Origin of the sequence: Cyclobacterium qasimii M12-11B (assembly GCF_000427295.1) — a bacterium.
Lineage (GTDB): Bacteria > Bacteroidota > Bacteroidia > Cytophagales > Cyclobacteriaceae > Cyclobacterium > Cyclobacterium qasimii.
The window spans coordinates 57672-110967 of sequence record NZ_ATNM01000139.1; the positions used below are offsets into that span (position 1 = coordinate 57672).

47 protein-coding genes are annotated in these 53296 nt (G+C 37.8%); 16 read left to right on the forward strand and 31 right to left on the reverse strand.

Annotated features, from left to right (window positions below):
* Positions 1 to 358 precede the first annotated feature (358 nt).
* Positions 359 to 2395 carry a tetratricopeptide repeat-containing sensor histidine kinase gene (locus tag ADICYQ_RS17510; protein WP_152520500.1) on the forward strand — a complete coding sequence of 679 codons (2037 nt, stop codon included), beginning with the start codon at positions 359 to 361 and terminating at the stop codon, positions 2393 to 2395.
* A 150-nt stretch (positions 2396 to 2545) separates the two neighbouring features.
* Positions 2546 to 3205: an MCP four helix bundle domain-containing protein gene (locus ADICYQ_RS17515; RefSeq protein ID WP_020891134.1), complete on the forward strand. Its 660-nt coding sequence runs from the start codon at positions 2546 to 2548 to the stop codon at positions 3203 to 3205.
* Between the two features lie 320 nt (positions 3206 to 3525).
* Here the strand turns inward: ADICYQ_RS17515 and ADICYQ_RS17520 are convergent, their stop codons facing one another.
* The 8 genes from ADICYQ_RS17520 to ADICYQ_RS17545 form a co-directional block, all read right to left on the reverse strand.
* Positions 3526 to 5010 carry a sodium:solute symporter family protein gene (locus ADICYQ_RS17520; RefSeq protein WP_040416930.1) on the reverse strand — a complete coding sequence of 495 codons (1485 nt, stop codon included), beginning with the start codon at positions 5008 to 5010 and terminating at the stop codon, positions 3526 to 3528.
* A gap of 174 nt (positions 5011 to 5184) precedes the next feature.
* Positions 5185 to 6117: a dihydrodipicolinate synthase family protein gene (locus tag ADICYQ_RS17525; RefSeq protein ID WP_020891136.1), complete on the reverse strand. Its 933-nt coding sequence runs from the start codon at positions 6115 to 6117 to the stop codon at positions 5185 to 5187.
* 58 nt (positions 6118 to 6175) lie between these two features.
* Positions 6176 to 7150, reverse strand: coding sequence for a sialidase family protein (locus tag ADICYQ_RS17530; RefSeq protein ID WP_020891137.1), 975 nt, complete (start codon positions 7148 to 7150; stop codon positions 6176 to 6178).
* A gap of 38 nt (positions 7151 to 7188) precedes the next feature.
* Positions 7189 to 7347 carry a hypothetical protein gene (locus ADICYQ_RS28925; protein ID WP_161625613.1) on the reverse strand — a complete coding sequence of 53 codons (159 nt, stop codon included), beginning with the start codon at positions 7345 to 7347 and terminating at the stop codon, positions 7189 to 7191.
* A 1-nt stretch (position 7348) separates the two neighbouring features.
* Complete coding sequence (locus ADICYQ_RS28930) at positions 7349 to 8113, reverse strand: hypothetical protein (protein WP_235114789.1); 765 nt, start codon at positions 8111 to 8113, stop codon at positions 7349 to 7351.
* Positions 8114 to 8129: 16 nt separating this feature from the next.
* Complete coding sequence (locus ADICYQ_RS28935) at positions 8130 to 8945, reverse strand: putative L-fucose isomerase (protein WP_020891140.1); 816 nt, start codon at positions 8943 to 8945, stop codon at positions 8130 to 8132.
* 128 nt (positions 8946 to 9073) lie between these two features.
* A complete protein-coding gene (locus ADICYQ_RS17540; protein ID WP_020891141.1) occupies positions 9074 to 10306 on the reverse strand; it encodes an FG-GAP repeat domain-containing protein in 1233 nt (410 codons plus the stop codon).
* 7 nt (positions 10307 to 10313) lie between these two features.
* Positions 10314 to 11468 (reverse strand): sialidase family protein, encoded by a 1155-nt coding sequence (locus tag ADICYQ_RS17545; protein ID WP_020891142.1) that lies wholly within the window; start codon positions 11466 to 11468, stop codon positions 10314 to 10316.
* A gap of 169 nt (positions 11469 to 11637) precedes the next feature.
* Between ADICYQ_RS17545 and ADICYQ_RS17555 the strand changes: the two genes are divergently transcribed.
* Both ADICYQ_RS17555 and ADICYQ_RS17560 read left to right on the forward strand, forming a co-directional pair.
* Positions 11638 to 13005 (forward strand): Gfo/Idh/MocA family protein, encoded by a 1368-nt coding sequence (locus ADICYQ_RS17555; protein ID WP_020891144.1) that lies wholly within the window; start codon positions 11638 to 11640, stop codon positions 13003 to 13005.
* The gene (locus ADICYQ_RS17560; protein ID WP_020891145.1) at positions 12995 to 14110 is read left to right on the forward strand and encodes a hypothetical protein; all 1116 of its coding nucleotides are present in this window, start codon (positions 12995 to 12997) and stop codon (positions 14108 to 14110) included. The genes ADICYQ_RS17555 and ADICYQ_RS17560 overlap by 11 nt, the downstream gene beginning before the upstream one ends.
* A 130-nt stretch (positions 14111 to 14240) precedes the next feature.
* Here the strand turns inward: ADICYQ_RS17560 and ADICYQ_RS17565 are convergent, their stop codons facing one another.
* On the reverse strand, positions 14241 to 15707 hold the full coding sequence (locus tag ADICYQ_RS17565; protein ID WP_020891146.1) for a Gfo/Idh/MocA family protein: 1467 nt from the start codon (positions 15705 to 15707) through the stop codon (positions 14241 to 14243).
* Positions 15708 to 15902: 195 nt separating this feature from the next.
* Positions 15903 to 16136, reverse strand: coding sequence for a VF530 family protein (locus tag ADICYQ_RS17570; protein WP_020891147.1), 234 nt, complete (start codon positions 16134 to 16136; stop codon positions 15903 to 15905).
* A 406-nt stretch (positions 16137 to 16542) separates the two neighbouring features.
* Between ADICYQ_RS17570 and ADICYQ_RS17575 the strand changes: the two genes are divergently transcribed.
* The 11 genes from ADICYQ_RS17575 to ADICYQ_RS17635 all read left to right on the forward strand — a co-directional run bounded on the left by ADICYQ_RS17575 (position 16543) and on the right by ADICYQ_RS17635 (position 36177).
* Positions 16543 to 18687 carry a cation:proton antiporter gene (locus tag ADICYQ_RS17575; protein WP_020891148.1) on the forward strand — a complete coding sequence of 715 codons (2145 nt, stop codon included), beginning with the start codon at positions 16543 to 16545 and terminating at the stop codon, positions 18685 to 18687.
* Between the two features lie 564 nt (positions 18688 to 19251).
* Positions 19252 to 21279 carry a MutS-related protein gene (locus ADICYQ_RS17590; protein ID WP_020891149.1) on the forward strand — a complete coding sequence of 676 codons (2028 nt, stop codon included), beginning with the start codon at positions 19252 to 19254 and terminating at the stop codon, positions 21277 to 21279.
* A 241-nt stretch (positions 21280 to 21520) separates the two neighbouring features.
* Entirely contained in the window at positions 21521 to 22060 is a 540-nt protein-coding gene (locus ADICYQ_RS17595; protein WP_020891150.1) for a YfiT family bacillithiol transferase, read from the forward strand.
* Positions 22061 to 22213: 153 nt separating this feature from the next.
* Positions 22214 to 22555 carry a YciI family protein gene (locus tag ADICYQ_RS17600; RefSeq protein ID WP_020891152.1) on the forward strand — a complete coding sequence of 114 codons (342 nt, stop codon included), beginning with the start codon at positions 22214 to 22216 and terminating at the stop codon, positions 22553 to 22555.
* A gap of 8 nt (positions 22556 to 22563) precedes the next feature.
* Complete coding sequence (locus ADICYQ_RS17605; RefSeq protein ID WP_020891153.1) at positions 22564 to 23022, forward strand: DUF1569 domain-containing protein; 459 nt, start codon at positions 22564 to 22566, stop codon at positions 23020 to 23022.
* A gap of 3 nt (positions 23023 to 23025) precedes the next feature.
* Positions 23026 to 24261, forward strand: coding sequence for an RNA polymerase sigma factor (locus ADICYQ_RS17610; RefSeq protein ID WP_020891154.1), 1236 nt, complete (start codon positions 23026 to 23028; stop codon positions 24259 to 24261).
* 672 nt (positions 24262 to 24933) lie between these two features.
* Positions 24934 to 27078 carry an SRPBCC family protein gene (locus tag ADICYQ_RS17615; RefSeq protein ID WP_020891156.1) on the forward strand — a complete coding sequence of 715 codons (2145 nt, stop codon included), beginning with the start codon at positions 24934 to 24936 and terminating at the stop codon, positions 27076 to 27078.
* A gap of 169 nt (positions 27079 to 27247) precedes the next feature.
* A complete protein-coding gene (locus tag ADICYQ_RS17620) occupies positions 27248 to 28606 on the forward strand; it encodes an APC family permease (protein ID WP_020891157.1) in 1359 nt (452 codons plus the stop codon).
* A gap of 462 nt (positions 28607 to 29068) precedes the next feature.
* Positions 29069 to 29815: a hypothetical protein gene (locus ADICYQ_RS17625; protein ID WP_235114791.1), complete on the forward strand. Its 747-nt coding sequence runs from the start codon at positions 29069 to 29071 to the stop codon at positions 29813 to 29815.
* Positions 29816 to 30064: 249 nt separating this feature from the next.
* Complete coding sequence (locus tag ADICYQ_RS17630; RefSeq protein WP_020891159.1) at positions 30065 to 34921, forward strand: RecQ family ATP-dependent DNA helicase; 4857 nt, start codon at positions 30065 to 30067, stop codon at positions 34919 to 34921.
* Positions 34922 to 35010: 89 nt separating this feature from the next.
* A complete protein-coding gene (locus ADICYQ_RS17635; protein WP_020891160.1) occupies positions 35011 to 36177 on the forward strand; it encodes a cyanophycinase in 1167 nt (388 codons plus the stop codon).
* A 10-nt stretch (positions 36178 to 36187) separates the two neighbouring features.
* Here the strand turns inward: ADICYQ_RS17635 and ADICYQ_RS27180 are convergent, their stop codons facing one another.
* The 17 genes from ADICYQ_RS27180 to ADICYQ_RS17715 all read right to left on the reverse strand — a co-directional run bounded on the left by ADICYQ_RS27180 (position 36188) and on the right by ADICYQ_RS17715 (position 49136).
* A complete protein-coding gene (locus tag ADICYQ_RS27180) occupies positions 36188 to 36712 on the reverse strand; it encodes a sialidase family protein (RefSeq protein WP_051160268.1) in 525 nt (174 codons plus the stop codon).
* Complete coding sequence (locus ADICYQ_RS27185; protein ID WP_020891162.1) at positions 36709 to 37365, reverse strand: hypothetical protein; 657 nt, start codon at positions 37363 to 37365, stop codon at positions 36709 to 36711. The genes ADICYQ_RS27180 and ADICYQ_RS27185 overlap by 4 nt, the downstream gene beginning before the upstream one ends.
* 260 nt (positions 37366 to 37625) lie before the next feature.
* On the reverse strand, positions 37626 to 37913 hold the full coding sequence (locus ADICYQ_RS17645) for a helix-turn-helix domain-containing protein (protein ID WP_040416947.1): 288 nt from the start codon (positions 37911 to 37913) through the stop codon (positions 37626 to 37628).
* Complete coding sequence (locus tag ADICYQ_RS17650; protein WP_040416948.1) at positions 37910 to 38248, reverse strand: type II toxin-antitoxin system RelE/ParE family toxin; 339 nt, start codon at positions 38246 to 38248, stop codon at positions 37910 to 37912. Before ADICYQ_RS17650 ends, ADICYQ_RS17645 begins: the two co-directional genes overlap by 4 nt.
* A 225-nt stretch (positions 38249 to 38473) precedes the next feature.
* The gene (locus ADICYQ_RS17655; protein ID WP_161625614.1) at positions 38474 to 38794 is read right to left on the reverse strand and encodes a DUF3192 domain-containing protein; all 321 of its coding nucleotides are present in this window, start codon (positions 38792 to 38794) and stop codon (positions 38474 to 38476) included.
* A 522-nt stretch (positions 38795 to 39316) separates the two neighbouring features.
* Positions 39317 to 39727, reverse strand: coding sequence for an immunity 70 family protein (locus ADICYQ_RS17660; RefSeq protein ID WP_020891166.1), 411 nt, complete (start codon positions 39725 to 39727; stop codon positions 39317 to 39319).
* Positions 39728 to 39780: 53 nt separating this feature from the next.
* Positions 39781 to 40788: an amidohydrolase family protein gene (locus ADICYQ_RS26240; RefSeq protein WP_161625615.1), complete on the reverse strand. Its 1008-nt coding sequence runs from the start codon at positions 40786 to 40788 to the stop codon at positions 39781 to 39783.
* A gap of 340 nt (positions 40789 to 41128) precedes the next feature.
* The gene (locus tag ADICYQ_RS17670; protein WP_020891168.1) at positions 41129 to 41437 is read right to left on the reverse strand and encodes a type II toxin-antitoxin system RelE/ParE family toxin; all 309 of its coding nucleotides are present in this window, start codon (positions 41435 to 41437) and stop codon (positions 41129 to 41131) included.
* Complete coding sequence (locus ADICYQ_RS17675; protein WP_146948225.1) at positions 41430 to 41678, reverse strand: hypothetical protein; 249 nt, start codon at positions 41676 to 41678, stop codon at positions 41430 to 41432. The genes ADICYQ_RS17670 and ADICYQ_RS17675 overlap by 8 nt, the downstream gene beginning before the upstream one ends.
* A gap of 474 nt (positions 41679 to 42152) precedes the next feature.
* A complete protein-coding gene (locus tag ADICYQ_RS17680) occupies positions 42153 to 42455 on the reverse strand; it encodes a type II toxin-antitoxin system RelE/ParE family toxin (protein ID WP_020891170.1) in 303 nt (100 codons plus the stop codon).
* 1 nt (position 42456) lies between these two features.
* The gene (locus ADICYQ_RS17685) at positions 42457 to 42675 is read right to left on the reverse strand and encodes a hypothetical protein (protein WP_020891171.1); all 219 of its coding nucleotides are present in this window, start codon (positions 42673 to 42675) and stop codon (positions 42457 to 42459) included.
* 616 nt (positions 42676 to 43291) lie between these two features.
* Positions 43292 to 43804: a hypothetical protein gene (locus ADICYQ_RS17690; protein WP_146948227.1), complete on the reverse strand. Its 513-nt coding sequence runs from the start codon at positions 43802 to 43804 to the stop codon at positions 43292 to 43294.
* A gap of 269 nt (positions 43805 to 44073) precedes the next feature.
* Positions 44074 to 44379: a helix-turn-helix domain-containing protein gene (locus tag ADICYQ_RS17695; protein WP_040416981.1), complete on the reverse strand. Its 306-nt coding sequence runs from the start codon at positions 44377 to 44379 to the stop codon at positions 44074 to 44076.
* Between the two features lies 1 nt (position 44380).
* Positions 44381 to 44731, reverse strand: coding sequence for a type II toxin-antitoxin system RelE/ParE family toxin (locus tag ADICYQ_RS17700; protein ID WP_020891175.1), 351 nt, complete (start codon positions 44729 to 44731; stop codon positions 44381 to 44383).
* Between the two features lie 266 nt (positions 44732 to 44997).
* The gene (locus tag ADICYQ_RS17705; RefSeq protein ID WP_020891176.1) at positions 44998 to 46647 is read right to left on the reverse strand and encodes a serine hydrolase domain-containing protein; all 1650 of its coding nucleotides are present in this window, start codon (positions 46645 to 46647) and stop codon (positions 44998 to 45000) included.
* A 652-nt stretch (positions 46648 to 47299) separates the two neighbouring features.
* Complete coding sequence (locus ADICYQ_RS17710) at positions 47300 to 47560, reverse strand: hypothetical protein (protein ID WP_020891177.1); 261 nt, start codon at positions 47558 to 47560, stop codon at positions 47300 to 47302.
* Between the two features lie 76 nt (positions 47561 to 47636).
* On the reverse strand, positions 47637 to 49136 hold the full coding sequence (locus ADICYQ_RS17715) for an ATP-binding protein (RefSeq protein ID WP_020891178.1): 1500 nt from the start codon (positions 49134 to 49136) through the stop codon (positions 47637 to 47639).
* Positions 49137 to 49663: 527 nt separating this feature from the next.
* Between ADICYQ_RS17715 and ADICYQ_RS17720 the strand changes: the two genes are divergently transcribed.
* Positions 49664 to 50509 (forward strand): mechanosensitive ion channel family protein, encoded by an 846-nt coding sequence (locus ADICYQ_RS17720; RefSeq protein WP_020891179.1) that lies wholly within the window; start codon positions 49664 to 49666, stop codon positions 50507 to 50509.
* Between the two features lie 76 nt (positions 50510 to 50585).
* Here the strand turns inward: ADICYQ_RS17720 and ADICYQ_RS17725 are convergent, their stop codons facing one another.
* The 4 genes from ADICYQ_RS17725 to ADICYQ_RS17735 all read right to left on the reverse strand — a co-directional run bounded on the left by ADICYQ_RS17725 (position 50586) and on the right by ADICYQ_RS17735 (position 52775).
* Positions 50586 to 51038: a hypothetical protein gene (locus ADICYQ_RS17725; protein ID WP_020891180.1), complete on the reverse strand. Its 453-nt coding sequence runs from the start codon at positions 51036 to 51038 to the stop codon at positions 50586 to 50588.
* A 36-nt stretch (positions 51039 to 51074) separates the two neighbouring features.
* Positions 51075 to 52367 carry an aminopeptidase P family protein gene (locus ADICYQ_RS17730; protein ID WP_040416955.1) on the reverse strand — a complete coding sequence of 431 codons (1293 nt, stop codon included), beginning with the start codon at positions 52365 to 52367 and terminating at the stop codon, positions 51075 to 51077.
* 145 nt (positions 52368 to 52512) lie between these two features.
* The gene (locus ADICYQ_RS30395) at positions 52513 to 52611 is read right to left on the reverse strand and encodes a hypothetical protein (protein WP_081652387.1); all 99 of its coding nucleotides are present in this window, start codon (positions 52609 to 52611) and stop codon (positions 52513 to 52515) included.
* Positions 52596 to 52775: a hypothetical protein gene (locus ADICYQ_RS17735; RefSeq protein WP_020891182.1), complete on the reverse strand. Its 180-nt coding sequence runs from the start codon at positions 52773 to 52775 to the stop codon at positions 52596 to 52598. Before ADICYQ_RS17735 ends, ADICYQ_RS30395 begins: the two co-directional genes overlap by 16 nt.
* Between the last annotated feature and the right edge of the window lie 521 nt (positions 52776 to 53296).

Here is a 53296-nt window from a genome sequence, read left to right on the forward strand (position 1 = left end):
TTAGGCTTACCTACATGTTTAGATGTTGGAAAGGCTGGGTACTAAGCAAGGTAGTGCTTTGTTTCCTTTCATTGTTTGTTTCAAATCGCAGGAATAAAAGAACTGAAACCCATTAATTTAAGTATAATTCTATTATATTAATATAATTGGTTAATTGGGTCTTTAATTCCCCTATTAACAGTAAAAGATAATTTAAAAAAAGCAATAACCAATATCGAATTAATTTTCAAGATACTTGGAGTCATATCAAGACTATTGAACACTAAAACAACCAAAAACCTTTGACTGCGTTTTTAAATTTAAAATTATTTTTTCTGCTTCTGTCACTTTTACAGTAGTATTTGCTACGCATATTTTGTTGGCTCAATCAAATTCAATTCAAAGCCAGATTGAACAATTACAAGCCATTGAAAACCAAGAGAATTTCATCCCTACTTTTGATTATATAGATCAACTGAACCGTTTAGGTGAATTGTATTACAACCGGAATCCAGACAGCACCTTTTTGTTGGCAATGAAGAGTCTGAAAGCGAGTGAGCAAATAGACTACAATAAAGGTCTGGTAGATGCCTATAGAAACATTGGTGCTTATCACAATATCAAAGGTGAATACAATCATGCCATGAGCTTTTTCAAGGAAGGCTTATCCATTGCGGAAAAAGAACAATACTGGTTAGGCTTAGCAAACATCTACAATAGCATGGGGCTAAACACCTACGAAAGGGGTGATTACACAGCTGCTGTAAATTATTATTTACAGGCTCTTGAAATAAAGGAGAAACATCTCTCCAAACTAGACCAAAGCAAAACACTTAATAATCTAGGCTTGGTGTTTATGGACTTTGGTGATTTGGACAAGGCCTTGAAATACCATACCAGAGCACTAAAGATCCGAGAAGAATTTAAAGACAAAACAGGCATAGCCTCTTCAAGGATTAACATCGCTCTTGTTAACAAAGAAAAAGGACAATTGGATGAGGCCATTAACCAATTCAATGTAGCACTTGAATTAGGGATTGACATGAATAACCGGCAGCTTATTTCCGTAAGTTATTTTAATATCGGAGAAATCTTATTGACTAAAAAAAGTTTTAAAGAAGCGCTTGAATATTTTGAGAAAGCATTGCTCGTCGACAAAGAAAGAGGAGACCGTGTTGGTATCGGATTCGACTTACTTGGAATTGGAGAAGCCCAATTGAATTTGAATAGTTTAAGGCTGGCCAAGAAAAACATCAATGAAAGCCTAAATATTTTTGTAGAAAGCGATATCAAGAGCAACATCGATAAAAGTCATTTACTGTTGAGCAAAGCTTATGAAATGGAAAACAATGGCATGCAGGCGCTGCACCATTTCAAATTGCACAAATTATACCAGGACAGTGTAATCAATTTGGAAACTGAGAAACAAATTCAGGAGATTAGCTCAAAGTATGAATTTGATAAAAAAGAAGCCGAACTACGTCAAAGTCAAAAGGAAAAAGAACTTCTTAACGAAAAAAAGATGGAGCGCAACATCCGAAATGGTGTTACCGTCATTCTTGTTATTTTACTGATTGCATTTTTGCTGGCAATAAGGTCTGTTAAAACCCAAATAAAAGCCAAGGCACTTGTGACCCGACAGAAAAATGAATTTGAGAATTTAAACAAAAGGTTGTTACAGCAAAAAAGTGAAAATGAAAAAATAACGAATCAGCTATTTCAAGTCAATGAAACCAAGGACAAGCTATTCAGTATTGTTGGTCACGACCTAAAAAGTCCAATAAATAGTCTAAAAGGGCTCATGCAATATGTGGTGGATGAAAAGTTGAATCAAGAGGAATTCTTAATGGTCTCTACTCAATTGAGAAATGAGGTAGAACAAGTTCATTTTACCCTCACCAATTTACTAAACTGGGCAAAAGGACAAATGAGAGGGATAGTAACTGATCCTATCGCATTTTCAATGCATAAAATATTAAAAGAGAACATCAACTTAAACCTACCTATTTCTGAAGGGAAAAAGATAAAGATCATTGATCAATTGGAAGAAAACACAATTTGTTTTGCCGACAAAGATCAAATAAATCTCGCCTTAAGAAATATTTTAAATAACGCCTTAAAGTTCACCCACAAAGGTGGGAGTATAATTGTTTCAAGTAAGAAATATGGTCAGGATTTTTGGGAAATTTCTATTAAGGACAACGGCATTGGCATGTCCGAGGAGGCCCTTAGTAACCTTTTCACTAATGAAATTGGGGGAAAGCGGCAATATGGCACAGAAGGTGAAAAAGGAACAGGTTTAGGGCTACAACTCTCAAAAGATTTTATCACAAAAAACGGGGGAGAAATAAAGGTTTATAGTGAATTAGGAAAAGGCACAGAAGTCCGTTTCACCCTCCCTTCAGCTTATTTCTAAGGGATAATAATAATTTTCTCTTTGGTTGGTAAATTAGAATTTAATACCTTATTTAATAGTCTGAACATTAATTGATAAAGTAGGTTTACTTATCAACTAAAAAGTAAAAATATTTGGTCATTGTTTAAAGTGAAATTTAATTAAGGAAATATGAAAGGAAAAACCTTCTTCTCGTTCAAAACAAAAATAGCCATTGCCTTAATTCTCATTTTGTTTCTCATTTTTGCGAAAAGCCTCGTGGATAAAAGCAATGTGGACGAATTAGAAGCTTCTTTTGTTACTGTGTATGAAGACAGGTTGGTCGTTCAAGACTATATTTTCAATATAACCGAACTACTTTTTAGAATGCGATTGGTGGTGGCCAATACCGAATCCATAGAACAATATTTGGCTGTCAAAAATCAAGTGATAGACTATCATGAACAGATTTTAGCCATTATAACAGGTTTTGAACGAACCTATCTTACGCCCAAAGAGGAACAATACCTCAATGATTTTAAGCAGTTGGTATCAGAAAAGCTAGAAATTCAAAGTTATTTTAGTAACCTGGAAACCTCTGAAAAAAACTATGAAAACAGTGTCCTGAGATTCAATTCGGATTTTGAGCGGGTATTCAACGATTTGAGGGAATTGTCTAAAATCCAGTTATTGGAAGGTAAAAAACTTGCCAACCTAAGCTATAGAATCAAAGCCAGATCTGACATATGGTTACAATTTGAATATGCGGTACTCTTCATATTACTAATTATCATAAGCATGCTCATCTATTCCTCGAGAGGATTTAAAGATGGAGAAAAGATCAAGCCTTGATTACCCAATTAAGATAATGGTAACACCTTAAGTTGAGGGATTTTTTTATTTTCCTACAGGCTCTCCTGCTACAAAACCAATGCCCTCTTACACATAATCTGTATTCTATCTGGTTGAAGGTATAGTTTGGTTGATTGTCAAATCAATCGTTTTTTCACTGGCTCTCTACCGTAGTGAAATATCGAAAAACCGGTCCTAGTTATAGTAAGGACAACATGAAAAAAAATTGGCGGCATTGCTGCTTTTTTCTGCAACAATACCGCCAAAACAAATGTCATCTATCAATGTTTTCAAATCTGCAATTACCCATTAACCCCTGGTCATTTGCTTTTTTTATTGGCTATAGCTGAAAGTAAAAACCCTACTAAGAAGATGACAACAGTACCAAATACAATGGTAAGGTTGGCATGAAAGGTACTTCTAAAGCGCATACCTTCTTCTAAAATTACCGGAGACAAACTCATCCAGCCAATGACCAATACTCCAAGTGCAACACCAATGGCCGCATATTTTTGCTTGATATTTTTACCAATGAAACCGAGCAAAAACAAACCTAGAATACCGCCACTAAATATAGCAGATAAAGCCCACCACGCTTCCAATGCACTTTTGACACCGTTAAATGCTATTGCTACTACAATGGCCAACACCCCCATTACAAATGAAGAGGAAAGCAATACCCTCATTTCACCTTTCCCATTTATATCTGGAGAAATATACTTCTTATAATGATCCGTAAGAATAATAGTAGCAGAGCTATTGATACTAGTAGAAATAGTACTCATACCAGCAGCGAAAATGGAAGCTATAAGCAATCCTGTCATTCCCACAGGTAAACCGCTAACGATAAAATAAGGGAAAACCTTGTCTGCCTGATCTACACCTCTAAATTCCACTGGCAACAATTCAGGCATTGCCTGGTAATAAGCAAAAAGCGCTGTACCAATAAAGAAAAACAGAAGCGATACTGGCACATACAAAAGACTACCTAATAAAGTAGATTTAACAGCCTCTTTATCTGATTTAGCACTTAAATAGCGTTGAACATAGTTTTGATCTACTCCGAAATTCTGAAGATTGATAAAAAGTCCATATACCAATATCACCCAAAAAGTACCCTCCGATAAACTGAATCCAAAACTTCCTAAGCTGAACTTATCGTGTTCAGCTCCTATGGTAAATACCTGCCCAGGTCCTTCTGGCATGGAAAACATAATGATCAATAGACAAGCCAGCGCGCCAGTGATCAAAACGATCCCTTGAATGGCATCCGTCCAGATAACGGCCTCAAAACCACCCATAATCGAATAAATCAGTACACTAATTCCTGTAATGATAATAATAACAGGAATGCTCCATCCAAACATTACATTCATTGGCAAAGCCAACAAATACATAATGGCACCCATTCTGGCCAATTGTGTTAGCAAGTAACAAATGGAGGCATAAGTTCTGGCCCATGGCCCAAATTTAGTTTCCAGATAATAGTAAGCCGAAGGGTTTTTGATCCCTCTATAAAGCGGTACAAAAAACTTGACCGCTAAAACTGCCGCAATTGGTATGGATAAACTAAAGACAAATCCGCTCCAATTGGACAAATAGGCATTTCCTGGAAGGGCTAAAAAACTAATACTACTTACGAAAGTAGCAAAAATAGACATTCCTATAGCCCAGGAAGGCAGTCGTCCCCCTCCCGTTATATAGTCATCTGCGGATCGCTTTTTAAAGTAAAAGGAGGCTCCAAAAAGGATAATGGCCAACATATATGACAAAAATACAACGAGATCAATAAGGGGTAAATCCATTCTTTTTACTTTTTTAAATGATTATTTCAGGGGTAAACACTGATTATGCCATAGGACTCGCACTCAGTGGTAAATTCATCAGCGAATCAAAACAGCTAGAGATATAAATCTCAAAACGATTGATTGGCTCTAATTTTTTCACCACGAAGATTAAATCACTATGGCATATTTGGGTTATACGTATTGTTTATAAGCTGCGAGCCCAATCAATTTTTTTCTAATTACTTCAATTTCGTCTTTTTCGAAAGCGGATAGTGGCGTAGCTAAATAGCCAGTGCCTATACCCAAGATAAACATAGACGCTTTCAATCCTTTTAGGAAACTTGATCCATAAGATCCCATGGCATAAATTTCATCAGCCAATTCCATCGCCATTTCCTGAAGTCTTCCAACCTCTTTCAAATCACCTTTATCAGCAGCGTTGTATAGATCTACAAAAAGCTTAGGGAAAACATTGGCCCCTCCACTTACACCACCATGCCCGCCCATAAGGACAGTAGCAGCCATCATTTCTTCAGGTCCTACAAGCAAGGTGAAATCAGGTCTATTCCTGAAAGCATAAATCATAGCATTGAAAAACACAGCTTGTCCTGAGCTGTCCTTAAGCCCATAAACATTTGGGTGTTTAGACAATTCCAAAACAGCTTTCTGGGTCATCATTGTTTTTGTATGCGAAGGCATGTTGTACAAATACAATGGTAGGGTCAAGTTATCTGCAAGTTTATTGAAATAAGTGATCAATTCACTTTCCCCCAAACCATAATAATAAGGCGGTGCTGCCACTACTGCTGTAGCACCAGCTTCTTTTGACAAGCGACTTAAAGCCAGGCTTTCCTCAAGAGAGGTGTCAGTAATACCAACCAATACCGGTACTCTACCATTGACTAGTTCACAAGACAATGTAATAAGCTCTCTCCTTAATTTATAGGAAATATTGGTACATTCTCCAGTAGTACCAAGAATGAAAATACCATGAACTCCCCCAGCTATCAGGTGCTCTATAAGTTGGCTAGTTCCTTCTTTGTCTAGATGATCATCGTCCAACAAAAGCGTTGCCATAGGAGGTATTATACCTTTTAATGGCTCTTTTTTTAAATCTCTCTGCATTTCTTATTCGTATAAATAGGCATTGAAAACACCTACAATAATCTGGTTACAATTGTGTTTATTTAATTTTACTTGGGTCTACCACTGCATATTTGACAGTTTTCCTGTCATAGGTGTAGGTCATATGAACCATTCCATCCTTGCTTTGAATGATTGCAGGATAGCTATAGCCTGATTCATTTGGTTCGTTTTCAAGGGTCATAAAAGGATCCCAGGTCTTGCCATCATCAGAAATCGCAAGATTAAGAATGTTTCTTCCTTTAGGTTCTTCGCCTTCTTTCGTGCTATGGTTATAAATCAATAGTTGTCTACCATCAGCCAAAGTCACTGCATCTGTACCTGAATTAGGGTTAGGAAGTGAGGTAGCCACCATAGGTGACCAGGTCTGACCATTGTCTGTAGACCAACTTTCAGAAATCACATCCTGTCGGGTACGGCATAAAATCTGAAGGGAACCATCTTTATGAAACAAAACACTTGGCTGAATCGCATCAAATTCAACTCCGTCATTGATAGGCCCTACAACTTCCCAGGTCTTCCCATTGTCTTTGCTGATTTCAAAATGAACCATCCAAAAGGTATCATCATCTTTTTTAAACTCTGTACTTGTTGGAGCGATTATAGTCCCATCTTCAAGTTGAACAGCCTTGTTCTTTACTGGACCTAAAAGAGGGCCAATGGCTGGGTCTTCTCCAAGTTTTTTAGGCTCAGACCAAGTCTTACCATCATCGTCCGATGTGATCAACATGCCCCACCAGGTTCTAGGATCTGGACCAACTTTGTAAAAAAGCATTAGAGGCCCCTCTTTGGGTTGAAACAGCACTGGATTCCATGTTGGATACCTTAAGTTCTCATTCTCAATACCATTTGCTACTTCTACAGGTCTTGTCCATTTTCCATTTTCCAAATGAGTAACCCTTATTCCTACATCAGGATTTTTTTCATGTGTTCCTGAAAAGAAAGAAGCGACAATTCCTGAAGGAGTTTCCACCAAAGTGGAAGCGTGAACCTGAGGAGTAGGTCGATCGTCCAATGAATAAATAAGTTCGGCATGTACAAGTGCTCCTTCCCCTACTTTTTGTTTTCCGGTAGGTGAAAGTTTCCTGTAATATCATTGGGTGCCAATTGAACGTTCTCTTGGGCTTCCGCTTTTTTCTCATTGCTTCCTCCACAGGAGTTCAGCATCAAACCAGCGGTTATTGCGAGTAAAGTAAGTGTTGTTTTTTTCATGTTACAGGCCACAAAGTGACGTTTTAATTCCCAGTTCATTCATTGCCGCCGCCTTGGCATAGCAAGCGTCAAGAGCACTGGCTTTATCTGTAGCATAAACCACATGAATATGATTTGCCTTGTGCCTTGCCATCATTTGATCGCGGGTTACACCATCTAATACACCATGCATTATCGGCCACTCAGGAGTTGTCATGTCCCATCTTCTTTGTGTTTCTTCGGCTGGCAACTCTACCACCTTACCTGTTCCCAGGTCACAATGCAATTGGTCATCCATCACATAAATCCTACTCCAAACAATATGTCCAGGTTTACTTACTCCTTTTAAACTTCCACCACCTAATGGAAAATACATAGGTGGTTGCCTGTCGCTACTTGCTCCTTTGTATCCACCTATAAAATGTGATGGAGGGGCAGCACCTGAAATCAGGAATACCCATACAAATTCTTCCTTACCGTTGACTGTGAAGTTTTCTCCATACCTTAAATCATGAAGCGTATTGTCTCCAACCAATCCTAATTTCTCCCAAAGCTTATAAGTAATCAGACTGTCAAGTCCAGCACATTCATCCACTTCATTGAAATGAGGCAAGGCTTTACCAGCGATGATTTCAACTCCTTGCTCATCACGTACCGGAGGCCGCTCTGTATTGTTAAGCAAGCCTTCTACAAGATCACTGGCAGGGGTCAATTCATTGAGTCCCTGCTGGTATTGAATACCAATAGTATCACAACCAAACTTATTGGCTAACCTTAGGGCAGCCACATACATTTTGCATTGCTCAAGCGTTTGCTCCCTGGTAAGCTCTGTCTCTGGTTTGGTTCCCCCAGTTAAAAGTCAACCCTCTATCTAACAACCATTGTAAAACTTCTTCAGCTTCTTCTGAAGAAACATTTCGCATGGCCGCATACAAGGTAGATTGACTTAATCTTTCTTTAAACAGCCCTGTTTTGTGCAATAAATGATCAGGAATAATGGCATTAAACATGCCCATACATCCTTCATCAAATACGCCCATAATGGCTTTATTTTTTCTGAATTCTTTGGCAAGTTCAGTTCCTGTTTCTAAGGCTTTAGCAGGGATACTGCTTGAATCAAAAGCCTTTACATGGCTTAGATCATGAGTGATTTTCCCTGATTCCAACCACTCTTTAAAACCATTTAAAAAGAAGCTGTCCTTAAAATCCTGGCTCCAAAGCGTAGAATAAGGCACTCCTGCTTTGGTCAAAGAGCCATTAAGATTAAGCATCCCTACCAATCCAGGCCATTGTCCACTCCAGTTGGCTATGGTTAAAATAGGTCCTTTATGGGTGGTCAATCCTGCCAATACATGGTGGGAAAACTGCCACACACTTTCGGCAACGATCAATGGCTTCTCAGGATCTATATCCCTAAATACATCCATCCCCATTTTCTGGGAATCAATAAATCCATGCCCTTTTTCTTCATCATATTTATGTGCCCTGATGACCTTAATTCCCAAGTCATCAAAAACTCCCTGGAGGCTGTCTTCCATATCTTTTTGTGCTTGCCAACAGGTTTGATTGGCTGGAAGTCTTAAATCGCCACTTGCAATCAGGTATATTTCTTTGCTCATTATCAGTCAGTATTTTAGTTATTTGGTTCTATTATATTTCAATATATTAAACTAACTATTGGGAGTACTACTCAGATTCCCTATAATCAGGCCTATATTACTCAAAAAAAATAGGATCGGTAAACATTTTATTTGATCGGGTTTTCGTACCAAATTACACCCAGGCCTTTCTTCGACCCATCAGCTGCGGTCTCCTCTGAAGTGATAATATCCAAATCCCCATCTGAATCTACATCCTTCAATAGTATAAAGTCATATTTAACGCCTTCCTTACCACTAATATCTATAAAATAAGGTGTATCAGTTTGGAAACCCATCATCGCAATCACACCCGATCTATCCAATGCTACTTCAAAAGAAGCCAGTAAATCCAGTTCTCCATCCTGGTTAATATCGGCTATTTTAACAGATTTACCCCGCCTTCCTCCTATCTTAGGGTAGCTAATGTTTCGACTTTCCCACTTCCCATTTTTTCTTTGAAAATGTTCCCATCCTTCGTATAAATCTGGTACTATGAATTCCAGTCCATTACTGCTATTAGGGTTTTCAAAGAAATCCATAAACATGGGTTCTCCGTCCCTGATGCCAAGAAAATGATTGTCCCAAGTGTTGCTTAAAAAATTTTTCCCAGGGTTTTCCATCCACCTCAATCCCCGTAAATCCCCTTTTCGATCTGTAATTACAATGTCAACCTCCCCATCCGTATTCATGTCCAAAAGTTCTATGGACATTACCCAACCAAGGCTAGAAATCTCATGGTATTTCCAATCTTCCATTATCAGGGGATTTTCAGGTGCTTCTAACCACCCCAAAGTTCCATTTGGATCCTTAGATCCAACAACCAGATCCATCCCATTTTCCCCATCCAAATTAATAGGTCGTCCAAACATCCACTTCGTTTTTCCTATAGTAACTGGAATGTCTTTTGATATCCAATTTTGGGCCTCTAAATAATCCACTGCATCAGCAGGCGCCCAATGAATAGTGACCCGCTGGTGATCCCCTTCGGATAAGGTGATCAAATCCATGAACCCATCTCCATTCAAGTCTGAGACAAAAGCGTCTTCCACATCTGGAGAAGGCAACTCAATATAAGGCCATTTTTCTTTGGGGTTTTCAGGCTGCAAATAAATACGAGAAATGCCCCCTTCTTCCCATCCTGTAATCAGATCAAACTTCCCATCATTGTTGACATCTGAAAATTTGGTCCCATCCGAACCAAATGAAGAATCATCAATGGCATGTCGCTGCCAAGGAGGAGAATCAAGGACTGTCCTATAGCGCTCTTGACCCAGCACTATACCCGGTTCAAAAAGCGCTATAGAAAATAATCCAATCCAAAACCATTTAAATGTTTGCATCAGTCAACTAATCCTGTTTAGTACTAATGATTCTTCTATTGTTATATATCTTCACCATTTGTTCATCGTAGGCTTCGTTAAAAACATCCTCCTCTGTAAAATGGGTCATTAAAACCTGTTGGTCGATTGTTCGGTTGCGGTCGTAGGTGATGTAAATGGAACCATCAGCAGTTTGTTGACCATCGGGATAAGAAACGTTTATCCTTTCGTCCAACAATAGCCCTTTGGACCAGGTTTTTCCATCATCCTTAGAGATAAACGCCATTAAATGACTTCTTTTGGTTTTGACGGATATTGGACCATGTTTTACCAATAGTAGATTCCCTGATTGTAAACGACGAATAAAAAATCTGGCAGCAGGGTGCTCAAATGAAGTTTCTTTTAGGTCAGACCATGTTTTCCCTGAATCACTAGAATAACTTTCTCCAATTCCATAAGTGGTTCTTACCAGGGCCCATAGTTTGCCATCCTTTTTTTCAATAAAGTGATGCTCATCATAATTCCTGAATTCTTTTGGCACATGTACGCCACCTCTGACTACCCATGTCTTTCCCTTGTCACTTGAAACCACCATTTTGGCACTATTATCCGTTTCACGCCAGGTTGAGGCAGGCAATACCCAATCCCCATTGTTAAGTACAAATGGTTTACACATCATGACACCGTCGGTCAACCTTCTCGGGGCAGACCATTTTGTACCTCCATTTTCAGATTTCTCACCTATGATGGCCCATACGCCGCCTATCTTGGCATCTTTGTCAACCGCTTGTGCCCAAAACACCCAAACCTTACCCAATGGATCTACCCAAACTTCAGGGTCAAACGCTCTCACCATCCCTTCACCGTCAGGGTCTATTACCAATGTCTCCTTCCAGGTCTCTCCTTTGTCTGCACTAGAAGAAAGTACGACATAATTGTGTTCATCTTCATGGGGACTGATGCCAGCATACCACACCGTCCAAAACTCGCCATTTTTCTCATCTATTGCCAAACTGGAGATTCCAGAAAATTTTCGGTTTTCTATCTTATGGCTTGGTTCATATTCAGCAAACGGAACAACTTTTGGTGGATCCATAAATGAGCTATTTCCCTGACTGTACACGGATTGTGAAAGCAAGGGAATAATCATTAGAGCAAGAAAAATAATTGTTTTTTGTTTCATTAAAATCTAATTTTATTGGGGTTTATACTGTCAATCCTGAAAATTACCACAAGTTATTACCCTTTAAAAGAAAATTCACTAAAATTTCATTTTTCAAGAACGAAAGACTTTCCCTGAGGGATAATTTTTATATATTGAATTTTAATGTTGACAAACTCCATAAAGATAAATGAGCCCATTAAAATTAGACCGAAGAAAATTTATAAAAGGAAGTACTGCTATGGCCACCTTGGCGAGTGTCGGAGTACCGACAATGGCCTTCTCTGCTAAAGACAAAAAATATAAAGTTGGATTGATTGGTACAGGATGGTACGGGAAAAGTGATTTGTTCAGACTTATCCAAGTAGCCGATGTTGAAGTAATAGGCATAGCTGATCCAGATGCCCACCAATTGGATGAGGCGGGTAAACTGATAAGCCAAAGGCAAAAGTCTGGAAAAGTACCAAAAAAATATGCGCACTACCGCCAATTGCTGGATGAAAACAAGCTTGACATTGTACTGATAGGAAGTCCTGACCATTGGCATGCCCTTCAGGCAATCGACTCCATCCAATCAGGCGCAAATGTATACCTTCAAAAACCTATCAGTGTGGATGTAATGGAAGGTGAAGCGATTTTGGCTGCTGCTAGAAAGCATAAAAAGGTCGTGCAAATAGGTACACAAAGGAGGAGTACGCCTCACTTGGTAGAGGCTAAAAAGAACATTATTGATAAAGGTTTATTGGGCAAAATAGCTCATGTGGAAATGTGTTGCTTTTACCATATGAGGGCCAATGGCAATCCGGAAATTCAGCCTGTCCCTGACTTTTTCGACTATGACCTATGGGTAGGTCCTGGCCCTATGAGGCCTTTTGATGGCCTTCCCCACAGAAGATGGTGGCGCACCATGATGGAATACAGCAATGGCATCACAGGTGACATGTGTGTACATATGTTTGATGCGGTACGATGGACTTTGGGACTGGGTTGGCCCAAAAGTGTATATGCCACTGGTGGAATATACGTTCAAAAAGGGGGTAAATCGACCACTGCAGATACCCAAACGGCTACTTTTCACTACGATGACTTGGATTGTGTTTGGAACCATCGCTCATGGGGAACAGCTCAAGACCCTGAATACCCCTGGGCCTACATCATTTATGGCGACAAAGGAACCCTTAAAGCTTCTGTCATGAAATACGAGTTTATTCCGCAAGGGAAAGGCGAAACGATAAAAGGTGATGTGGTTTTTGAAAAAGAAGAATACCCTGAAGACCTCAAAGAAAAGGACATTGAACTACAGGCTGCCCCAGCCACCAGGGCTCACATGAAAGACTTTATTCAGGCCATAGAACAAGGAGGAAGGCCTGTTGCAGACATTGAAGAAGGACATATTTCTACCGCCAGCTGTATCATGGCTAATATGTCTATGAAATTAGGCAGACCATTGGCATATGACCCTGTGAAGCGCATTGTCATTGATGATGAGGAAGCCACCAGACTGTTGTCTAGAAAATACAGGGCTCCATTTATGCACCCAGACCCAAATGAAGTATGATGAATCACAGTTTCTTTGCCTTTTGGACAAAAATAACCAGTGCTTTGCTGGCCTTGGTTATTTGTTTTCAATTACCCCATCTTTTGGGCAAACCAAAGTTAAAATAAAGGGGGAGAAATTCCATATTAATGGCAAGGCGACGTATTCTGGGCAAAAGTGGAAGGGCCATGAAATTGAAGGCCTTTTAATGAATTCAAGAATGGTACAGGGGATTTTTGATGACTTAAACGACGAAACTTCTAACCTATGGAAATATCCTGACACCGGAGAATGGGATGCAGACAGAAACACTTCTGAATTTATAGATAACATGGCCAATTGGAAGGCACATGGCATGTTATCTTTTACCATTAATCTGCAAGGTGGCAGTCCGGAGGGTTTCTATAAAGTCCAACCATGGCACAATTCTGCTTTCACATCCGCAGGTGAGCTGAGACCAGCTTTCATGAATCGATTGAAGAAAATTCTTGATGAAGCAGACAGATTGGAGATGGTCCCGATTTTAGGCTTGTTTTATTTTGGCCAGGACAGGAGACTCGAAGACGAGGCTGCAGTAATACAAGCTGTGGATCTTACAATCAATTGGCTTCATAATCACAATTATAAAAATCTGCTCATAGAAATCAACAATGAATGCAATTTAAGGTATACCCATGAAATCCTCAAACCTGAACGGGTTCATGAATTGATTTTAAGAGCCAAATCCATAGAGAGGGATGGGTACAGGTATTATGTCAGCACCAGTTATGGAGGTGGATTTATCCCCCTTCCCAATGTAGTGAAAGAAGCTGATTTTATTTTATTGCATGGAAATAGCGTGTCCGAACCAGAAAAGATTGGGGAGATGGTAGCTGAAACCAGAAATATCGAGGGCTACCATAAAATGCCTATCCTTTTTAATGAAGACAATCATTTTGATTTTGACAAAGATTTCAACCATCTAATTGCTTCGGTTTCCGCCTATGCATCTTGGGGATATTATGATCCCCGAGAGAAAGGGGAAGGATTTGAAGATGGCTTTCAAAGTGTTCCTGTGGATTGGTCTATTTCTTCAGAAAGGAAAAAAGGTTTTTTCAATTTATTAAAAGAAATTACGGGCTATTGAATCGGGACAATACAAATGTTTTGGCTGCCCTTTTACTGGGCTAAAGAGAAAGCAATCTGAAATTCACCCATAAAAAAACTCCGCCTTTAATTAAAAGGGCGGAGTTTTTTATTATTTACTTTTTATCAAATTAAACTTTGAATCCTTCTCTATGATTTCTGCCTACAAATTGGTTGGCTTCTTCTAGATTGGTAATTCTCATGTTTTCACCATCCCACAATAGTTTTTTCCTACCGAAGAATTCAGCTTTACCTTCGCTATTTTCTCTTTGTAGCATATAACTTCTGGTGGCAAGATTACCCATCAAGACCGTTTCGGTCATTGGACCGGCATAGTCAAAAGAGGAAGTCAAAGCCTTGTGTTCTGAGCTATTGAAACCTGCTTTACAAGCATCTACCCATTTGCGTTGGTGACCATATTCTGGCTCATCAGATTTTTCTACTTCAGGACCAAAATCAGTCGTTCCATCATTTAGGTACAACTTAGGCATCAAAGGAGAGCTATCATTAATATTGGTAGAAATGATTCCTTTTTCTCCTATGATCAGTACACCATTGGCACTGTCTCTTCCTCCGATATCACTGTCAGCAGGAATGATATCTGGATGAGAAGGTTTGATACCTCCATCACTCCAGGTCATTTCTATTGGTGACCTACTCTTGGTAGTTTCATCAAAATGAAGGGTTATGAATGAAGCTGGAGGACAACTTTTTGGATAATAATCCGCAGTCCACATATCGGTATAGATCGAAGCCACACTGGCTTCAGCATCAGTTGGATACTTTAAGCCTAAAGTTCTGAAAGGTATATCGATCAAGTGACATCCTACATCTCCCAATGCACCTGTTCCATAATCCCACCAACCTCTCCAATTGAATGGGTGAAGATTTGGAGTATAGGGAATATATTCAGCTGGACCTAACCATAAGTCCCAGTTAAAATCATCTGGTTTTTTGGAAGGTTCTGGTTTTGGGAAAGGAATTCCTTGAGGCCAAACAGGTCTATTGGTCCAAACTTGTACCTTAGACACCTTACCGATTTTATCGCTATCAATCCAACCTTGTACCATGTTCAACAATGGATTGGAACCGCCTTGATTACCCATTTGGGTTACGATCTTCTTGTCCCTTGCCATTTGCGTAAGCAATCTGGCTTCCTGAATATTGTGTGTCATGGGCTTTTGTACATATACATGTACGCCTCTATGCATGGCATAGGAAGCAGCAGGACCATGGACATGATCAGGGGTAGAAATGGTGACCGCATCAATGTCTTTTTCTTTGTCGAGCATTTCTCTAAAATCAGCATACAGCTTGGCTTTAGGGAAATTTTCTACAGAGCGTTTTGCCGATCCGTTAAAATCCACATCACACAATGCAATTATCCGCTCTCTACCGTTTACGGAAGCATTCTTAATATCACTGGCACCTTTTCCTCCAGCCCCAATAGCGGCTATATTCAACTGGTCACTTGGAGCCGTAAATCCTACGCCACCCAAAACATGTCTGGGAACGAATGCAATAGAGGAAACTATCGCAGCATTCTTTATAAAAGAACGTCTGGAATTTTCCTGATTTTCATTTTTTGGTGATTTCATGGTCATCTTTTATGAATTGATCTATTTTAGGTTTAAAATTTATTAACTTCTCTATTAATAAAAATGTAAAAGTCTTTTATAGTATACTGATTTTTAATGGTATTCGACCACTGTACCAGCAATTATTTCCATAATTGGTCAATGCCTGTGATAAAAACAAAATATTCCTTTAAAAGGATGAGGGAATTATTGCCCTTATTCTCTATTCTTAGTCTTTATATAAAGCTCCTCCACCTTCTCCCTCGCCCATGGCGTTTTCCTTAAAAAAGTCAAAGAAGATTTGAGTGTAGGATTATTTGTAAAACAGCGAATATTAATCCGCTCTCCCAATTCTTTAAAACCGTATTTTTGTACCAAATAATCTAAGACATCCACTAGTCGGATTCCATGCAATGGGTTATTTGGCTGTTTTTCTTTTTCGTCTGTCATTGTACCAAAAATAAAGATAAAAACCTTTTTCTCCTATTTATACCCGAAATATGCTTTGAGGAAATAACAACGACTTTAATCAAGTGCTATACGGTTATTTGATAATTAAAAAGCCATTCGATTTTAGCTACCGAATGAACCCTTCTGTTTTAACAAGTTAACCCTTGAATTACTGAACCTGAGTTTAAAATGGATGTAAAATTATGGTTTAAAGAATCGATGTAAGTCAAACTCGAAGACTGGGAGAATAAAAGGTTGGTTAGCGCTTTGGTAACGAGATTTCACCAACAATTAAACCCTCAAAAATTAGTTACTGGCATATGATTGAAATACACTTAACGGTACGTATATTCCAACGGTGGACGCAAGGCCATGATCCAAAAAAGTACGAGAAAAATATAAAAGGATGGAGTTATTGAACATATTTGATACGACCTTACCGCTGACAAATCCAGTATTGAAATTCCTTTCTATACTGGTCATCATCTTGGTAGCTCCGATTATTTTAAATAAAATAAAAATCCCTCATCTTCTAGGGCTGATTATAGCAGGAGCCATTATTGGACCCAATGGGATTAACCTAATGGAGCGGGACAGCAGTATAATTCTTTCAGGGACAGCAGGTCTTTTGTACATAATGTTCCTTGCCGGTTTAGAAATAGACTTGGCAGAATTCAAGAAAAACAGCAAAAAAAGTCTGGTTTTCGGCCTATACACATTCAGCATACCAATGGTAATGGGAACATTAACAGGGCTTTATGTCTTGGGATTTTCATTAGCAACTTCTATTTTATTGGCAAGCATGTTTGCCTCTCACACCTTAATCGCTTATCCATTAATAAGTAAAATGGGTGTGGCTAAAAACAAAGCTGTCAACATAACAGTTGGCGGAACCATGATTACGGACACCTTAGCACTTTTAGTTCTTGCGGTGATTGTTGGAATGACAACAGGAGAAGTAAATACAGAGTTTTGGGTAAGGTTAACTATTTCTATCCTTGTTTTTGGATTAATTGTAATGCTCCTTTTTCCAATTATTGGCCGTTGGTTTTTAAAGCGGTATGATGACAGTGTTTCCCAATACATCTTTGTTCTGGTAATGGTTTATTTAGGCGCAGTTTTGGCTGAAATGGCGGGGATTGAAGCGATTATTGGCGCATTCTTATCAGGTTTGGCGCTTAACCGTTTAATCCTACATACCTCACCTCTAATGAACCGGATTGAATTTGTAGGGAATGCCATTTTTATACCCTTCTTTCTTATTGGGGTAGGAATGTTAATAGATTACCGTGCTTTTTTCAAGGACATAGAAACCATAAAGGTTGCATCGGTAATGATAATCGTGGCAACAACTGCAAAATTCCTTGCTGCCTGGATCACCCAAAAAACCTATAAGTTTTCAGTGGATGAACGCCGGTTGATATTTGGGCTAAGTAACGCTCAGGCGGCTGCAACTTTGGCTGCAGTTTTAGTAGGGTACAACATCATCATAGGAGAGACCGAAACAGGTGAACCCATCAGATTGCTCAGCGAAAGCATCTTAAATGGAACGATCCTGATGATACTTTTCACCTGCACAATTGCTTCGTTTGTGGCCCAAAAAGGTGCTCAAAACATTGCGCTTTTAGAAAGCACTGAATCAGCAGATGAGGAAGAAAACCAGGAAAAAATCTTGATTCCAATTAGCAATATCGAAACAACAGACGAACTAATCAATTTAGGAGTACTCATTAAATCAAATAATAACAAAGATGGGCTTTATGCCCTTAGTATCGTTGACAACAATTCAATGGATGGTTCGGCGGATAAACATGCCAAGAAAATCCTACGAAAAGCATCCGTAACAGCTTCGGCAACAGACAATTTTGTACACGAACTCCTTCGCTATGACTTAAATATTGTAAATGGAATTACAAGTGTTGCCAAAGAAAACAAAATCACAGACTTAATTTTAGGTCTTCATATAAACAAAGGCATTTCAGAGTCATTCTTAGGCAATCTAACAGAAGGCATTTTGACAAAATGCAACGTTACAACCCTCATTTATAAACCAACCCAACCGTTTGGAACAATCAAAAGACATATAATAATCGTTCCTGAAAATGCAGAAAAGGAAATCGGGTTTCCTTTTTGGCTCATTAAGGTTTGGAATATTGCAAGGAACTCGGGTGCTAAATTACTTTTCTATGCCAACAACGACACTTTGAAATTCATAGAAGAAATTCAATCTAAACATCCAATAGAATGTGTTTTTGAAGAATTCAGCAATTGGGACGACTTCCTCATTCTAGCTAGGAGTTTTCGCAAAGACGACAATTTAATAATTGTCTTAAGCAGAAAAGGGAAGCTTTCTTATCATGGCAATATGACAAAGATCCCATCCTATTTAAATAAATACTTTAGAGGCACGAGTTACATTTTAATTTATCCAATGCAGACAGGGGTTGCCGACAGTTCACAAATTCAATTGAAAAACGCGACATTTATTGAACCCCTAGAAAAATTGGATGAGATTGGAAAAACCATTGCGAAAATATTTAGAAGAAAATAAAGGCTTTACACCAAACAAGGGGACTGAAATAATATTGAATATAGTGGCAAGTCCAAGATTATTGCTTAAAAAAAAACAAATACGAATTCGAATCTGCACAAACACTCAAATACTTTATCTAATAGCTGAAATAAAATCAGGACAAGTTTTCCACTCATTTGAAAGGTTATTTATTTGGACTATATTCACCGTTAAAGCTTTACAAAACACGTGAGCTATTGTACTATAAGATAAGGTACAGCTCATGGCTCGAATCGTTGGTGATAATTTTGGATCTATAATGAAAGCATTTTTATTATTCTTCAAGCAAATAAGCGGCTTCAATATCCCTTTCTCAATTTTTGTAGGTTTCTGGTATTATATCAATGACATGCGTTTTTTTGATGGTTTTTTCATATGCCTGCCAACTGCTGGTTTAGCGCTATCCCTATATTTCTTTCAACAGCGCAATGCAAATCAATGGGGATTTTATTACAACCTTGGGTTATCAAAAGTGAAATTAATTGGCATTTCTTTCGTTATCAATACTCTCCTTTCATTCGTTTATTTTCTCCTCTTTTAATTGTGACCGAACGAACCTTAGAAGTAGACAGCATAATCAAAACCTTTGGTTTTAACCATTTACTTTCAGATGTCTATTTGAAGTGTAAGACCAATGAGGTTATAGGAATTCTAGGACGAAATGGAACAGGGAAATCAACCTTATTAAAAATTATATTTGGATCTACTGATGCCGACAATAAGAGCATTAGGTTCGATAATAAAGTTTTTGAAAAGCCCTTTAAAGAGGGAAATCTGGTTGCTTATCTTCCACAAAATCAATTCCTTCCTAAGAATCAATCGGTAGCTCAAATAATTAAGATATATTTTTCTGACAGAAATATTCGCAAAAAACTCTTATCACATAATAAAATAAAACCCCATTTAATTAAAAAGATAACCGCATTATCGGGTGGTGAAAGGAGGTATTTTGAAGTCCTATTATTACTGAATTTACCTGTACCCTTTGTTTTATTAGACGAACCGTTTTCGGCTCTGGAACCACTTTTTAAATCTGAAATTAAAGCACTAATCAATACTTACCGAAAAGAGAAAGGCATAATACTTACGGATCATGATTATGTAAATTTAATGGAAGTAAGTGATCAGGTACTGCTAATTGACCAAGGAGTATGCAGACACATAACTGATAGAAAACAACTAGTAGAATACAATTACCTGCCTCCAGAAAAAACTTCTGGAAATGAGGAGGAAATTGAACCATTTACTGCTGATAAACAAACCTTAAAAGACCTTGAACTCAATGATGTTCAAGGTCAAAATAGTTTTTTCTCGGTCTTCGGAAGTCCTGAAACAAAAGGCGGTAAAGCACAACTCGATGAGTTGTTTCATTCTCCAACATGCCATACGCCAACATTGATAAACAGACAACATACCATAAAGTTTTTTCAAGAACATGATGAAATACTAACCATTAACAAGGAGCAATTAGATTTTATCAGCTTCTATTATGAATCAAGCGTTATCATTTCCTCAGCAACCCTTCTTGACTCTTTTCTTTCATTTGCCAAAAACAAATGGCGGGAATCCAACGATTACTACATAAAGGAAACAGGAATTCGATTTATCCACGATTTCCTAAAAGACATGCATCAACTCTCAACTAAAATTCAAAAGTTAAAACCTCCTTCCTACCTAGCCACAATTTCATTAAATATTCAAAAAACAATCAATAAAAGAAACCTGCGTGAGTTTGTTGATGGATTTGAGCAGCACTCATTTTTCACACCAATTTCTTCTTATGATTTCCTTCTACGGAAAACACTCAAACAAGATATAACGCGACTTCTTGACGTTTTTTATCAATTAGAGGCCTTTTATACGATAGGAAAAGAAAGTAAGTATTTAAATTTTAATTTCCCTGAGTACACAAACAGTATAAAAACACATATTGAATTAGAAGGACTTATTCACCCTAAAATCCAAAATGCTGTTGCCAACAATTTTTACCTTTCTGAAAAAGAAAATGTATGTTTTCTTACTGGTGCTAACATGGCTGGAAAGTCCAGTTTTCTCAAAGCCTTTGGTATTGCGGTTTACCTGGCTCATTTAGGCTTTCCTGTACCAGCATCAAAAATGAAGATTTCTCAGTTCGACGGTCTGGTTACTACAATAAATTTATCGGATGATTTGAATCTCGGGTTGAGTCATTTCTACAGTGAAGTGATGAGGGTCAAAGATGTTGCAAAGCAATTAAAGAACAACAAAAGGCTGGTTGTGATTTTTGATGAGTTATTTAGAGGGACCAATGTTAAAGATGCAGCCATTGCTTCATCTCTGATAATTAATGCACTAGCAAAGCTTCAAGGAAGTACGTACATTATTTCTTCTCACATCTTAGAGATAGCAGAAGAATTGGAAGTCAACGATAATATTATCTTCAAATGCTTTGAGACCAATTTGGTAAATGATGAACCAAAATACACCTATAAATTGAAGAATGGAGTGTCAACGGAGAGCCTTGGAATCAATATTGTACTCAAAGAACAAATTTTGGAACTTCTGGAAAGAAGACCACCGCCAAAAGATTAGGGACGGGAAACTCAGCTACTGTGCATCCCTGATCCCTTCCTCCCATCAACTGACGTCTCACTAAAAAAATTTCACTCAGTCCTGAGAAATCCGAACAATCATTTCGTCCGTAGGAACGGTCAAATTTTTATTATAAATTCACCTTCTAGCACCTATATACGGTTTATTGATAAAGTGAAAGCTCCTTTTAGGATGCCATTCTTTATTTAGCCACCATAGTTCACTATAGAAATGCACCAACATGGATATCCAAAAACTCAAATTCCCCATTGGAGAATATATACCCAACAAAAATCCTAGCAGTGACTTAATCGCCCTATGGATTAGTGAAATTGAAGATTTTCCAGCTAGAGTTCAGGACTTAACCCGTAATATTTCGGTTGAAAAGCTTAATTGGAGGTATAGACCAGGTGGCTGGAAGGTAAAACAAGTCATACACCATTGCAGTGACAGTCACATGAATAGCCTTATTCGATTTAAGCTGACTTTAACAGAAAACCACCCAACAATCAAACCCTATTTTGAAGACAAATGGGCCGAATTGATTGATTCCCAAGACAACGACATCAGCTATTCACTGAAACTGTTGAACGGATTGCATGAAAAATGGGGAGTTCTTCTGAGAAGCCTAAGCAATGAACAAATGAGCCTGGAATATACGCATCCTGTACATGGAGAAAAATTCAATTTGGCTGAAACTATTGGGAATTATGCCTGGCATTGTAACCATCATTTGGGCCATATCAAAAATGGCATTGCCTCAAATGGGAAATACCATTAACTGATAAAATTGAATGGTCAGGGTCGGATCAATGGTTCTGACTATAGAGAAAATCTATTTGCTCGGCCTCAATAAAAATAAAAAAATCATCATTGATGTCCTATTTCAAATAGCCCAATCGTCATAGAGGTATAAATAAAAAATATAGAAATTATGAAAGAATTTATGATGATTTTCAGAACAGAGAAAGCCGATCAGCCAAAACCGTCGCCAGAACAAATGCAGGCAATGGTCAATCAATGGCAGGATTGGATCGGAGGAATCGCCGCACAGGGAAAATTCGTTAGCACCAATGCATTGGGCTATGAAGGCCAAACAGTAAACGCCAACGGAGTTGTGAGCGATGGACCTTATGCCGAAGTAAAAGAGATTGTTGGAGGCTATATTATTGTAAAAGCCGACAACCTTGCAGATGCGGTGAAACTTTCCGAAGGTTGTCCAACCCTTTTAATGGGCGGAAAAGTGGAAATTAGGGATGTAATGGTTATTAACTAATATATACAATGGCATTACCTAATATATTTAGCAAGGACATTTCAGACGATGTAATTCATCGAATTAACAACCTAAAGCCAGAAACACAATCAGGTTGGGGGAAAATGAACATTTCCGAAATGCTTGCCCATTGCAATGTTTCCTATGAATTGGTCTATAGCCAAAAGCACCCGAAACCAAACTTCTTTATGAAGGCCATAATGAAAACATTTGTGAAAAAAATTGTAACAAGTGAAACGCCTTATAAACGCAATTCACAAACGGCTCCAGCTTTCATTATAAAGGATTCCAGAGATTTTAAAACAGAGAAAAACCGCTTAATTGATTACATCAATAAAACGCAACAGTTGGGCGAAAGTAGTTTTGACAACAAAGAGTCTCATTCATTTGGTAAATTGAATGTTAATGAATGGAACAACCTGTTTTACAAACACCTGGACCATCACCTAACTCAGTTTGGGGTATAATTTATGAAAGAGAAGGAACTCATTCCTCATTTATTCAAAACAGAGTACAGGAAAATTATTTCTGTACTCTGTAAATTATTTGGAATAGTACACATAGAAATTGCAGAAGACATTGCAAACGACACCTTTCTTTTGGCTACCGAAACCTGGGGACTCAAGGGTGTTCCTGATGACCCCACCGCTTGGCTTTATACCGTCGCCAAAAACAAAACAAGAGACCATTTCAAAAGGACAAAAATCTTTACTGATAAGGTCTCAGTGGCCCTTAAGGATGCACAAGCAGCGTCCTACGAACTGGAACTTGACCTTTCCGAGGAAAACATCAATGACAGTCAACTGAAAATGCTGTTTGCTGTTTGCAACCCTATCAATAGCAATGAATCACAAATCGCACTTGCCTTAAGAATACTCTGTGGTTTTGGGGTTGAAGAAATTGCCAATGCCCTTTTAAGTTCAAAGGACACCATTAACAAAAGGCTTTACAGAGCAAAATCGACCTTAAGGGAAAACAACATTGATCTGTCATTTCCTTCAAGCGCGGAGCTAGAAAACAGATTGGACAATGTACTATCAATTCTGTACCTGCTTTTTAATGAAGGTTACTATTCTTCCACTGCTTCCAATACAATTAGCAAAGAGTTATGTCTTGAAGCCATGCGGCTACTCTATATATTGACCGAGAATGAGAACACTAATGTCCCAAGCGCGAATGCACTTATGGCCTTATTTTGTTTTCATTCCTCACGATTTGAAGCGAGGTTTGATCAAACCGGACAACAAGTCCTCTATGAAGATCAAGACAAAACAAAGTGGGATCCTGAACTAATCGACAAAGGAGAATACTATCTCAACCTATCGGCTAAAGGCAAGCCAATATCGAAATATCATTTAGAGGCAGGCATTGCTTTCTGGCACACAAGAATAGAAATGCCAGAGAAAGATAAATGGATCAACATTCTCCAATTGTACAATAGACTTCTCCAAATCGAATATTCACCCATTACCGCCTTGAACAGGACCTATGCTTTGGCGATGGCAGAAAGTAAGGAAACAGCCTTGAAACAAGCATTGAAAATCGATTTAAAACAGAACCATCTTTACCAATCCCTTCTGGCTGAATTATACAATGGAATAGATCCGGCCAAACATATCCACCATTTGGATTTAGCCATAAAACTGGCTAAAAACGAAAATGACAAGCTATTTTTAAAGGACAAATTAGCGAAAGCCAGAGGCTAGTGGTGAGAAGCAGAAGATTAATATAAAACCAAGCCTTCCAACCCTTGGTATAATTGTCTCAATCTAACCTACCCCAAAACTTTATTCCCATTCTGCCAAGTTTAAGCCTTGATCTTGCTAATATTCGTCCACTTCTCTACAGGATTACCTTCCTGATTGTGATATCTCACCCCTTTAGGGCTATTGAAATAGGTGCAATATCCGCTTATTCCATTATGGATTACTCTAATTGTTTAAAGTACTGTATGGGAGACCAAGGCATCAGCAAAGCGTAAAGTAGCGTAGCTAAATCCGGCCCTCTTCTCATCATTTAAGGAGTTGAATCCCTTTGGATTTGATTTTAAGCAATTCAATAGAAAATTAGCTTAAGCTTTTTCACCATTGGAACGCCCATTTTTTTGCTTTATATTCAACCCTTAAGGCACCTTCTGCTATTGGCTACAATCCTTTCAATTACATCAAAGCTGGTAACAACTACTTGTCCTCAAAGAAACCCCATTAATTAAGAATTTCATTATGCTTGGTAATACTTTCAGTAACAATAAGTTTAGATACTTTTCCGGATGGCTACTTCTCATTCTTCTAATAAGTAATTGTTCAAACAAAGAGCAGGGTAACTTTGGTACCTCGTATTTTAAAATCAAGATTGACGACAAGGGCTTTATCACCAGCATGAAAAACAGCCTGGTGTCCCCAAATCTAGAATTTAGTCCAGCAGATAAACCTTCTCCTTTAATGTGCCTCTATGATGGTGAAAAAGAAACCTATTATAAACCAATTAAGGCGACATTTAATGAGAAGGGAAAGGCTATAACCCTGGATTTCTCCAACGGGTCTGTTGCACAAATAAGCCTGGAAACGAAAAACAAATATTTCAAATTCACTCTTGAATCCCTTAGCCAATCTGAGGGAATTGAAGGCATTCAATGGGGACCTTACCATACGAATATCACGAATCTTTTCGGGGAGATCATTGGGGTTGCAAGAGACACCAGCGAGCTGGTCAATTATGCCATAGGAATGCTCGCTCTGGATGACAACACCCTTGGAGGTACATCAGAAACCATAGCAGATGCTGCGCCATTTCAGTACATTATCCATTCACCTGACCCTTCGCGCTACCCCTTACCTGATTCCTTGCAAGAAGGGCAAATTTTTACACTTGGAGGTGACGGGATTAATGATGTAGCATTTTATGCGCACAAAGAACCTTATTTCAGGATAATGTACGGCAATACGGCTACTGTTGACGACAAAGGGAGAATTTCCATTAATTACCAGTCAAGAGATCGGACTAAAAAGAGAGAGGTCTATTATTCTTTGATCCCCAACATGGCAGTGAATACGCCCAATCATTTGGAAGTTCAGCCATTGCCAGGAATTGACTACATAGGCTCCTCAATAGCATTGTGGGGCAGCCCTGACAGCCTTGCTTTAATGGAGGTTATTCAGAACATTGTATTGTCAGAAGGATTGCCCTACCCCACCATTAACGAAAAATGGATAAAAGATCCTTCGGCTTTTGTGCCAGATGCCATGGCTCACGGAGGATTAAATGACAGCATCATCTCCTATACTTCCCAATTGGGTTTTAAGACAATCAGCCTTTGGGACCAGGGTTTTGTCAGGCCTGACCGAGGAGATGAAGGCTATATTGATGGGAAAGATTTTGAGAGAAAGCCTATACAGCTTACCTCTGGAAATAAATCCCACAAGGAATTTGCTGAAATGGCAGCCAAATATGGGATTACAATTGGTAGGACCACAATTACAACTGCTTTGGCTCCAGGCACTAAAGATGCCAGCCCAATCCCAAGCGATAGCCTTTGTTACCAGCAAAAACGCTTGTTAGTGAATTCCATCAGTCCCGACGATACCCTTATTGTGGTAGATGACCCAACTTATTTGGATGAAATCGCAAGTTGGGAAGGCCATGCTGAGAACCTGAATATGATAAAAATTGGCAAGGAACTCATTTATTATCTGGGTGTCTCAGAAAGCAAACCCTACAGGCTTTTAAATGTAAAACGTGGGTATTGGGAAACAAAACCCCTCCACCACGCTAAAAATGACACCATTTACAAGTTGCAGGTAACCTTAAATTATGGCTATGATGGACTGATTCCCAACATGGAGCTTCAGGATAAAATAGCAGCATACTATGCCGATGTGTGCTTCATCAATGGAATAGGTTATTATGACTTTGACGGGCAGGAGTTTTTGTTTAACAACGGACATGGCTACTATTCCGCAAAACGTTTTTTTCGAAAAATGTTTGAAAGAGCGGCCATGCATGGTATTCTTCCTATACGCTTTACAGGCGCCACCTTATCTGAAGGTTCCTGGCATTACCAAAGTATCTGGAATGTGGGAGGAGGTAAGAATTTATATGATGTGGAAACCAGGGAATGGGGCAGCACCACTAGTCAGGGCAAGGATCTACGCGATGTAACTTACGCCAATTTTTTCCCTGTAGGCATGGGCCGTAATTTTGCAATCAATGCCAACTCAACGGTTGAACAATATTCACATATACAAGCCATATCTGTAGGCCTTGGCACTACTTATAGTCTGGAGTTGAACCAAAAAGAGGTTGAAAGTTGTCCTCAGAAATACGAAATATTTAGAACGATAAGCACATGGGAGCATGCCCGATCGGCCAATGCTTTTCCACGGAACATCAAAAAACTATTGACTGATCCCAAAAGGAATTGGATCCTGGAGCAGGGTGAAAACGAAGATTCCTGGATATTGCATGAATTAAAAGAAGGGGTGAAAAATAAAAGCTATGCCTTACACAAAAACGAAAACAGGTAAGAGTGCTTTAAACAGTATAGATCAGATTATAGCCTGCTTTTTTGATGATTAAGCTGTTTTCAGTGAATAAAACCAAAGGATTTCCAATTCAGAAAGTAATTGCTAAATTTGGCGTTTTCACCCTAGAGCTGCCCTCAATCCATCAATAATCAGCCAATTCAAATAATAAATGACGCAACATAGAAAAAGAAATAAAAGCCTGGGTCTGGCTGAATTAATAGCCATTGCCCTCGGTGGTATGGTGGGTGGTGGCATTTTCACCATACTTGGAATTTCTGTTGCACTCATTGGTAACCTAACACCAATTGCCATCATTGTAGGTGGCATGATCGCAGCTTTAGCTGCTTATTCTTATGTGAAACTGGGTTTGTATTACAAAGACGAGGGCGCAACCTATTCCTTCTTTAAACGCACCTATCCAGGATCTGATTTTTCGGCCTCAGCCATAGGTTGGTTCATCATTTTCGGCTATATAAGTACTTTGGCGCTGTATGCCTATACTTTTTCGGCTTATGCCATAAGCAGTACTGAATTTGCAGAAAACATTTGGGTCCGTAAAGGCATTGCCATGGCTGTCATCGGACTATTTACCTTAATTAATGTTTGGAGTGTCAATGGAATGGGGAAAATTGAGGACTTAATGGTGTACACAAAGCTTGTAGTCCTAACCATAATCTCCGTTGTGTTGATCAACCATGGAACTACTGACTTCGGTACTTTTATAGGGAACATGGCGATAGATTTAGAGGGTTCAAGTTTCTATTCTATCCTTATAGTAGCCTCTCTGACTTTTGTGGCCTATGAAGGGTTTCAACTAGTCATCAACGCAGTGAATGAAATGACCAATCCCGATAAGAATATCCCTAGAGCAATCTACAGTGCCATTGTACTGGCAGTATTGATCTATGAAGTTATCTCGATGGGGGCATTGTTCGCCATTCCAACAGAGGAAATCATCAAAAACAAAGAGTTCGCCCTTGCTGCAGGTGCTGAAAGTATTTTAGGAAAGCTTGGAGCAAACCTAGTGATTCTAGGTGCCATTTTAGCGACGAGCAGTGCCATCAGCGGAACGCTTTTTGGCTCATCACGCCAAATGGCTGTCATTGCAAAAGATGGTTTTTTCCCTCACATACTTTCTATCAGAAAAAACAACAGTCCACAAAATGCCATCATCACCATGGCGATTATTTCCTGTTTATTAATCCTTATTGGTGGTTTGCAACTGATACTGGAATTTGGAAGTGTCACCTTTCTATTGGTCTCCTTATTAATGGGAATAGCCAATTATAAAATAAGAGAGAAAACAAAGTCATCCACTTTTTTAACCTTGCTGTCAATATTTGGCCTTGGGATAGGTGGAATAATGATTTTGTATTACGAATTGACGAACAACTGGGAGCAGATGCTGGCTATAATTGTACTGTACATTTTACTTGCTATGGGAGCCTGGATATTTTCTAAAAAGAAACAAAATAGTGGTTCTAAACCAGTAGCGTTTCGAACGTATGAAGCCGAACTGGAGCTTTAATATTTAAACATTAGCCCTTAAATAGACTGGTTTTCTTGCGATTAAAACGCTCTTCGTAGGCGTTAAGAAATCCTCTTGTATAATGCGCTTTTAATTTTAGGCATTGCAAAATTAAACCTACTCTATTGGCTCCATCATGAAATATAAGACTGAATTAAATTTTATTTTTTTTGAAAAAAATATTACTAATGGCTGAAAAATAGTATTTTGAGCTCCCAAACAAGGGTACGTTTTTTTTAATTGGCGAAAGGAATCCCTTTGATCTTTAGCTATGAACTTACTTTTTTAAGATTCAGGAAACCATTTTTAACCTAAATAAAACCTCTTCTTGGGCAGATAAACTATAAGAATTGTTTTTAAAAAATTTTAGCAGCCAAAGCAAATATTTATCACCTTATATAATCAAAGTATATTTCTCATGAAAAACAAAGTAACATTACCCCTAGTATTTTTTTACTTATTTTGTCTTCAAGTTTATCTTTTGGCCAAATAGATGTCGATATAACACACATTAAGAGCGGTGAAACGATTTCATTTAGTGATATCTATGACACCTACGATTTGGACAAAGAACTTCCGACCATGATCATAACATGGAGCGGAGAATGGTGTTACCCTTGTATTAGTTTAATCAACCGTTATACCGATTGTGACTTGTCAATGATGAACCTAATTACCATCAATGTTGACAATGAAGAAAACCGAGAGGATGTATTGGATGAAGGACATCACCTCGACTGGGACAAGGCCTTAAACTTTCATGCAAATATTAACGAGGACGGAAAAGGTTTTGACAATGTATTCAATGTTACCTCCGCCCCCTTAGTGCTGTATTTAGTTGACGGAATGATCTCAGACGCAGTGGTGAGCTACTCCCTTTACCCCTATCGACTGATACAGACAGAACGTATTAATGACATCAACTTTGTATGGAATAGCTCACGGGATTTAAACTCATTGGCATGGTCTCATTACAAAAACGAAGACGATGAAAACGAACTGGCAGAAGCAATAGAATGGGTAACTCGCTCTATTGACCTGGACCAAACCTATTCCAATACTGACACCTACGCTGCATTACTTTTTAAAACAGGAGAATACACAAAATCATTAAAAGTAGCCAAAGAGGCCATAGAAATTGCCAAAGAAAATGATGATGATTACAGTACTACAACAGATTTAATCAATTCTGTTATTGAAAAACTATAGGGAATACTGCTAATTTTTGGGCTGTGACAGGCATCAGTCACAGCCCAAATTTCACCTTTCCTCAGTAAAATAATATTTTTATATCATACCATTCGTCAGTACATTTAACTGCAAAAATGATAGCTCAAAAGGATTAGCTTTCTAAAGGACGACTATTACCAAACCAACTAATTATTCTTATCTTAGCGAAAACATTAATAGATAATAAACCTAAACATAGCCGGCTATAAATTCAGCGGGAAAATTATCATGAAATCAATAGCTTTCATAGATACTGAGATAGAAGTAAAAACCCAAAAGGTGCTGGACTTAGGTAGTATTAAAAGCAATGGGGAGATATATCATTCTCCTTCAATGTCTGAGTTTGTAGCATTCATTTATGATTCTCAATTTATTTGTGGTCATAATATTATCAATCATGATTTAAAATACATCCTTAGAGGACTAACAGAAGTCAATTTTGACCTTGCAAACGTTATAGACACCCTGTATCTTTCCCCTCTGCTTTTTCCTAAAAAACCTTATCATGCTTTACTAAAAGATGATAAACTACAAACAGATGAAAGAAACAATCCATTAAACGATGCCATAAAAGCAAAGGACTTATTTTTTGATGAAATTTCAGCTTTTCAACAGACCGACAAATCCTTACAGAAAATTTATTATCAATTACTATGGGATAAATTGGAATTTAAGGCCTTTTTCAACTTCCTTGGATTAGAAAATACACAAGATGCGATCGAATACTTAATTCGTGAAAAATTCCAAAATCAGATTTGCGAAAACATAAACCTGGCAAAACTAATTGAACATTCACCTATAGAACTATCCTATTGTTTGGCATTAATAAATACCAAAAATCGGCTTTCGATAACTCCTCCATGGGTATTAAGAAATTACCCTGATGTGGAACGAATCATGTATTTGTTAAAAAACAATGCCTGTATACCTGGTTGTGCGTATTGTAACCAAGCATTGAATATTCATTGGGGGTTGAAAAGATTTTTTGGATTTGACGCTTACAGAACTTATGGAAATGAACCATTGCAAGAAAATGCTGTAAAAGCCGCAATTTACAATAAGTCAATTCTAGCGGTTTTCCCTACCGGAGGAGGTAAATCCATTACCTTTCAAGTTCCTGCCTTAATGGCCGGAGAAAATGTAAAGGGGTTAACAGTTGTGATTTCGCCATTGCAATCCTTAATGAAAGATCAGGTGGATAACCTGGAAAGAAGTGCCATAACGGATGCAGTCACTATTAATGGGTTGTTAGATCCCATAGAAAGGGCAAAGTCATTTGAAAGAGTTCAAAATGGAGCCGCTTCCATTCTATATATTTCCCCAGAATCACTACGATCAAAATCAATTGAACATCTACTTTTGGGAAGAAATATCATACGATTTGTAATTGATGAAGCACATTGTTTCTCCTCATGGGGCCAGGATTTCAGGGTTGATTATTTATACATCGGGGATTTTATTCATTCTTTACAATTGAAAAAAAACAGGAATGAGGGAATACCCGTCTCCTGTTTTACAGCAACAGCAAAACAAAAAGTCATTGAAGATATTTGTGATTATTTTCGAGAAAAGCTCTCCCTTGATTTGGAGATTTTTAGTTCAAATACTTCAAGAACAAACTTGCATTATAAAGTCTACCCTAAAGATGATGAAGAGCAAAAGTACAATACTGTTAGGAATTTAATTGAGGAAAAAAACTGCCCAACAATCATATATGTATCAAGAACCTATAAGGCTTACAAGTTAGCTGAACGCTTATCCGATGATGGTTTTCTGGCCAAACCCTACCATGGAAAGATGGAAAAGCAAGAGAAGTCCGAAAATCAAGACGCTTTTATCAATGGAACGATCCAAATAATGGTAGCGACATCTGCATTTGGAATGGGTGTAGACAAAAAAGATGTTGGTTTGGTAGTCCACTACGAGATTTCAGATTCTCTTGAAAACTACGTTCAGGAGGCAGGCCGGGCAGGTAGGGATGAAAATATATCGGCAGACTGCTTTGTATTATTCAATGAGGAAGATCTTAGTAAACACTTTATATTACTCAATCAGACCAAATTAAGTATTAAAGAAATTCAACAGGTTTGGAAAGCAGTAAAACACATCACCCGTTTTCGCTCCTCGGTATCTAATTCTGCATTGGAAATAGCTCGTAAAGCTGGTTGGAATGACAATATTGATCAAATTGAATCAAGAGTCAAAACAGCCATTTCAGCATTGGAAGAAGCTGGCTACTTGAAAAGAGGGCAAAATATGCCTAGAATTTTTGCCAATAGTATATTATCGAAAAATGCACAGGAAGCCATTGATAAAATTAACGCTTCGGAAAAATTTCAGGATAAACAAAAACAACATGGCGTTAGAATAATAAAAAAGCTTTTTTCCAGCAAAAGCAAAAGTCACTCAAACAATGAAGAAGCAGAATCACGGGTAGATTACATCTCTGACCACCTCGGGATTGTTAAGGAAGAGGTCATTAATATTATCCGCCTCTTTCGCGAAGAAAATATTTTGGCTGATGCCAAAGATTTAACTGCTTTTATAAAAAATGGGGAAAACAAAAACAGGTCACTTGCCATAGTTGAAGCCTATGGGAAAATTGAAAATTTCCTGCTATCAATCTTCCAGGAAGAAGAAAAATCATTTCAAATTAAAGAATTGAATGAAGAAGCGGAAGAAATCGGCTGTGAGGAAGTAAACCCCCATAAGATTAAGACAATTATTAATTTCTGGGCAATCAAAAATTGGATCAAGCGGAAAATGCAAGGCTATTCTAAAACGCACTTGGCCGTTGTCTGTATTCAGCCGAAGGAAAACCTTAAAGTGAAATTAAAAAAGCGACATGAACTGGCTATTTTTCTTGTAGATTTTCTCTATTCCAAAAGCTTCGCCAAAACCTCGAATGAGGTACAGTTCAAAGAGCAAGTACTGATTGAATTTTCGGTCCATGAACTTAAAAAAGCCTACGAAGATTCTTCTCTGCTATTTAAGCTCGATATTACAACTGAAGACATCGAGGACACGCTTTTTTATTTATCGAGAATTGAAGCAATAAAAATTGAAGGTGGATTTTTAGTCGTTTATAACTCATTGACCATTGAGAGAATTGAACAAGACAATAAAATCCGGTACAAGGTCGAAGATTATCAGAAATTGAATCAATTCTATGAAAACAAGGTGCAACAAATCCATATCGTAGGAGAATATGCCAAAAGAATGATCAGCGATTACAAGGAAGCCTTACAATTTGTAGAAGATTATTTTCAATTGAACTATAGTGTTTTTTTGAATAAATACTTCAAAGGAAGTAGACAGAATGAAATCAAAAGAAACATCACACCAACTAAATTCAGGCAACTTTTTGGTGAGCTTTCACCTCGGCAATTAAAAATCATAAAAGACAATCAATCAAAAAACATAGTGGTTGCCGCAGGCCCGGGGAGTGGTAAAACAAGGGTACTGGTTCATAAATTGGCATCCTTACTTCTTATGGAAGATGTGAAACATGAACAATTGCTAATGGTTACCTTTTCTAGAGCAGCAGCTTCGGAATTCAAACAAAGGCTATTGAAACTAATTGGAAATGCTGCTAATTTCATCGAGATCAAAACCTTCCATTCTTACTGTTTTGACTTGCTTGGGAAAATTGGAAACTTAGACAAGTCTTTGGACATCATCAAAAAAACAGTTGAAAAAATAGCTAGTGGAGAAGTAGAGGCCAACCGAATTACAAAGACCGTTTTGGTAATAGATGAAGCCCAAGACATGGATGCGGATGAATTTGCCTTGGTGAATGCTTTAATGGAAAGAAATGAGGACATGAGAGTAATTGCTGTTGGCGATGACGACCAAAACATATTTGAATTTAGAGGTGCCGATTCCAAATACTTGCAGCAATTTATAAATGAAAAACAAGCGATTAAATATGAACTGACAGCGAATTACAGAAGCCAAAGCAACCTGGTCGAGTTCACCAATCAATTCATTGAAAACCTTCCAAATCGATTAAAAAGCAGTCAAATAAAAGCAGTCTCTCCTGAAAATGGGAGAATACGACTAGTGAAACACCAAGGGCAGCATCTGATTTCTCCTTTAGTGGATGACATCAGTAGCACAGAACTACAAGGAACTACTTGTGTATTGACCCGGTCAAATGATGAAGCTTTGCAAATCACTGGCTTGTTGCTTAAGAATAATATTCCCGCCAAATTAATCCAGAGCAATGATGGTTTTAATTTATACAATCTGGTGGAAGTTCGTTTCTTTTTGAATCAATTGGATTTAGACGACGATATTTTCGTGATTAATGAAGACGTTTGGAAGGAAGCCAAACGGGCTTTATGGAGAAAATATCAGGGGAGTTCAAAGATTGAAATTTGCATTAACCTTATTAAGGAATTTGAAGCATCCAACCCCAAAAGAAAATACAAAACTGATCTCATCCTCTTTATTCGTGAATCTAAGCTAGAAGATTTCATTACTGGAAAAGGAGACACTATTTTGGTTTCGACCATACATAAAGCAAAAGGCAAAGAATTTGACAATGTCTTTTTACTCCTACAAAACCTTAATCACCTGACAACCGAGGACATAAGGCTTTTGTATGTTGCCATGACAAGGGCTAAAAAGAATCTGGTTATCCATTTAATAGGGGATTTCCTGGATAAAATCATTGTAGATGATTTGTTGAAAATAGAAGACCATGAGCTTTGGCCTGAACCAGCTATTATGGTGATGCAGCTAAGCTATAAAGACGTATGGTTAAGTTTCTTTAAGTCCACTCAATATAGGACTTCTGAATTAAAAAGTGGGGATGAACTACAAACTAACGATGGAGCCTGCTTTGATAAAGAAGGAGATCCCATATTGAAGTTTTCAAAGAAATTCCGTAGCCAAATGGATGGATTGGAAAAGCGGGGTTACCAACTTTCCTCAGTTAAAGTGAACTTTGTCGTAAATTGGAAAGATGAAGAAACTGAAAAGGAATTCAAGGTTGTCTTGCCTGAATTGCATTTTAAAAGAACTAGCCCACAGACTATAATTGAACCCGACTTAGGAAATAACCCTTCTATAGCCTATTGACATACCTGAATGCATCACATGGCCAGGGTAATTACTCAAACAATTAATTTCTTTATATATTTTGATGCATTCAAACAATCCTTAAGTCATTGAAAATCAATAAATCCAAACCCCTATTCCTCGCATTTATTTTATTGGTTTTCTTCCAAAGCCAAGCCCAGCAGTTGAATCCTAAGGCCGGGTCCTTATTGATTATGGGAGGAGATTGCACCAATGATTATTTTTTAACACAATTTTCAGGATTAGCAGGTGGACTTGAAAGTAAGATTGTAATTATCCCTACAGCCATGGAGGACAACCTGCTCGACTCTGAATTTGACCTCAACAGGATTAAAAAGCCTTTCGTGGATCATGGCTTTAAAAACATATCGATCGTACACACCCGAAGCCGCGAAATCGCCAATGGGGATTCTTTAAATGCCATCCTTCTTGAAGCGGATGGGGTTTGGATGACTGGAGGTAGACAATGGAGATTGGCCAAAACCTACAAGGACACTCAAGTCGTCACCTCCCTAAAAACGATTTACAATGCAGGGAAAATCATCGCGGGAACCTCTGCCGGGGCATCTATCATGGGCTCCCTACTTGTCAGGGGAGATTCGGTAGACCACACTTTGATGATTGGAGATTATCCTGATGGTTTTGGCCTGGTAGAACACATTGCCATTGATCAACACCATCTCGCAAGAAACAGGCAGTTTGACATGTTTGAAATCAAAAGAAGGTTTCCTGAGCTCCTTGGGATTGGCATCGAAGAAAACACAGGGGTAATTGTTAATCAGGACCATTTTAAGGTTGTTGGAGCGGGGTATGTCAGTATCTACGATGGCACGCGGTGGTCAGCAGAACGGGATACGATTTACAAACTTTCACCAGATGTAGAACAGTTTTATTTGTTGACCGCTAACCTCGAGTATGACCTACAAAAACGAAAGGTAATCTTCCCTGAAGACCGCTTAGAAGGCAGCATCAATGCTCCGCTACCATTGACACTGGAAGGAACCTACCAGCAAGCCGAAGGGCTTGAGATTGGGAATGACATTCAAATAAAGGTGACAATAGAAGGCGGTAAATGCTATTTTGAACAATCATGGAATGGCACCTCCTATGAGGTCAAATACGATCATGCCCTGACCTTTTTCAGACCCAATACCAATGCGGTATTCTATTTTGAAAAAGACAAATTCGGATCCATCGATCGTTTCAATTATTACCAGCATGGAAGTACCACATGGAGAAAATTAGACGAAAGCTAAAAGAAAACCCTTATTCCAGCTTCCCAAACATAATTCGCTCTTTGCGACTGGATGAAAAGTCGCCCTGTGTTGTGATAAGCCAGATACTATTGTCGTGTTTAGCAAAGCTTGGATACTGAAAAGATTTAGTGGTCCTGAAGCTGTATTTGCGCTCCCATTCCTTCCCGTCACGAGAAACATCAATATTAAATACGCTACGAGAAACGCCATCCACTTGGCTTGCTTCCTGCCAGCCTAAGTAATAGATTCCATCAAAATAATCAAATGTTGGCTTTGAGCTTGTCCCATTGGGGATAGAAGGAATTGGTTGACCAACGGTCCAGTCATGAGCGTCTTTGCTATAGCTGATGTAGTAATTCCTGTCTCCCTCATCCCTACGACAAATGGCCATCCATCTGCCATCAGGAAGGCGATTGACAGAAGATTCAGACAAATTCGCCGATTGGGGTTCATTGAAATGACCTAGCACTTCAAAAGTATCCAGTTTTTTATTTGCCACAGCCAAGGCATTTTGCTTCCCGGGGAAGTTGTTCAAGGCAATATAGGTTTTCCCGTCAAATTCTTTGAAGGAATCAAAAAGATAGGCACCGTATCCAACCGGCTTTTTATTAAAGCCATGGGCTTGGGCATCCCTATAAAAGTTTTCAGTGGTAAAATCCAGTTTACCGGCGGCTGTTTTAATTTTACTTTGTAAATCTTCTTCGAAAAGCTTCCTGAGCGCAAATTATAGTCTATGTACCAAACCTGTGAATGAGCGTTTTCTCCTGATAGTTCGCTAACAAAGTAAATGCGAAGCGTTTTCTTATCCTTCTGAATGATCCGCGGTATCCAGCATTGCCCTTTTGGAAGGGTAACATTCTCAAAACTTTGTTCACTGCGTGCAAAAGGGATAATCTTCTCTGTTTCTAAAGTCTTTAAATTAACAATAGACATGGCAGAATAAATAAAGTCCCAATTACCACTCTCGCCAGGTTGCAGGTCATTGACCTCAGCCACTATATAAGCGTAGTCATCCACCAAGACAAATTCAGCATCATGCGCTCCTTTGACTTCAGGGGCAGTAACCTTCACCAATCGCTCAAGCACTTTATTTCCTTGGGCAACAGGGTCCCAATTCTCCGGTAAAATTTGCTGGGCATTTAATGAAAATGAACTAAAAACGGCAAGCAATAATAAAAAACTTCTCATGGGTAAATATTTGGGTTTTGTAAACTGACCTAGGTAGTTCAATATTAATTAATATTCCTTACTAAAACAGCCCCTTTCTTTACTTGCCCGCTAAGTATTGCTTATATAGCGCAATTAATAAATCGGTACTCATCTTTATTCCCGAAAAGAAGATTTATAATCCTTAAGACAATATTGCTCATCACTAACACAAGTCCCGATGGCTTAGGAACACAATAAAGCCAAGCCTTTATTCATGTACTTGTTTGGTTAATGTTTTATTAGAATTGTAAGTTAAATTTCAATTTTGCCCCCAAAGCATTTAGAATTCTCATTACCGTTTCAAAAGTCACATTTCCGGTACTGTTTTCTAATCTTGAAATTTGAGCTTTTTTAACGCCAACCAATTCCCCTAATTGTTCTTGTGTCAAATTTCTCTTTTTTCGGGCAGTTTTAATCATATCCCCTATTAGTTCAAGTTTAAGCTCAAATTCATATTCCTCTCTTTCCGGAGTTCCTTTTTCTCCAATCAAAAGGTCTTCTGCTTCTTCCAATTTGTAACTTTTCATTGCTTTTTGCTCTTCAGATAATTTATTCTAATGTTTTCCGCTTTGTCTATCTCTTTTTTATCCACTTTGCTCGTTTTCTTAATAATTCCATGTGTGGCAAAAACAAACGTTTCAGTTTTATCCTCTTTGTCCCAAAATGCCAATAACCTGTATTGTATTCCCGAATATAAAATCCGAAACTCCCAAATTTCATTGGTGAGTTTTTTAAAGAATTTTGGGTCAGAATGTTCTTCAGCTCTTCTTATGTTTTGTAATATTTTCTTCCTAACCTTTAAATCCTGTTTTTGGACAAATTCAAATGCTTCTTTTAAAAGCCTGGTTTCAAAGCGTTTCATCAATCATTTCTAAGTCCAATTACGAATCAAAGTTACAAAAAGTTTCGTTAATTGTAAACACTCATTTTATTTTCAAACGTTTGCTTGTCTAACTTCAATTTGCTCTTCAAGGCCCTCAAATTTAGTTTTAGCAATGAGGTAGGTGTTTGTTTATTTTAATCTATAAAAACATTAAATCTTAACGCTAATCTTAGGCTTCATTCAAAATCAAGATTGAGCAAAAAACTACTTATTTTCAATTCTTTCTTTTGGTAACAATTCACGATACCATTTTTCTAATTTTTGATTTTTAAAAACAAATAAATAAAATTCGTCATTTTCAAAATGGTCCCTATAAGACAAAACTTCTATTTCGTTGTCGTCTTCTAATCGCTTTTCCGCAATTGTATAGTCAGTTCCTAATATCTGAGTCACCTGTTCTTTCGACATACCAAGTTCTAGCTTATTCATCTCAGCACTTGTCATATGGGCTACCTGTAAAGAAGCACAGGAATGAAGGAATACCATTAGAAAAGCTGAAAGAATCCAATTTTTAAACTTTTTCAAATACATAATTATTTTTGAATATTGTTAATAGGATTGAGTGATTTAATTTTGATTATTTGTCCATAATCCAATCCCATATTTTGATTGTTATCCTACACTTTCCTATAACGGCAAGTATATGATTTATTGGCGAATTTGAAACACAAATCCTTCAACTTCACCTCTATTTTTTTAATTGAAAAATCACTCCTATTTAGCACATCTCCCGCCATAAACGATATACCCTGTTGAACGAGTCCTGCTAAGCCAGGAAGACAACAGTTATCCTCCTTTCATCCTTTATTACACATACCGTAATATTCAACATTTTAAGCTCTGAAAAATAGCAAACTATCATTGAAAAAGCCTGTGAAAATGTGGTTGGCTTAGATTTACATTCCCAAAAACTGCATAGGTGGAACAGTAAATTATTTAGGAAGGATTTACACCTACAGGATTACACCAGCTTTGTGGTCCACTAACGCTCAGTATAAGATGTCGTAGCTGACGGTAGGAAGCAATTCATTCTTAAGCAGTCTTTATTTATTCAATTATCAGTTCGCATTTTTCCTTTTTAGCCATTTCAATTGCCCTGAAAATTACTTCAAACAAATCTCGTCCATCTGAGGGCACGAAATAGTTTGATAGGTTGGTAACATCTTCACTTATTTCATTTCCCCAGGGCGGCTGCCTTGCCAAGTCATTTTTGTCCCAAACGACTTTGTAGGGTTTAAGTCTTTTTAGTCTTTTTCGGATTTCCGCCAATTCTTTTTCAGCAGTCTCTAATTTATCGAGTGAAATCTTTCCACTATAAAAGTCCGTCAGTACTACCGGATAATTTTTCCCAAATAATCCTTTTGTTAGTCGAATTTCAATAGTGTCAAAAAAGGAAATGAAAAATTCACTCGAACCGACTTCGTAGATGAAATGACTTGTCCTTAAATGTACGCCCATTTTTTTTCTCTAATTGGTTACATCGACCTTGATAAAATGCGTTTTAATGCAATTTATCTATTGTTATGAGCTGCAATTTCATGATGTTTCATTATCTCGTCCTCCGATAAGCCAAGAAACCGTGCCGCATTGTTATAAAATATGCCTGCTTTTTGTTCCATCGTCAGGAATTCAGCAGAGTTGATTGATTCAATGGCATCATCAATCGCATCTACCCAAATCATTTGATCACTGCCATACATTATCCGATTTCCAAAACCCGCATCAACCAAACCTTTGAGATAGTTGTGAAATTCTTGTCTCGGTAGAAGCCAATCAATGACACCTATATCGACATAAACCTGTGGATGGGCATACATTAGAGCTTTCATGTCCTCCAGGTAAGGCCAACCAGCATGAATAATGTAAATTTTCATTTTAGGATGGGAGACCAAGATTTCTTCGAACTGCAAAGGCTTAGCTTGTGCTGCTCGTAGCTTTGGGGCAAAAGTATAAGCCGCTCCAGGAGGTCCACCAGGCAGGAGATGATAACCAACGGGAAGATCCAATTCTTCTGCTAAATCGAAGTAAGGTGTTACTCTTTCATCCGTAGGTAAAATCCCATTATACATGGGTGCCATTTCGGCCAGAACATGCAACTTGCCTTCCGCATATTTTTGCCTCAGGGTATCAAGAGAAACCAATTCTGTCCAGGGAACCCCCATCAATACCGTCTCGGGGGCATAGTTGTACCATTCCTCTGTAGGAGAACCCTTTTCAATACTAAATTCTGGGGAAACCACGGCCTTTACAATGTTATGTTCCTTGAATTTGGCAAGGGTTTCATTTATATGTTCTTTGGGTGATTTTGATCCGAGGAATTGCTGTCCTGTTTGTGGATTATTGTATTCCATTCCGATTTGCGCACTTCGATCGTCTACTGCATGGATGTGCATATCTATGATAGGACCGTCATATCTATCGGCCATTCTTTCCTCGTCGCTGACTGAGGTTTTATCACCCGTATTCTGGCAGGCAGAAAGAAGAACTGTGATAACGCACAAGATTTTGAATGAATCCATAATGATGTTTTTGTTGCTCAATAACATTTGTATATACACATGTTGCTAAGAAATTGTGTCTATACAGCCTATGTACCCAACTCTTTTTATGAATTATCTTCCAAATTAATGTTTTAGGACAAGAAAACTAGTCTTGTACCATTAATTATATGGTAGAATTATTAATGGATGGTTTGTAATTTGGATCAATTGCTATAAAACAAGGAGTTTAAGGCAGGCATGTCAGACCATGACCATACCACCAAACACACTTTATCAAAAAGGCTTCACCGGATACCCTGGAATACCTATGCCTTAGGTTTACTTAACCTTAACATATTATACAAATTATTGTGCTCCTTTATTCTTTTTTCTCGAATATCAATTTTTTAGGATCTTGCCGAGTATCAAAAAGTCTTACGATTTCAATCTTGTCTTCGTTTTCTCTATAGAATAGTGTATTCTGTTTCGTTATTACACTCTTTCTTATCTGCATCTCTTCATTAATCAAAGGAAATATTTTAGGATCTTCTAAAATAAGTTCAATGCTGTCATCTACTTTATTGATGAACCTACTCGTGATTCTATTACCCCATTTCAGTTCTAAATATTCAAGTATGGTTGCAAAGTCGCTTTCAGCATCGGGGGACCAAATGATTTTTTTAGTCATTTGTAAAACGTTTTCTCATTTCTGCCATTACGTCTTTATGATTTTTCCCCTGGCCATTGTTTAGTTGTTCCACACCATGACGGATAGCCGATTGTTGTTCAGCAGTAAGGTTTTGCCAATCATCAACCTCAGACTTACCATTGATATAATTCAACAGTATCCCATAAGCTTCTTCTAGTCGTTTCCCTTTGAGCGAATCTAGTTTTCTAAATAAGTCAATCTTAATCTCTGCTGAATTCATGAATTTATTCTTTTTGTAAAAGTAAGAAATCTTAATTAGGTTGTAAATTGATCCCCAGATTTTTAGAGTACCACCTGATAGGCTAATCATTAATGCCTTTAAAGATAAATATAAATTCTTAACCATCAGCGCCTACCAATATTTCTTGCCGATTGTGCTCTTCATAAAACTTTCTAAAAAGGTATTGACAGGCTTCCGCGAAACCCTCAGGCGTTTAACTGTCGGTTGTACTTCTAAAGGAACAGTAAATTATTTAGGAAGGATTTACACCTACAGGATTACCATAGCTTGGTGACACATCAATGGTTTGCATATGGTTTGTGTCGGTTTCAAAGTATTTTCTTGTCCCCTGAAACCAAAGCTGGCTTCAGAGCAAACTTCGGTATTCTATCTGGTCTCGATCGAGTGGAATGCTGCGAGGAGTGCTCCACAGGCTTTTGGCTCGGGGCCATCCACTCGGTTGGGCTTTAATTTTTATATCTCTTTGTCTAATTTTTTCGGGTTTTGTCTTGTGTCAAATAACGTAACAATATTGATTCGCTTGGAATTATAGCGATAGTATAAAATCGTTTGTTTTGTGATAACACATTTTTTTAAACCTTCTCCTTTTTTAGATTCCGGAAATATTTCAGGTTGTTTTTTAATTATTTCTAATGATGAATCTAATTTTTCAACGAAGTCAGTTTTAACCTTAACAGACCATTCCGTAATTAAATACTTAAAAAGTTTATCTAATTTCTTTTCGGCTGTTTTTGAAAGAAAAACTTTTCTGCTCAATTTACCTGTGTTTTTGCATAAAAGTATCGTAATCCGTTACTTCTCCATTTTTAATTTCAAGTGAAGCATTTTCAATTTCTTTACGTTGCTCGATAGATAAATCATCCCAAAAGTCAGATGCTTCTTTTTTGAATATTTTTTTAATGGATTCAATTATTTTTGGATTTTCAGTATCCAAAAGCATTTTAACCAGTTCGATTTTTTCAGCTTGAATATCCATAGCATTTTATTTTATAATCAAAAATAAGGATTTAAACCTAAATTTCTGATGGAAGGACGAATTTTTTAAATAAAGCCCATCAACTGTATATATCCCCGTTTTAAAAAAAAATTACGTACATATCTACAAGGTACAGCAACTGTGCCATCTTGTTCTGAACCTTAACTGGCAACTTATCGAAGAATTCAGAGAAATGATTCTTGTAAAAAATCAGGTTCCTCTTCTTGTCCCTCGATTAAACAAATAATGGCACGAAAATTTAAAGAAACTTTCAGTTTTTTGGTATTTGGATTTATAAATGCCTCCGTAGATTTGTTCCTGATAACCTACTTTATTTGCACATTTAAAGGCAATTAGTAATAAACGATCCGCACCTCAAATACTTCTCCCCCATACCGTTCTTCATAAAGCTTTCTAAAAAGGTATTGACAGGCTTCAGCGAAACTCTCAGGCGTTTAACTGGCGGTTTTACTTCTAAAGGAACAGCAAATTATTTAGGTAGGATTATCACCTGCTAGATTACTACAGCTTTGTGGCAAATTCAAGACCCGGCTAAAATGCCTTGCCATCCTGCTGAATGGTTATAATTTTTTAGCATTGTTGGCGTGTTGTTCTTTTATTCTTTTTCTGTTTTCTCGGTTTTCAATATTTTCGCTACAAATTCATAATTTGTTATTAGCAAGAAACCGATTATTAAATTCAGTGCGCTGACAGCCCAATTAAACTTGTCTTGGATGTTGTTATATTCAAGTCCAACAACATCTCCCTTTAAAGCAAAAAGAGTATGACTTAGAAAGGCTGGAATATTGTCCAAAATCAAAAGTCCACCGATAATAAAAGTTCCGATTTTGATAATATCAGCCGGTTCAAGGCTTCCAATTTCGATTTTATCATCATCAAACCCTCTGTCAAGTTTTAATAGTTCAACTACTTTGTCCGCTTTAAATATCAAGGCTACAAAAAGTCCAACAACAACCATTATGGCTATTGCAATCCAAAGGATTGAAAGTGCATCAATGCCCATCATAGCGAATGATATGTTGCTCGGTAAAGCTGAAAAAAGTGTGGTCACGACTGAGAGTAGTCCGAACACTTTTATTATCAGTATGAAAAAGTCTCTTTTTGTCATTTAGTTTTATTTTAATGCACGCAACGGTCAAGTATAAGTGTAGACAGCAGTTATCCTCCTATCATCCTGTATTACACATACCGTTAATATTCAACATTTTAGGTTGTAAAAAAGCAATGTATCATTGAAAATGTCTGTAAAAATGTGCTAGGCTTAGATTTACAGCTTAAAAGGCTCCGTAGATCGATAAGCATTTAAAGTCGGGGGGTGAAGAGTAACCAAAGATTACAGCCCTCAGAATGCATATTTATTATAGCGTGCGTTTCCCCTTATTCTATCGTAAAGGATATTTTCTTGCCCAACCCAATTTCAAGAATCCTATACAAAGTAGACAATTGAATGTCACTTTTACCATTTTCAATTCTTGAAATAAAGCTCTTTTTTGTACCGATTTTCAGTGCCAGTTGCTCTTGGGTCATGTTCGATAGCTTTCTCTCTTCCTTGATCAGCTCACCTATGGCAAAAGCACTCGCCTTGGCCTCGAATGATGTTCTTAAATCCGTTCCTGGTGCCCCATATCTTTTTTCTAAATGCTCCTCAAAGGTTGTTACATTCTTTTTATCCAAATTTTCCATCTTAAAAGGGGTTTTGCTTATCATTAAAGTAATCTGCTTTTAGGCTTAAAGCTTTTTCTATCTCTTTCCTCGGTGTTTTTTGGCTCTTTTTCTGAAAACCATTGAAGAGTACTATCAAATTACCATCATCAAAACAGCAAAAAATCCTGTAAATATCACTGCTGAACTCCACCCTGATTTCATAAAGACCGTCTGTTCCTGTAATATGTTTAAAGAATTTTATGGGAATCCTTTCCAATATCATCACCATATACAGCACCTGGTCCATTTTATTCTGGACCTTAACCGGCAACTTATCGAAGAATTCAGAGAAATGGTTCTTATAAAAAATCAGGTTCCTCTTCTTATCCATTACGTAAAGTTAATGAATAATGGTACAAAAATCTCAGGAATCTTTTAATTTTTTGGTATTTAGACCTATAAATGACACAATAGCGTATCGCCCGACAGCCTACTCTATTAGTACCTATAATGATAAGTCATAAACGATCAGGCCCCCAATACTTCTTACCGATTGCCAAACTTCAGCGAAACCCTCACGTGTTAGACTGTCGGTAGTTCTTCCAAATACACAACACATTATTTAGGTAGGATTTTCACCTGCTGGATTACCACAGCTTACTGGTTTACTTTTTCAAATAAAATATCTTTTACTGTTCCTTCTGATGCTACATAAAAAGAAGTCACCTTATTTTTATCATCTCGTATAAAAGCATATTTGGTTCTTCTATTTGCTCCAAAAACATCTTTTTCCCCTTCTTTCAATACCAACCCTTGATTATTTGGGTAATTCAAAATCAATTCTTGATCTGAAACAATGATCTCGTAACCAATATTTAGCTCTTCAGAAAAGTAGCTACCTGAATATTCAGAGACATTTGGATTTGGGTCACTTGCTAATTCAATCTTTTCAAAGTAAAACACCGCTCCTCCAAAATCTACGAGTAAATCTGCCTCTGATTTTTTTTCTGAAAGAAAGGTATATTTCACAGAAGCATTGTCAATTCTAGCAAAAGAATTGTCAGATACTGAATTGAGTTGCACCGGATTTCTTCCATAACTGCTCTGTGCATTAAGTGTGTCATTGTTTATAAATAGGTGCATTCTCAAATCACTATTTAATTCTTGATAATTTCCTATAAATTGATTCAACTCCTCTTTCTTATGATTGTACTTTGCCTGATTGAATTCGTTTTGAGGAAGATCTTGAATATAAAAGTCCAGGATTTTGTAGGATACATCCACAGCATTGATCTCCTCAGAATTAGCAAAAACAACTACTCCAAGATCTAAATCGGGAATACAGATGAATTGGGACCGCAACCCTAAGTCTCTGCCGCTATGATTAAGAGTATTATAGCCCTTATAAGCTGTCACAAACATTCCACGAGCGTGTTGCATCTCTTCACCATTGTTCAGTGTATCAAGTTTTGTGACAAAATCTGCAACATAGGAGAAAGGGTGCTTGCTGTCTAGAAAAACCTGAGACCAGGTTATTAAGTCTGAAATCGTACTACTCATTCCGCCAGCTCCAACACAAAGTGTTAACGACTTTGGCTGTTTGAATTCATTTTTTACTTGAAAATAAGGATAAGCACGATTCTTAACGACGCTCCTTAAGTCGCTGCTATAGAAAGTATTACTCATCCCAAGAGGCTCGAACAATTCCTTTTCAGCAAACTGATGAATAGGCATTCCTGACACTCTTTCAACGATAAGTGCCAGCAAAACATAGTTTGTATTTGAATAAAGAAACTTGTCTCCCGGTTTATTGTTCATTCCTTTTTGACGGAACATCAGTTGCTGAATCGTTTTATTTGTATAACCCTGGTGTTCATAATCAAATCCTGATAAGTCCAATAAAACATTATGATTCCGTATTCCACTAGTGTGATTTAATAAGTGCTTAATTCTTATCGTATCTCCAGAAAAATACAATTGAGGAACAATTTTTCTTACATCATCATTTACCGAGAGTTTGCCTTGTTTTTCGAGTATGGCTATACAGGCTGAGGTAAATTGCTTGGTTACTGAAGCAAGTTCAAATGTCGTAGCGTCATTAAATGGGATATTGTATTCCAAATTCATTAAGCCATTATTGTTCTTATAAACAAGCTCCCCATCTTTAACAACACCAACTGTTAAACCAGGGCCTAATTCGGTAACAACCTGCGCTGACAAAATGGAATCTATTCTTTCATTCAAGCTATTTTGTCCAAAAGAGCAAATGCTAAATGATGAAAATAATATAAGTAGTAGGATTCTCATTTTTTCAACTTTTTTAATGATTAAGAATGAAGTAACGTTTTTCAATTAATGCCAACGGTTTATGGTATGTTGTCTTGCGGGATTATGAAGCGATTTCCTAACAGTTTTCACCGATTTTTTTACGAATTACAAGCTTACTAAAACCTCTGAAAACCGCAGGCATTCTACCATGTGTTGACCGAATCCTGCTAAGATAGGAAGCCAGCAATTAATGCCCTTTCTTCCAACTTTAGACATTTCCTTAATTTTCAACGTTATAAGCTATGAAAAAAAAGCAATCATTCAGTGAAAAAGCCTATAAAAATGTAGTTGGCTTAGATTTACAGCTCAAAAGGCTCAGTAGATCGATAGGCATTTGAAGTATAGGGGAAACCATTCCCCACAGTAAATCTTAATCCCAAGGCCCTGAAGTGTGGACCCAATAGGGTGATTGAAATCTATGCCTGATCCCTAAGTCTGATCCCTGAGCCTGGTCCCTGAGCCTGTCGAAGGGTGTCGAAGGGGCGAAGTGTATCGAAGGACCTTAGTTATGATTTATCTTTTAAAATAATCCGAGATAATTTTTCGGGATCTTGTCGGTTGTCCCAAAAGGCTGTGATTATAATTGTTTCATCAGCTACTTGGTAAAAAATGTTAAAATTCCCAAGGGAGGCTACTCGTGTATCTTTGAAATCTGCTTTTTTATAAATGAATGGTTTCGTTTATCCATGGCCTCTTGTGAAATAAAGCGGCCATTTTTTATGTCCTCTTCGCTCAGTTTAAGCATTTGTTTTTGCTCTTCTGTAAGTTCAAGAACCTCCACATCCGTTGCGTTTAAAGAAACCAGTTTGTTAAGCGCCAATAAGAAATCCTTGTTTTTAATAGCCAAGATTTTATCAATCAATCCACTTCTTATTTTATCAACTGTTGCCATAAATGCCTTTAATTCTGTCTACATTTTCGGAAATTTTCTCGAAGTTTCATAATCTCCCATAACAGCCAATCGTCAGTCAATTTATTTGTAATCTATTCTTTACCAAGCAATAAAACCTTATTTCATAGCGCTTTTTTGTAAAGTGTTTATTTTTTATTTTTGTATCAAGTGTTCTTTTCCCAACAGTATAAGCATAGGCAGATGATGGTAAAAATTGAAAAAGAACATCTGCATATTCTATTTCGCCCTCTTTACTTATTGAAGTTACAATTGGTGTTTTAATACTGTTTTCTTGACAGAATTTAATTAAACTTTTTAATTCTTTTGGCTTTTTAAAATACCTGTCAGACCATTTAATCTCAAGTGCCCATATAGGCTTTAATGTATTATCACTAAGTCCAACCATATCTACTTCACCATTGCTCCACCTCGCGTAATACGGGGTAAACCAATCCCTATGCATCCATTGCGCAAAAATAGCAGTCTCTACCATGTTCCCAATCATTTCATCTGTAGATGTTATTGGGGTAAATAATGCGCTTCTTAGAGAAGGATTTGTAAGATAGATCTTAAAAAAATTATCTCGTTTAAATCTTTTTCCACTTTGATCAATTCGTTTTACTTGCTTTATAAGAAATGCGGCTTCCAAATACTCAATATACTTTTTTAACGTATTCTTAGGCACTTGAGATTGTTTACTCAGCGTCTCTAATGAAAATTCACCCCCACTATTGTAAGCTATTGTGGTGAACAACGAATACAATTCTCTTGTGTCACTGATACCATACAGGCTTGGTAAATCTCTAAGTATCACTTTATCTACAATGTCTTGTCGAATATATCGTCCCGGATTAGCTTGAATTTTCTCTGAAAGTATAACTTCAGGATAACCTCCATAGTTGATGTAATCTAAAAAATGCCTATTGAGCTCATCTAGATGACTTGTCGAATAAAATTCTGTTTGTTTATCATTCCATTTTAACTGTATTGGCTTGATTAGCCTGTCTAATCCTTTCAAAGATATGTATTCATTAAAAGTAAGTGGAGGGAGTAAGAAATCCGTAAATCGACCAGCGCCACTTTCATTACTTGCAAATTTTAATGCAGCAGCAGCAGATCCTGATACAATAAATTTATCCTTTCTATAACTATCTACCAATGATTTTAAATGTACTTCCCAATCCCTACAATATTGAATCTCATCAAATATTATATGCCAATCTGATTTATCTGTCAAGCCTGATGCTTCTTTCGAATAATTGAATAGTTGTTCAAGAGAAATATTGTTATAAATTGGGTTCTCGATAGTGATAAATATTATTTTTTTTGGATTCGCCCCATTATCAATTAATTCTTGAACCATATGGTAGAGCATAACTGTTTTGCCAACCCTCCTGGGCCCCATCAAGACCACTGCTCTTCTAATCTCTCTCTCTTTTACAAGTGGTTTAAAAAGTTCAAAATATAATCTTCGTGGCATTTCATCATAATCAGCTTCAATTTTACCTTCAATCCACCATGGGTTTTCAAAACGAATGCGGTCTAATACCTGGTTTTTAGAGATTTCTCTTATCATTCTTAGCTTATTTTAGAATAAAAATACAAAATAGAATCAATTAAATGATCTTATTTTATTAAAAAAACGATTTTAAGCAAAAAACATCCTTTGTAAATTCTTATTTCACAAAATTCCACAACATCTGTATATATAGAATTTTAACTAAGAAGTTGCGTACATCCAGACTATGTACCCAACTCTCCTCCTTAATTAATCCACAAATTAATCTTTTAGGACAAGAAAACTAGGTCCCTACCTATAATTCTATGGTAAAAGGGTAGAATTTATTAATAAATGACTTGTAATTCAGATCAATTACTAAAAAATAAGTGGTTTAAGACAGAGTTGTCAGATGATTGTATTTTGAAGTTGAAAAAAAATACTTTATCCGAAATAGCTTTAGAGCTTTCCGTATCCTTATAAAAATCCAAAAACCACCTCCATTGGATCAGTCATTATTTTAACTTATATTCAATACCCTACACCTATCTTAACGGGAGTGCTTTAAAGACCGCTGAGGCATTAACTACAATTGAAGAACGCATATGGATTTGTTGAATAAGTTTTTAGGATTTGAGCTGCTTTCTATTGGGGAGTACAGCCTGAGGGTTGGGACTTTGGTGCTGGTGCTGATCATTATCGTTTTGACTAAGCTGATTTTGTGGGGAATAAAAAAATCCATTTTCCGCAAAAAAAGGATCAGTAAGTTCAACGAAGGAAATATTTATTCCCTGTACCAGATTTTGACCTATATCGTCTGGGTAATCGCCTTTGGCTTAATACTGGAAACCCTTGGCATAAAGGTCTCCCTCTTAATTGCTGGTTCCGCCGCCTTACTGGTAGGCATAGGTCTGGGTTTGCAGCAGACCTTCAACGATATTGTTTCTGGCATCATCTTACTTTCCGAACGTTCGATCAGGGTAGCAGACATTCTGGAAATTGATGGGGGCATTTTAAAAATTCAGGAAATAGGCTTGCGCACCTCCAAAGGACTAAATACGGATGACATTTCCATAATTATCCCCAATTCACTGATCACTACCAATAAGGTCATCAACTGGAGCCACCAAAGAAAACAAAACCGCTTTAGGATTGAGGTGGGAGTAGCTTATGGAACGGATGTGGAGTTTGTCATTAAGATTCTGGAGGAAAGCGCCAAAGAACATCCTGAAGTAAATGCAGAAAAATTGGTAGAAGCCAGACTGGTGAATTTCGGGAATTCCTCGCTGGACTTTCAAGTGCTTTTTTATAGCAGTACCATTTTTGGATCGGACCGCATGAAAAGTGATATCCGAAGAATCATTAACCGGAAATTTATCGAAAACAATATTTCAATCCCTTTCCCTCAAATGGATGTGCACATAAGAACCAACGAGAAACGGGGGGATTAATACCCCTATTTAATAATAACCCTCATTTAATAACCCTTGAAGGCTTTGAAAGCCTTCAAGGGTTTATACGATACTGTCACACCACTTCCAGAATCTCCGTCGTACTGCCTCTAAAGGCTACTTTATCTCCTACCTTTTTCCCTTTAAGCGCCAAAACAAGTGGTGAATCAGCAGACACTACTTGCACATCAGTGTATTCGAAGGTGATTTTACCCATAGAAGCGGCAATCCATATCCAGCCAAGAGGGATTTTAACCAAGGCTCCGGTGGTGACGGTAGTGGATGGATCCACAGATGTTTGCTCAATCATCTTTTCATTTCGATCCAACAGCACCTTTTGCTTTTCCACCAAACCCCTGCTTTGGTTGATGCTTTCTCTGCCCGTTTCATACTTGTCTCCCATACTGCTTTTGGTGTCGGCATTGGAGGCTTCCTGTAAGGCCAGTAATTGCGATTCAAAGTCTGCCTTTTTTTCTGAAATCAAATCCAGAACGGCCTTCTTCAAGCCTGTTTTAAATGTACTGTCCATCAATGAAAAATATAGCTATGCTGTGTTGGTTAAAAATTATTTCTCATTCATAAGGGTTTCTATTTCTTCAGGGTCTATAGGGATATTTCCCATTAGATCTGTGTAGCCATTGTCATTGATCACAATGTTGTTTTCCAACCTGATGCCAATCTCTTCTTCCAACACATAAATCCCCGGCTCCACGGTAAATACCATGCCTGCATGAATCGGTTCATACATGGTCCCTACATCATGCACGTCGAGTCCCAAATGATGAGAAGTGCCATGCATAAAGTACTTTTTATAGGCCGGATTCGCAGGATCTTGATTTTGCACATCTGTTTTGTCAATCAAGCCAAGGCTGATCAATTCGGCTTCCATAACAAGGCCTATTTCTTTGTGGTAGCTTTGAATGTCTATCCCAGGTCTGAGCATGTTCATGGCTTGCTGCTGAACGCGCAACACAGCATCATAAATTTGCCTTTGCCGCTTGGTAAAGCGACCGTTGACCGGTATGGTTCTGGTCATGTCAGCATTGTAGTTGCCGTACTCAGCCCCTACATCCATCAGGATCAAATCTCCATCCTTACAGGCTACGCTGTTGTCCAAGTAATGCAGGACGCAAGCATTTCTACCTGAGCCAATGATAGGCTCATAGGCAAAACCCCTACTACCACTTTTTATAAATTCGTGCAGAAACTCTGCTTCAATTTCATATTCAAGTACGCCAGGCTTGACAAATTTCAAGACCCTGCGAAAAGCAGCATCCGTAATGTCACAGGCTTTCTGAAGTTGTGTGATCTCTTCCGGTTCTTTTACCGCCCTGAATTTATGCATCATGGGTGCCAAGCGATGGTATTGGTGCAGCGGATACTTTGCTTTGCACTCTTTGATAAATCGCGCATCTCTGGTTTCCACTTCTACCACAGCCCTTAGGTGTTCATTGGTGTTTAAAAACACATGTTTGCTCAAGCCCATCAAGGTATTGAATACCGTATCGAAGTCGGTATACCATTTTATGGTTTTAACCCCAGAAAGCGCTGCCGCCTCCTCCATGGTAAATTTATGCCCTTCCCAAATGGCGATATGCTCACTGGTAGGTTTGATAAAAAGTACTTCCCTAAGTGCTGGATCCGGAAAGTCCGGACAAATCACTAGAATTGTCTCTTCCTGATCGATGCCGCAGAGGTACAACAGGTCATTGTTTTGCCTAAACTTCATGGTTCCATCCGCATTGGTGGGCATGATGTCGTTGGAATTGACAACCGCTAAAGAATTTGAAGGTAATTTATCAGCAACTTTAGCTCTATTTTTGATGTATAGTGATGCTTCTGCAGGTTCGTATCTCATAAAACATTGGGTTTTGACAAAGGTAAAAAATATACCCTGATCGCAAATTTAACTAGGTAAGGGAATTGGTATTTTTTCGCTTCTTGCTAAAAATTAAGAGCAAATAAGGCTTGACCGATTCCCAGATGAGTCTAAGTTAGCAAATTTAAATTTCTATTGCCTTTTCGGTACCAGCAGTAAAAGTATAGCGAAGCAAAACTTTGGTTACACTTGCCACCAAACCAGTAGCTACTGTCCAAAGCAATGCCTCTTTAAGGGAATTTTTTTCCGGATAGGGATTTTTGGGAGCTTCTTTTCCTGTTTTTTCTCATACAATTCTTCCAAACCTTTTCGCACCAAATAGGCACCAAGGATTGTTCCTCCGGTAATTACCGCTGATTGTAAATACTCTTTGTTTCGCTTTTTCATGGGTCAATGGTTTAAATTTTCAAACTATTATAGTTTAATAATCATGCCAAACCCTTGGGATTTTATGCAATATTTTGGAATTTTTTGGCTCTGGTATACTTTGAAGGGGAGTAGGTTGAAGTTTTTTTAAAGGATTCCAATTCTTGAATTTTAAACGGCCTCTACTCTACCGGTGGCTGAGCGGAGCCGAAGCCTTAGGTTAACGTATCCATTATACCTACCCCTGCGACTCCGCTCAGGGTCCGGTTACTCAATCGACATCACGGGAATCAGCAATCCATACCCTAATCCTGCAAAAAAATCTTGAATAATAAAGTGATTCAAAGAAGCCTGAAAGGCTGAAACTATAATAGCCACGGGTAAAGCCCGTGGAAAATGAAGTGTATATAATCCTGATTTTGGCGGTATTGTTGCTTTTGTTTCTGCAACAATGCTGACAAAATCATATTGATGCCAGCGTCCTACCCTGACTAAACCATTGATTTACTGCTCATTATGTTTATCGATTCAATTTGAAGTTC

Excerpts from the sequence above, each read along its gene's own strand:
- ADICYQ_RS17595 (WP_020891150.1), top strand. The coding sequence starts at position 21,521 with ATGGATATCCAAAAACTCAAATTCCCCATTGGAGAATATATACCCAAC.
- ADICYQ_RS17515 (WP_020891134.1), top strand. The coding sequence starts at position 2,546 with ATGAAAGGAAAAACCTTCTTCTCGTTCAAAACAAAAATAGCCATTGCC.
- ADICYQ_RS17605 (WP_020891153.1), top strand. The coding sequence starts at position 22,564 with ATGGCATTACCTAATATATTTAGCAAGGACATTTCAGACGATGTAATT.
- ADICYQ_RS17660 (WP_020891166.1), bottom strand. The coding sequence starts at position 39,727 with ATGGGCGTACATTTAAGGACAAGTCATTTCATCTACGAAGTCGGTTCG.
- ADICYQ_RS28925 (WP_161625613.1), bottom strand. The coding sequence starts at position 7,347 with ATGAAAAAAACAACACTTACTTTACTCGCAATAACCGCTGGTTTGATG.
- ADICYQ_RS17735 (WP_020891182.1), bottom strand. The coding sequence starts at position 52,775 with ATGAAAAAGCGAAACAAAGAGTATTTACAATCAGCGGTAATTACCGGA.
- ADICYQ_RS17565 (WP_020891146.1), bottom strand. The coding sequence starts at position 15,707 with ATGAAATCACCAAAAAATGAAAATCAGGAAAATTCCAGACGTTCTTTT.
- ADICYQ_RS17555 (WP_020891144.1), top strand. The coding sequence starts at position 11,638 with ATGAGCCCATTAAAATTAGACCGAAGAAAATTTATAAAAGGAAGTACT.
- ADICYQ_RS17570 (WP_020891147.1), bottom strand. The coding sequence starts at position 16,136 with ATGACAGACGAAAAAGAAAAACAGCCAAATAACCCATTGCATGGAATC.
- ADICYQ_RS17705 (WP_020891176.1), bottom strand. The coding sequence starts at position 46,647 with ATGAGAATCCTACTACTTATATTATTTTCATCATTTAGCATTTGCTCT.
- ADICYQ_RS17675 (WP_146948225.1), bottom strand. The coding sequence starts at position 41,678 with ATGAATTCAGCAGAGATTAAGATTGACTTATTTAGAAAACTAGATTCG.
- ADICYQ_RS17600 (WP_020891152.1), top strand. The coding sequence starts at position 22,214 with ATGAAAGAATTTATGATGATTTTCAGAACAGAGAAAGCCGATCAGCCA.
- ADICYQ_RS17540 (WP_020891141.1), bottom strand. The coding sequence starts at position 10,306 with ATGCAAACATTTAAATGGTTTTGGATTGGATTATTTTCTATAGCGCTT.
- ADICYQ_RS17620 (WP_020891157.1), top strand. The coding sequence starts at position 27,248 with ATGACGCAACATAGAAAAAGAAATAAAAGCCTGGGTCTGGCTGAATTA.
- ADICYQ_RS27185 (WP_020891162.1), bottom strand. The coding sequence starts at position 37,365 with ATGAGAAGTTTTTTATTATTGCTTGCCGTTTTTAGTTCATTTTCATTA.
- ADICYQ_RS17560 (WP_020891145.1), top strand. The coding sequence starts at position 12,995 with ATGAAGTATGATGAATCACAGTTTCTTTGCCTTTTGGACAAAAATAAC.
- ADICYQ_RS17645 (WP_040416947.1), bottom strand. The coding sequence starts at position 37,913 with ATGAAAAGTTACAAATTGGAAGAAGCAGAAGACCTTTTGATTGGAGAA.
- ADICYQ_RS17720 (WP_020891179.1), top strand. The coding sequence starts at position 49,664 with ATGGATTTGTTGAATAAGTTTTTAGGATTTGAGCTGCTTTCTATTGGG.
- ADICYQ_RS26240 (WP_161625615.1), bottom strand. The coding sequence starts at position 40,788 with ATGGATTCATTCAAAATCTTGTGCGTTATCACAGTTCTTCTTTCTGCC.
- ADICYQ_RS17615 (WP_020891156.1), top strand. The coding sequence starts at position 24,934 with ATGAAAAACAGCCTGGTGTCCCCAAATCTAGAATTTAGTCCAGCAGAT.
- ADICYQ_RS17610 (WP_020891154.1), top strand. The coding sequence starts at position 23,026 with ATGAAAGAGAAGGAACTCATTCCTCATTTATTCAAAACAGAGTACAGG.
- ADICYQ_RS28935 (WP_020891140.1), bottom strand. The coding sequence starts at position 8,945 with ATGAGCAAAGAAATATACCTGATTGCAAGTGGCGATTTAAGACTTCCA.
- ADICYQ_RS17545 (WP_020891142.1), bottom strand. The coding sequence starts at position 11,468 with ATGAAACAAAAAACAATTATTTTTCTTGCTCTAATGATTATTCCCTTG.
- ADICYQ_RS17730 (WP_040416955.1), bottom strand. The coding sequence starts at position 52,367 with ATGAGATACGAACCTGCAGAAGCATCACTATACATCAAAAATAGAGCT.
- ADICYQ_RS17710 (WP_020891177.1), bottom strand. The coding sequence starts at position 47,560 with ATGGCAACAGTTGATAAAATAAGAAGTGGATTGATTGATAAAATCTTG.
- ADICYQ_RS17520 (WP_040416930.1), bottom strand. The coding sequence starts at position 5,010 with ATGGATTTACCCCTTATTGATCTCGTTGTATTTTTGTCATATATGTTG.
- ADICYQ_RS17715 (WP_020891178.1), bottom strand. The coding sequence starts at position 49,136 with ATGATAAGAGAAATCTCTAAAAACCAGGTATTAGACCGCATTCGTTTT.
- ADICYQ_RS17695 (WP_040416981.1), bottom strand. The coding sequence starts at position 44,379 with ATGGAAAATTTGGATAAAAAGAATGTAACAACCTTTGAGGAGCATTTA.
- ADICYQ_RS17630 (WP_020891159.1), top strand. The coding sequence starts at position 30,065 with ATGAAATCAATAGCTTTCATAGATACTGAGATAGAAGTAAAAACCCAA.
- ADICYQ_RS17650 (WP_040416948.1), bottom strand. The coding sequence starts at position 38,248 with ATGAAACGCTTTGAAACCAGGCTTTTAAAAGAAGCATTTGAATTTGTC.
- ADICYQ_RS17670 (WP_020891168.1), bottom strand. The coding sequence starts at position 41,437 with ATGACTAAAAAAATCATTTGGTCCCCCGATGCTGAAAGCGACTTTGCA.
- ADICYQ_RS17685 (WP_020891171.1), bottom strand. The coding sequence starts at position 42,675 with ATGGATATTCAAGCTGAAAAAATCGAACTGGTTAAAATGCTTTTGGAT.
- ADICYQ_RS17690 (WP_146948227.1), bottom strand. The coding sequence starts at position 43,804 with ATGACAAAAAGAGACTTTTTCATACTGATAATAAAAGTGTTCGGACTA.
- ADICYQ_RS17575 (WP_020891148.1), top strand. The coding sequence starts at position 16,543 with ATGGAGTTATTGAACATATTTGATACGACCTTACCGCTGACAAATCCA.
- ADICYQ_RS17700 (WP_020891175.1), bottom strand. The coding sequence starts at position 44,731 with ATGGATAAGAAGAGGAACCTGATTTTTTATAAGAACCATTTCTCTGAA.
- ADICYQ_RS17525 (WP_020891136.1), bottom strand. The coding sequence starts at position 6,117 with ATGCAGAGAGATTTAAAAAAAGAGCCATTAAAAGGTATAATACCTCCT.
- ADICYQ_RS17725 (WP_020891180.1), bottom strand. The coding sequence starts at position 51,038 with ATGGACAGTACATTTAAAACAGGCTTGAAGAAGGCCGTTCTGGATTTG.